At 57.9% G+C, this 55815-nt stretch carries 58 protein-coding genes (1 of these 58 only partly in view); 29 read left to right on the forward strand and 29 right to left on the reverse strand.

Annotation, left to right across the window (positions count from 1 at the left end; genetic code table 11):
- Positions 1–299 precede the first annotated feature (299 nt).
- The gene (locus ACR0L4_RS00005; RefSeq protein ID WP_480509638.1) at positions 300–1046 is read left to right on the forward strand and encodes a LytTR family DNA-binding domain-containing protein; all 747 of its coding nucleotides are present in this window, start codon (positions 300–302) and stop codon (positions 1044–1046) included.
- 2 nt (positions 1047–1048) lie between these two features.
- Here ACR0L4_RS00005 and pdeM read toward each other — a convergent pair whose 3' ends face one another.
- From pdeM to ACR0L4_RS00080, 15 genes are all read right to left on the reverse strand, one after another.
- Positions 1049–1711 (reverse strand): ligase-associated DNA damage response endonuclease PdeM, encoded by a 663-nt coding sequence (gene pdeM, locus ACR0L4_RS00010; RefSeq protein ID WP_480509640.1) that lies wholly within the window; start codon positions 1709–1711, stop codon positions 1049–1051.
- Between the two features lie 41 nt (positions 1712–1752).
- The gene (locus ACR0L4_RS00015) at positions 1753–4164 is read right to left on the reverse strand and encodes a ligase-associated DNA damage response DEXH box helicase (protein ID WP_480509642.1); all 2412 of its coding nucleotides are present in this window, start codon (positions 4162–4164) and stop codon (positions 1753–1755) included.
- A gap of 40 nt (positions 4165–4204) precedes the next feature.
- Entirely contained in the window at positions 4205–5512 is a 1308-nt protein-coding gene (locus ACR0L4_RS00020) for an ATPase (protein ID WP_170753269.1), read from the reverse strand.
- A 117-nt stretch (positions 5513–5629) separates the two neighbouring features.
- Positions 5630–6175, reverse strand: a complete 546-nt coding sequence (locus ACR0L4_RS00025) for a prepilin peptidase (RefSeq protein WP_170753298.1) — start codon at positions 6173–6175, stop codon at positions 5630–5632.
- A 9-nt stretch (positions 6176–6184) separates the two neighbouring features.
- Positions 6185–7036 carry a tetratricopeptide repeat protein gene (locus ACR0L4_RS00030; RefSeq protein ID WP_170753266.1) on the reverse strand — a complete coding sequence of 284 codons (852 nt, stop codon included), beginning with the start codon at positions 7034–7036 and terminating at the stop codon, positions 6185–6187.
- A 29-nt stretch (positions 7037–7065) separates the two neighbouring features.
- Positions 7066–7605 (reverse strand): tetratricopeptide repeat protein, encoded by a 540-nt coding sequence (locus ACR0L4_RS00035; protein WP_480509645.1) that lies wholly within the window; start codon positions 7603–7605, stop codon positions 7066–7068.
- A gap of 52 nt (positions 7606–7657) precedes the next feature.
- The gene (locus tag ACR0L4_RS00040) at positions 7658–8632 is read right to left on the reverse strand and encodes a type II secretion system F family protein (RefSeq protein ID WP_170753264.1); all 975 of its coding nucleotides are present in this window, start codon (positions 8630–8632) and stop codon (positions 7658–7660) included.
- Between the two features lie 10 nt (positions 8633–8642).
- Positions 8643–9611 carry a type II secretion system F family protein gene (locus ACR0L4_RS00045; protein ID WP_170753262.1) on the reverse strand — a complete coding sequence of 323 codons (969 nt, stop codon included), beginning with the start codon at positions 9609–9611 and terminating at the stop codon, positions 8643–8645.
- A gap of 11 nt (positions 9612–9622) precedes the next feature.
- Entirely contained in the window at positions 9623–11065 is a 1443-nt protein-coding gene (locus tag ACR0L4_RS00050; protein WP_480509647.1) for a TadA family conjugal transfer-associated ATPase, read from the reverse strand.
- 24 nt (positions 11066–11089) lie between these two features.
- Positions 11090–12328: an AAA family ATPase gene (locus ACR0L4_RS00055; RefSeq protein WP_170753257.1), complete on the reverse strand. Its 1239-nt coding sequence runs from the start codon at positions 12326–12328 to the stop codon at positions 11090–11092.
- 200 nt (positions 12329–12528) lie between these two features.
- Positions 12529–13152 (reverse strand): OmpA family protein, encoded by a 624-nt coding sequence (locus ACR0L4_RS00060; protein WP_170753255.1) that lies wholly within the window; start codon positions 13150–13152, stop codon positions 12529–12531.
- A gap of 17 nt (positions 13153–13169) precedes the next feature.
- Positions 13170–14576, reverse strand: coding sequence for a type II and III secretion system protein family protein (locus tag ACR0L4_RS00065; RefSeq protein ID WP_480509650.1), 1407 nt, complete (start codon positions 14574–14576; stop codon positions 13170–13172).
- A 195-nt stretch (positions 14577–14771) separates the two neighbouring features.
- Positions 14772–15659: a Flp pilus assembly protein CpaB gene (gene cpaB, locus ACR0L4_RS00070; RefSeq protein WP_480509652.1), complete on the reverse strand. Its 888-nt coding sequence runs from the start codon at positions 15657–15659 to the stop codon at positions 14772–14774.
- A gap of 247 nt (positions 15660–15906) precedes the next feature.
- Positions 15907–16107 carry a hypothetical protein gene (locus ACR0L4_RS00075; protein WP_480509654.1) on the reverse strand — a complete coding sequence of 67 codons (201 nt, stop codon included), beginning with the start codon at positions 16105–16107 and terminating at the stop codon, positions 15907–15909.
- A 308-nt stretch (positions 16108–16415) separates the two neighbouring features.
- A complete protein-coding gene (locus ACR0L4_RS00080; protein WP_480509656.1) occupies positions 16416–16649 on the reverse strand; it encodes a Flp family type IVb pilin in 234 nt (77 codons plus the stop codon).
- A 354-nt stretch (positions 16650–17003) separates the two neighbouring features.
- On the opposite strand from ACR0L4_RS00080, the gene ACR0L4_RS00085 reads away from it, so the two are divergent.
- Entirely contained in the window at positions 17004–17870 is an 867-nt protein-coding gene (locus ACR0L4_RS00085) for a lytic transglycosylase domain-containing protein (RefSeq protein WP_170753248.1), read from the forward strand.
- 40 nt (positions 17871–17910) lie between these two features.
- Here the strand turns inward: ACR0L4_RS00085 and ACR0L4_RS00090 are convergent, their stop codons facing one another.
- The 5 genes from ACR0L4_RS00090 to tldD form a co-directional block, all read right to left on the reverse strand.
- Positions 17911–18537 carry a 3-oxoacid CoA-transferase subunit B gene (locus tag ACR0L4_RS00090; protein WP_170753245.1) on the reverse strand — a complete coding sequence of 209 codons (627 nt, stop codon included), beginning with the start codon at positions 18535–18537 and terminating at the stop codon, positions 17911–17913.
- Positions 18537–19241 (reverse strand): CoA transferase subunit A, encoded by a 705-nt coding sequence (locus tag ACR0L4_RS00095; RefSeq protein WP_170753243.1) that lies wholly within the window; start codon positions 19239–19241, stop codon positions 18537–18539. Before ACR0L4_RS00095 ends, ACR0L4_RS00090 begins: the two co-directional genes overlap by 1 nt.
- Positions 19242–19369: 128 nt before the next feature.
- Positions 19370–21991, reverse strand: coding sequence for a type I DNA topoisomerase (topA, locus tag ACR0L4_RS00100; protein WP_480509659.1), 2622 nt, complete (start codon positions 21989–21991; stop codon positions 19370–19372).
- A gap of 143 nt (positions 21992–22134) precedes the next feature.
- Positions 22135–23265: a DNA-processing protein DprA gene (gene dprA, locus ACR0L4_RS00105; RefSeq protein WP_480509661.1), complete on the reverse strand. Its 1131-nt coding sequence runs from the start codon at positions 23263–23265 to the stop codon at positions 22135–22137.
- A 238-nt stretch (positions 23266–23503) separates the two neighbouring features.
- Positions 23504–24925, reverse strand: a complete 1422-nt coding sequence (tldD, locus tag ACR0L4_RS00110; protein WP_480509663.1) for a metalloprotease TldD — start codon at positions 24923–24925, stop codon at positions 23504–23506.
- A 176-nt stretch (positions 24926–25101) separates the two neighbouring features.
- On the opposite strand from tldD, the gene coxB reads away from it, so the two are divergent.
- From coxB to ACR0L4_RS00175, 13 genes are all read left to right on the forward strand, one after another.
- On the forward strand, positions 25102–26013 hold the full coding sequence (gene coxB / locus ACR0L4_RS00115) for a cytochrome c oxidase subunit II (protein ID WP_480509665.1): 912 nt from the start codon (positions 25102–25104) through the stop codon (positions 26011–26013).
- Positions 26014–26098: 85 nt separating this feature from the next.
- Positions 26099–27055, forward strand: coding sequence for a heme o synthase (gene cyoE, locus ACR0L4_RS00120; RefSeq protein WP_480509667.1), 957 nt, complete (start codon positions 26099–26101; stop codon positions 27053–27055).
- A complete protein-coding gene (locus tag ACR0L4_RS00125; protein WP_170632917.1) occupies positions 27052–27213 on the forward strand; it encodes a hypothetical protein in 162 nt (53 codons plus the stop codon). The genes cyoE and ACR0L4_RS00125 overlap by 4 nt, the downstream gene beginning before the upstream one ends.
- Positions 27213–27788 carry a cytochrome c oxidase assembly protein gene (locus ACR0L4_RS00130; protein ID WP_480509669.1) on the forward strand — a complete coding sequence of 192 codons (576 nt, stop codon included), beginning with the start codon at positions 27213–27215 and terminating at the stop codon, positions 27786–27788. Before ACR0L4_RS00125 ends, ACR0L4_RS00130 begins: the two co-directional genes overlap by 1 nt.
- A gap of 22 nt (positions 27789–27810) precedes the next feature.
- Positions 27811–28626 carry a cytochrome c oxidase subunit 3 gene (locus ACR0L4_RS00135; protein WP_480509671.1) on the forward strand — a complete coding sequence of 272 codons (816 nt, stop codon included), beginning with the start codon at positions 27811–27813 and terminating at the stop codon, positions 28624–28626.
- A 156-nt stretch (positions 28627–28782) separates the two neighbouring features.
- Complete coding sequence (locus ACR0L4_RS00140; protein WP_480509673.1) at positions 28783–29460, forward strand: SURF1 family protein; 678 nt, start codon at positions 28783–28785, stop codon at positions 29458–29460.
- Complete coding sequence (thrC, locus tag ACR0L4_RS00145) at positions 29457–30845, forward strand: threonine synthase (protein ID WP_480509675.1); 1389 nt, start codon at positions 29457–29459, stop codon at positions 30843–30845. Before ACR0L4_RS00140 ends, thrC begins: the two co-directional genes overlap by 4 nt.
- Positions 30842–32104, forward strand: a complete 1263-nt coding sequence (locus ACR0L4_RS00150; RefSeq protein WP_480509677.1) for a M16 family metallopeptidase — start codon at positions 30842–30844, stop codon at positions 32102–32104. Before thrC ends, ACR0L4_RS00150 begins: the two co-directional genes overlap by 4 nt.
- On the forward strand, positions 32104–32688 hold the full coding sequence (locus ACR0L4_RS00155) for a GNAT family N-acetyltransferase (protein WP_170753294.1): 585 nt from the start codon (positions 32104–32106) through the stop codon (positions 32686–32688). Before ACR0L4_RS00150 ends, ACR0L4_RS00155 begins: the two co-directional genes overlap by 1 nt.
- 4 nt (positions 32689–32692) lie before the next feature.
- Positions 32693–33025: a hypothetical protein gene (locus tag ACR0L4_RS00160; RefSeq protein WP_480509679.1), complete on the forward strand. Its 333-nt coding sequence runs from the start codon at positions 32693–32695 to the stop codon at positions 33023–33025.
- Entirely contained in the window at positions 32908–33318 is a 411-nt protein-coding gene (locus ACR0L4_RS00165; RefSeq protein ID WP_480511104.1) for a hypothetical protein, read from the forward strand. Before ACR0L4_RS00160 ends, ACR0L4_RS00165 begins: the two co-directional genes overlap by 118 nt.
- An 85-nt stretch (positions 33319–33403) precedes the next feature.
- On the forward strand, positions 33404–34222 hold the full coding sequence (locus tag ACR0L4_RS00170; protein ID WP_170753218.1) for an MBL fold metallo-hydrolase: 819 nt from the start codon (positions 33404–33406) through the stop codon (positions 34220–34222).
- Positions 34223–34260: 38 nt separating this feature from the next.
- Entirely contained in the window at positions 34261–35676 is a 1416-nt protein-coding gene (locus ACR0L4_RS00175) for an FAD-binding oxidoreductase (protein ID WP_480509681.1), read from the forward strand.
- Between the two features lie 37 nt (positions 35677–35713).
- Here ACR0L4_RS00175 and ACR0L4_RS00180 read toward each other — a convergent pair whose 3' ends face one another.
- From ACR0L4_RS00180 to ACR0L4_RS00190, 3 genes are all read right to left on the reverse strand, one after another.
- On the reverse strand, positions 35714–36196 hold the full coding sequence (locus ACR0L4_RS00180) for a fasciclin domain-containing protein (RefSeq protein ID WP_480509683.1): 483 nt from the start codon (positions 36194–36196) through the stop codon (positions 35714–35716).
- A 169-nt stretch (positions 36197–36365) separates the two neighbouring features.
- Positions 36366–36905 (reverse strand): adenine phosphoribosyltransferase, encoded by a 540-nt coding sequence (locus tag ACR0L4_RS00185; RefSeq protein WP_170753214.1) that lies wholly within the window; start codon positions 36903–36905, stop codon positions 36366–36368.
- Positions 36906–36988: 83 nt separating this feature from the next.
- Positions 36989–37123, reverse strand: coding sequence for a hypothetical protein (locus tag ACR0L4_RS00190; RefSeq protein WP_480509685.1), 135 nt, complete (start codon positions 37121–37123; stop codon positions 36989–36991).
- A gap of 107 nt (positions 37124–37230) precedes the next feature.
- On the opposite strand from ACR0L4_RS00190, the gene ACR0L4_RS00195 reads away from it, so the two are divergent.
- Positions 37231–37404, forward strand: coding sequence for a hypothetical protein (locus ACR0L4_RS00195; RefSeq protein WP_170659968.1), 174 nt, complete (start codon positions 37231–37233; stop codon positions 37402–37404).
- On the opposite strand, the gene ACR0L4_RS00200 is transcribed toward ACR0L4_RS00195, so the two are convergent.
- On the reverse strand, positions 37401–38030 hold the full coding sequence (locus tag ACR0L4_RS00200; protein ID WP_480509688.1) for a LysE family translocator: 630 nt from the start codon (positions 38028–38030) through the stop codon (positions 37401–37403). The two genes, ACR0L4_RS00195 and ACR0L4_RS00200, sit on opposite strands and share 4 nt — an antisense overlap.
- Positions 38031–38202: 172 nt before the next feature.
- Between ACR0L4_RS00200 and ACR0L4_RS00205 the strand changes: the two genes are divergently transcribed.
- On the forward strand, positions 38203–39042 hold the full coding sequence (locus ACR0L4_RS00205; protein WP_480509690.1) for an alpha/beta hydrolase: 840 nt from the start codon (positions 38203–38205) through the stop codon (positions 39040–39042).
- A 2-nt stretch (positions 39043–39044) separates the two neighbouring features.
- Here ACR0L4_RS00205 and ACR0L4_RS00210 read toward each other — a convergent pair whose 3' ends face one another.
- A complete protein-coding gene (locus tag ACR0L4_RS00210; protein ID WP_480509692.1) occupies positions 39045–39917 on the reverse strand; it encodes an S-methyl-5'-thioadenosine phosphorylase in 873 nt (290 codons plus the stop codon).
- 216 nt (positions 39918–40133) lie between these two features.
- On the opposite strand from ACR0L4_RS00210, the gene ACR0L4_RS00215 reads away from it, so the two are divergent.
- The gene (locus ACR0L4_RS00215) at positions 40134–41768 is read left to right on the forward strand and encodes a SulP family inorganic anion transporter (RefSeq protein ID WP_480509694.1); all 1635 of its coding nucleotides are present in this window, start codon (positions 40134–40136) and stop codon (positions 41766–41768) included.
- A gap of 32 nt (positions 41769–41800) precedes the next feature.
- Here the strand turns inward: ACR0L4_RS00215 and ACR0L4_RS00220 are convergent, their stop codons facing one another.
- Together ACR0L4_RS00220 and ACR0L4_RS00225 are read right to left on the reverse strand one after the other, a co-directional pair.
- Positions 41801–42439: a CatB-related O-acetyltransferase gene (locus tag ACR0L4_RS00220; RefSeq protein WP_480509696.1), complete on the reverse strand. Its 639-nt coding sequence runs from the start codon at positions 42437–42439 to the stop codon at positions 41801–41803.
- On the reverse strand, positions 42439–43044 hold the full coding sequence (locus ACR0L4_RS00225; protein ID WP_480509698.1) for a flavin reductase family protein: 606 nt from the start codon (positions 43042–43044) through the stop codon (positions 42439–42441). Before ACR0L4_RS00225 ends, ACR0L4_RS00220 begins: the two co-directional genes overlap by 1 nt.
- A 73-nt stretch (positions 43045–43117) precedes the next feature.
- Here ACR0L4_RS00225 and ACR0L4_RS00230 point away from each other — a divergent pair, with 73 nt between their 5' ends.
- The 5 genes from ACR0L4_RS00230 (at position 43118) to ACR0L4_RS00250 (ending at position 46178) form a co-directional block, all read left to right on the forward strand.
- Positions 43118–43612: a GNAT family N-acetyltransferase gene (locus ACR0L4_RS00230; RefSeq protein WP_480509700.1), complete on the forward strand. Its 495-nt coding sequence runs from the start codon at positions 43118–43120 to the stop codon at positions 43610–43612.
- A gap of 53 nt (positions 43613–43665) precedes the next feature.
- The gene (locus ACR0L4_RS00235) at positions 43666–44409 is read left to right on the forward strand and encodes an EcsC family protein (RefSeq protein WP_480509702.1); all 744 of its coding nucleotides are present in this window, start codon (positions 43666–43668) and stop codon (positions 44407–44409) included.
- 137 nt (positions 44410–44546) lie between these two features.
- Positions 44547–45008, forward strand: coding sequence for an NUDIX hydrolase (locus ACR0L4_RS00240; RefSeq protein ID WP_480509704.1), 462 nt, complete (start codon positions 44547–44549; stop codon positions 45006–45008).
- A gap of 72 nt (positions 45009–45080) precedes the next feature.
- Complete coding sequence (locus tag ACR0L4_RS00245) at positions 45081–45536, forward strand: DUF1178 family protein (RefSeq protein WP_480509706.1); 456 nt, start codon at positions 45081–45083, stop codon at positions 45534–45536.
- A gap of 3 nt (positions 45537–45539) precedes the next feature.
- Positions 45540–46178, forward strand: coding sequence for an SDR family NAD(P)-dependent oxidoreductase (locus ACR0L4_RS00250; protein WP_480509708.1), 639 nt, complete (start codon positions 45540–45542; stop codon positions 46176–46178).
- Here the strand turns inward: ACR0L4_RS00250 and ACR0L4_RS00255 are convergent.
- Positions 46172–46528, reverse strand: a complete 357-nt coding sequence (locus ACR0L4_RS00255) for a hypothetical protein (protein ID WP_480509710.1) — start codon at positions 46526–46528, stop codon at positions 46172–46174. The two genes, ACR0L4_RS00250 and ACR0L4_RS00255, sit on opposite strands and share 7 nt — an antisense overlap.
- Positions 46529–46693: 165 nt before the next feature.
- On the opposite strand from ACR0L4_RS00255, the gene ACR0L4_RS00260 reads away from it, so the two are divergent.
- From ACR0L4_RS00260 to ACR0L4_RS00285, 6 genes are all read left to right on the forward strand, one after another.
- Positions 46694–47932 carry an aspartate kinase gene (locus tag ACR0L4_RS00260; protein ID WP_480509712.1) on the forward strand — a complete coding sequence of 413 codons (1239 nt, stop codon included), beginning with the start codon at positions 46694–46696 and terminating at the stop codon, positions 47930–47932.
- A 46-nt stretch (positions 47933–47978) separates the two neighbouring features.
- Positions 47979–50222, forward strand: coding sequence for a phosphoenolpyruvate--protein phosphotransferase (gene ptsP / locus ACR0L4_RS00265; RefSeq protein WP_170753185.1), 2244 nt, complete (start codon positions 47979–47981; stop codon positions 50220–50222).
- A 177-nt stretch (positions 50223–50399) separates the two neighbouring features.
- Positions 50400–51845, forward strand: a complete 1446-nt coding sequence (gene zwf / locus ACR0L4_RS00270) for a glucose-6-phosphate dehydrogenase (RefSeq protein WP_480509715.1) — start codon at positions 50400–50402, stop codon at positions 51843–51845.
- A gap of 2 nt (positions 51846–51847) precedes the next feature.
- Positions 51848–53653: a phosphogluconate dehydratase gene (gene edd / locus ACR0L4_RS00275; protein ID WP_480509717.1), complete on the forward strand. Its 1806-nt coding sequence runs from the start codon at positions 51848–51850 to the stop codon at positions 53651–53653.
- A 3-nt stretch (positions 53654–53656) separates the two neighbouring features.
- Positions 53657–54289: a bifunctional 4-hydroxy-2-oxoglutarate aldolase/2-dehydro-3-deoxy-phosphogluconate aldolase gene (gene eda, locus ACR0L4_RS00280; RefSeq protein ID WP_480509719.1), complete on the forward strand. Its 633-nt coding sequence runs from the start codon at positions 53657–53659 to the stop codon at positions 54287–54289.
- Positions 54290–54339: 50 nt separating this feature from the next.
- Entirely contained in the window at positions 54340–55539 is a 1200-nt protein-coding gene (locus tag ACR0L4_RS00285) for a pyridoxal-phosphate-dependent aminotransferase family protein (protein WP_480509721.1), read from the forward strand.
- Between the two features lie 95 nt (positions 55540–55634).
- Here the strand turns inward: ACR0L4_RS00285 and ACR0L4_RS00290 are convergent, their stop codons facing one another.
- Positions 55635–55815, reverse strand: the final stretch of a protein-coding gene (locus ACR0L4_RS00290; RefSeq protein ID WP_480509723.1) for a pyridoxal phosphate-dependent aminotransferase. Its footprint extends 929 nt past the window's final position; 181 of the gene's 1110 nt are visible here — the last part of the coding sequence; its start codon lies off the right edge, out of view — the gene reads right to left on this strand; its stop codon occupies positions 55635–55637.

The following is a 55815-nucleotide window of genomic DNA, read 5'->3' on the forward strand; positions in this document are numbered from 1 at the left end:
GCCTGCCTGCTGGCCAACACACTCACCGCCTGCTGCCGCGCAAACCAACTGCCAGAACCAGAAGGCCTAACCGCGTGATACTAAATGCCGGCCCGAATTTTCAGGGTCGGCACATATCCCCCAATGCCTGCCGGTTGCTGCGCAGGGTTGCAGAGTCGAGCGTTGAGCGGCACTGCTCACCGAAAATTGGGTTTGATTGTTCGATTTTTCGTGATACCTGTTATTTTCCAGTCGGTTACGATGTAAAGTAATGACCGTCCGAAAGAGGCCGTTTGGGTTTTGGCGGTTGATTTGTGGGTATGACGTCAAAGTTCGAAATCTTGCGCACTCAATGCACGCCGCAACGCGTGGTTGCGGGTGTTGTGTTCCTGCCTTTGCTCGCCTACGCCTTTCCACCTTTTCTGGCTGCGGACCTGTCTTTTTCTCTTTGCTTGGTATTTTGGGCCGGGGTCATGGTTCTGGCGTTGACTGCGATCTGGTTGGCTCGAAAAGTGACTTACGAAAACCGGGTTTTGATGAAAATGCCTGTGCGTGATCTTGCATATGTGGCTGTGATCCTTGCCCTGTTCACACCGTCTCTTTGGGTTTTGGCGTGGCTTTTGTTTACCTGGGACGGGCATATGGCACCTGCGCTGGCGACGGTTGCCAACTACGGGGTCTTGTTCGCGACAGGTTTGTTGTTGATACGTCGCGTCGACTGGCGCGGGGTCGAGGATGAGCCTGAGGCCGAGGCGACACCGCGCCTGACCCGCCGTCTTCCATCCACTTTCCAAGGTGAAATCTACCGCCTGACGGTACGAGATCATAACGTGGATGTTGTCACGTCCGAAGGCGTCTATACCATTCGTTCACGTTTTACTGATGCAATCGACGAGATGGAACCGGTGCCCGGTCATTGCTCGCATCGGTCGCATTGGGTGACAGATGCGGCGATTGCCGGCGTCAAGAAATCGAATGGCAAACTTTGGCTGCGTCTGGTCAATGGTGATCTTGTTCCTGTCAGCCGGAAATACAGACCCATGCTGGAACAGGACGGCCTGATCTGATCCTAGCGTGGCATCGGGATCATTTGCGGGTTTGGACCTGTTAGAATTGCCATGGCACCCGGTGCCAACAGCTTGGCCAATGCATGGTCCGAGCTGCGCAAACCCCCGGTATACGTGCCGTAGGCTGGCAGAATCAATTTTTGCTCATCCAGTAAAAAGGCCGGTCGGGTGATGGCGCGACCGCGGACGCGCAACGTGGCCTTTGGATGGTAGTGCCCGGACACCTCGCCCTGCCTTCCCGATCCTGAAATGTGGCGGAAGGTCAAAGCCGCGCAGGCCCATTCGGCCAGATGCATGCCACCCAGTTCTATCGGAGCGGGATCGTGATTTCCTTCTATCCAAATCCAACGCCGGCCTGCTTGTAGGGTTGTAATACGCAGTTTCTCGGAGGCTGTCAGCGACAGGGAGGCGTCGAGATCATCGAAACTGTCACCCAGACAGACGACGGTCTCAGCGACTGTTTGGTCAATGTCGGCGGCCAGCTTGTCCAGCGTATCAAGGCTGTCATATGGGGGCAGGATTGCGCCACCGCGCCGTGCCATCCGTTCGGACTTTCCAAGATGCAGATCCGACACGCACAGCAACCGCTGTGCCGGCCACCAGAGCGCACCTGAGGACAATGCCCTCAGAAGCTGCCCGGCAAAGGAAAACTCGATACTGTTCATGGTCCGTTCTTCGCGTGTTTTTGACGTCTGCGCAAGATGGATCAGAGCGCATCCAACCCGGCGCTCTGCAAAAGCCGTGTACTTTCTTCGGCCAGCAACCGTTCTTCGGCCGCGCCCTTTACAGGTATTTTCCCGACTTCCAGAAACAAAGGCGCCGCCAGCGGTGAAACGCGGTCCAGCCTGACCAGATCAATTTGGTCTCCGATGCGTTTGACCATGTCTTCTATCCGCCCAAAATCGACCAATCCACGCATGGCTTCTTCGCGGGTGATCTGCATCAGCAGATGGTCGGGATCGTATTTTAGAAGGGTGTCATAGAGGATATCGGACGAAAACGTTGCTTGCCTCCCGCTTTTGCGTTGTCCACCCATGTTGCGTTCGATCAATCCTGCGATTGTCGCAGAGGCACGAAAGGTGCGTTTCATCACCGCATTGCCTGCCAGCCACGTGTCCAACCCCTCGCGCAGCGCTTGCAGACGGAACAGGGGGGAAGGATCCGTGACAGCATCCAGGCCCCAGATCAATGTAGCGTAGTCCGTCGCAACAAAGCCCAGCGGAGCAAGACCCGTCTCTTCCATCCGCTTGGTCAGCAACAGGCCAAGCGTCTGCTGCGCGTTGCGCCCCGCGAACCCATAGACACACAGATGTTCGCGCCCATCATTTGGAAAACTCTCGATCAGCAGTCGATCTCGCTGAGGCAGCCGGGACATATCCCGTTGCAACGCCAGCCATTCAGCGGTGTGACGCGGCAATTGAGGCCAGTCCGGCTGGGTAAACATGCGCAGGATACGGTCGCTCAGTTGGGTGGAGGTTGCGAATTTTGTGCCTGCGAAAGTGGCGATCTTGGGTTTTTTGTCGGCCCGGCTGCTGACTTCGACCACCATTTCGCGCAGCCCTTCGTAGCGCACGATCTGACCGCCAATCAGAAATGTATCCCCAGGAGAAAGAGAGGCGGCAAAGGCTTCCTCGACCTCACCCAGAGGTTTGCCGCCCCGGTTGCGCTTGAGCCGGACCTTCAGCGTATCGGTGTCCTGAATTGTGCCCAGATTCATACGGACGCGAGCAGCGGCGCGAGGGTCCCGCAGCTGCCAAAAGCCATCGTGGCGTTGTTGCAGTCGCTGCCATCTGTCATAGGCGCGCAGGGCGTATCCGCCGGTTGCGCAGAAATCCAGACAGGCGTCGAATTCCGGACGGGTCAGACCGGCATACGGCCCTGCAGATGTCATTTCCAAGAACATGGTATCGGCGTCGAATGGTCCAGCCGCAGCGCCAATCAGGATATGCTGGCACAACACGTCTCGGGGGCCTGGGCCGCGCGGATCACCGTCCAGCTCATGGGCTTTCGCAGCCTCCAACGCTGCGACGCATTCTACCACTTCGAACCGGTTCGCGGGCACCAGCAGTGCTTTTGAGGGCGCGTTGTAGCGGTGGTTCGCGCGACCGATCCTTTGCACCAGCCGTTTGACGTTTTTGGGCGCACCGATTTGAATCACCAGATCGACATCGCCCCAGTCGATACCCAGATCCAGAGACCCGGTGCAGACAATGGCGCGCAGATCGCCGCGAACCATGGCGGCCTCGACACGTTCGCGCTGTTGCCTGTCGAGACTGCCGTGATGAATGCCGATAGGCAGGCCGTCTTCATTGGCAAGCCACAGATTATGAAAGAAAATTTCGGCCTGCGCGCGGGTGTTGTGGAAAATCAGGGTTGTCTTGTGTCGCCGGACTTGGTCCAACACCGCCGGAATTGCATAGGCCGCACCACCGCCTGACCACGGGGGCATTTCGGCTGTTTCCAGCATTGCAATGTCCGGGTCGGGTCCCGGATCGGCCTGAATGATCTGACACGGGTCCGGGTGCCGTGCCAGAAAGCGCGCGATGGCTGCCGGATCTTCGACCGTGGCTGAAAGACCGACCCGTCGAAGATCGGGACACAGGGTTTGCAATCGCGCCAGTGCCAGCATCAACTGATCCCCGCGTTTGCTTTCCGCGAGCGCGTGAATTTCATCCACAATCACGCGCTGTACCCCGTCAAACATGCGCGGGGCGTCTTCGTACGAGGTCAACAAAGCCAGACTCTCAGGCGTTGTCAGCAAGATGTGGGGCGGGTCGGCCCGCTGGCGTTTCTTTTGTGTGGCCGAGGTATCGCCGGTGCGGTCCTCAATACGAATGGGCAGACCGATCTCTTCAACAGGTGTCCGCAGGTTGCGCTTGATATCTGCCGCCAGCGCTTTCAGTGGCGAGACATAGATCGTATGCAGCCCGTTGTGCTGGCCCTCGGACAGTTCAGCCAGAGATGGCAGAAATCCGGCCATCGTCTTGCCGCCTCCGGTTGGGGCAATCAGAAGGGTTGCCGGGTCTGTTGCCCGGTCGAACATGTCCTGCTGATGGGGGTGGATGGACCAGCCCTTGGCACTGAACCAATTGCTGATCCGGGCGGGAATCTGCGTCATGGGCGCAGATTAGCCGTGTTGGCACTAAATTGGCACAGCGTTATTTGACGATTTTCTCGTCCTTGACGAACATGTTGGCCCAGGCTCGGTCAATCAGCTCAGGACTCATCTGATAGGGGATACCTTCGAATTCGCAGATCGAGATCATCTGATCGATCAGGAAGATCGGTTGATAATTCGCATAGATGTTGTCGATGGTCGGGTATTTGACCTTCAAGAGGTGAACCAGAGCGGCCTCTTCCAGTGGCATACCGCGCTTGCGGGCCACCATGGCAAAGATTTTCAGGAAGTTCTCCTGATTGGGGCCATCGATCTTGATCTTGAAGAAAATCCGGCGCAGGGCCGCCTGGTCGAAGATTTCATTCGGGTGGAAGTTGGTCGAGAAGATGACCAGGGTGTCAAAGGGTACCTCGAACTTTTCACCTGACTGCAGGCCAAGGATATCCTTGTTCTCTTCCAGCGGAACAATCCAGCGGTTGACCAGCGCCTGTGGCGGTTCGGCCTGTCGGCCAAGGTCGTCCACGATAAAGATGCCACCGGTCGATTTCAGCTGCAGCGGGGCCTGATAGGTCCGCGCGGTAGGGTTGTAGACCAGATCCAGCATGCTCAGTGACAATTCACCACCGGTCACCACGGTCGGGCGTTCACACTGAACATAGCGTGTGTCGAACCGTTTGCGGCGGCGCAGGCTGTTGGGATCGTCGGCCTCTTGTTCGATCGCATTATGCACGATCGGGTCATAAACGGTGATCACCTGGCCGGCATATTCAATTGCGTATGGGACATAGACATTGTCACCCAACGCATCGCGGATACCGTTCGAGATCGAAGATTTACCATTGCCCGGAGGGCCATACATCAGGATCGACCGGCCCGCGCTGACCGCGGGACCCAAGTGATCCAGAAGGCTGTCTGGCAAAACCAGGTGCCCCATCGCACTGACCAACTGATCGCGCGTCACCTGAATGTTGCGGATCGACTGGCGTTTTACCTGTTCGCGATACACCTCTAGCGGCACCGGCATGGCGCCAAAATACTCAGACTGGCTTAACGCATCCAAGGCTCGTGCCTTCCCGGCATCGGTGAGCTGATATCCCATCTCATTGCCACTATTGGCGTTCAGTGTTCCGGTCGCCTCGAGCAGTCTCTGCTCGCGTGCCATGTCGATCAGTTCCTGCGTAACAGCGCCGGGCAGACAAATGGCCTCGGCGACTTCGCTCACAGTGCTGGCATTCTTGCGAAAGATGGTCTTCAGCAGAATATCCCGCATCATCACCAGCGGGAGCTTCATTTCACCCAAACCCTTCGGGGCAGGGGGTGCCATAACGGAGGAGGTCTGCATATTCATGAGCGCGGCTCGTCTGTCCAAATGTCACACCAAATGCCCTGTGACGGGCAACTTGTGGGAAATCTGGCGCAGCTTTGTGGCGGGACCAAGGCAGCGGCAAGGCGCGCTGATGATAGTTTACGATCCGAGAACAGTACCTAGAATCAGATACATGGCCAACGTACCGGACAGTGTCAGTCCCATGGGGAACTTCTTTCCCCTGTCCCAGCTTTCCCAATGTGGTGCGATGGTGCGCAATCGGGTGTACTTTGCCAGACGATGGGTTGCGAAGGCGCCCAGAAGACAGGCTGTCAGAATAGCCATCAGAACCATGGTGTCCTGCAACCAGACAAACGGCGCGGCTGCAGCCAGAAACTTTGAATCACCGGCCCCCATAACGCCCGCAGCATTCAGCACGATGCCAATCAGCAAAACGATGACGATCTGCAAAACCTGCCAAACATAGATTGGTAGGGCGACCGACAGCGGTCCGATTTTTCCGCTGATCAACCCGGTCGACCATGGCGGCAGGACAAAAAGCCCAACAACGACGAAGACTGCCACCAGCGCCATCACGGCGTGGTTCTTGATCTTCATCTCACGCAGATCCGTGAAGGCGACGTAAAAGCAGATTGGCAGCACAAAGGGCAGAAACCAGGCCGCCGCAAACGCCGGAATGGCCATGACCATCTGTTAGCTTTCCTCAAGCGCGCGCAATGAGCGGACTGCCTCATCATAGTGTTGTGGATGGGTCGAGATCGCTTCGCGCAGCAGGTTCTTTCCCGTCGTGACATCGCCCTGTTTTACGGCAGATATCGCCATCGTATTCAACAGGCGCGCGCGTTCGACCTGGGTCATGGGAACCACCGGCAAGCTGTAATTTCCCTGTGCGGACCGGGCCAGAACCAGATTGTTCTTTGCCGTAAACAGCGTTTTATCCTGTTGGATCGCTTCTGTGAACAGTCGCTCTGCGTCTGCATATTGGCCACGAGTCAGCTTGGAATACCCCCAGTTGTTCATCACACCGCCTGGGCGTGTGGTCAGACCAACGGCGGTTTCATAGAAGTGATCCGCCCGTTTCCAATCCTTGCGAGAATCCGCGACAACAGCTTCAAGCCGGTAGCGCTTGAACGTTTCAAAAGTCGGAGGAACCGAATCCAGAACCGACTTGGCCTTGTCCCAATCGCCGTTGCGCACCAGTGCGTCGGCGTATTCAACACGGTCGGCTGCATTTGTACCTTCCATGGTTGTGACCCGCTTCCAGGCAGTTGCTGCCTCGGTGGTGCGTTTGGCCCGCCCCAACGAGATTGCCAGCCCGCGTTGCAGATCGATCCGGTCCGGATTCTTCGCGGCTGCATTGTGGAAATAGGTGACGGCCTCATTTGGGTCGGCGGCGGTCAGAAGCACTTCGTTCAGGTTTGTTTCGTCAATAACGTTTACTTCCTGAAAGGTGCGTTCGACCTTTTCCTCTTCGGTTTCTTTCGCGCAGGCAGAGAGGATCAGCCCGGCGGCAACGAATGATGGAATCAAGAATTGGTGGCGCATTTTTGCGTCCTTTACTGCTCTTGCCTCGGTTACTGGATTTTGCGCAGCGAAAATTGCCCGTCGCCAAGCTGTTCCAGCGTATATTCTTGTTCTTGATCGGTATTATTAACAGGATTTTCCATTTTTGCGATAGCTAAGCGCAGATTGTCCCGGATTGCGTCACTTTCGCCATTGTCCAACGCAAAGGCCCGGCGAAAGACCTGTACCGCCTCGGGGTATTGCTGTGTTTCCATCAGCAGGACCCCCAGATTGTTCCAGGCGATCGGCCAGTCTGTGTCATCTTCGACGGCGCGGCGCAACAGGGGTTCAGCCTGGCCCAGGCGCCCCAATCCCAGGTTTGCGGTGCCCAATGAAGTCAGAACCTGCGGTGTCATCCCCTGATCCAGTGCGGCGCGGGTGAAACTGTCCAAAGCCAACTCGTACTCGCCAGCGGCCATCAGGCGATTGCCGACGGTGATGCTGTCTTCGGCCTGCGCATTTGGATCAATGCCCGGCGCGTCAAGATTGTCTGACAGACTGCCTTCAGTGCAGGAAGCCACCATGGCAAAAACCATGATGGCCTGAAACATACGGCGAAGCCCGCAAGGGGCGCTCCGGCCGGTTAGCGTCATCGATCTTACATTACCCTCCGAAAGTCGAAATGACGTTCGCAGACGGTCCCACCAGGATAATCAGAAGCGGTGGCACTGTCAGCGTCATTGTGACCAGAGTCATCTTGGTGGGCAACTTGTTTGCTGCCTCTTCCGCGCGCATCACGCGCTTGTCCCGCATTTCCGCAGCATAGACCCGCAGAGCTTCGGCAATGGATGTACCAAATGTCGCCGACTGGATCATTACAGTCACGAAAGCGCTCACATCCTGAACTCCGCACCGTGTCCCAAAGTCGCGCAAAACGGTGTCTTTGTCTTTGCCGGCTTTCATCTCGTAAGCAACGATCTCGAACTCTTTGGAAATTTCAGGGTACGAGCTTTTCATTTCCGAAGCCACACGCACGATCGCCTGATCCAGAGATTGCCCGGCCTCGACACAGACCAGCATCAAGTCAAGTGTATCCGGGAAGGCCGAGGTTATGGCCTCTTTCCGTTCTTCGACGCGGCGAGTAATCCAGTATTTCGGGATGAAATAACCAACTCCACCGGGGACGAGCACACGGATCAGAAGCTGGGTGCCGGTAAATTCCTGACCACCAGAAAACACAGTCACCCAAAGAACGCCGAGTAAGAGACCGATGATTCCCAACGCAAACTGAGCAAAATGGTAGAAACGCACCGCGTCCTTGGATTGATATCCAGCCTGCCGCATGGTCAGCTGAACCGCTGACAATTCCTCTTCGTTCTTTGGCTCAAGGAATGTTGCGAACTTTTCGAGCTGCTCATTCCGACCGCTCTGGCGCAGTTGGTCTTTTTTTGACTTTTTCTGTTTCTTGGGCGCTGCATTGTTGCGTTGTAGCTTTTTCAGTGGGTCCTCAGGCTGGTTGACCATCATGAGGATCGCAACAGCGACCATGATAACACCCAACACCCCGACCACGATCAGGGGGCCGAACTCTCCTAGGTGCTGTGTTAGCAAATCGTTGATAGGGGCAAGGAATTCCATAAGACCGACCTCAGACCTTGATGTTGGTGATGATCTTCATGACGATCAGGTTCAGCGTCAGCATTATGCCGACAACAAAACAGGCCGGAATGAACCACGGGTGGTCCAGAACCTCGTCATAATAGTCTGGCGATTTTACCAGAATGAAAATCAAACAAGCGACGGGGAAGCCGGACAGGAACTTACCAGACCACTGTGCTTCGGCGGTGATGGCCTTTACACGGCGGAACAGGCGGAAACGGGCGCGGATCACCTGGGCAAGACCCGCCAGAATCTCGGCCAGATTGCCGCCGGATTGCTGCTGGATGCCCACGGCAACCGCAAGGAAGCGCATATCCTGCATATCCAGTCTTTCGGCCATTTCCTTGAGCGCCTCACCAACGTCACGCCCGTAGGCGCATTCGTCGGCGATAATGCCAAACTCGGTGCCCAGTGGATCCTGAACCTCGTTGGCTGCGATCTGAACAGATGACACAAATGGGTTGCCGACGCGAAGCGACCGCACCATCAGTTCAACGGCATCAGGCAATTGTTCTTCGATCATGTTCATGCGTTTGCTGGCTTTGCGGCTGACCCACAAGAAAACGCCACCAATCCCCAACGCAACCGAGATCGCTGCGCGCAAAAGCGGGTCCGTGGCGGTGCCTATGCTGAGCCCCAGAAAGGCCATAGCCGAAACAAGACCCATGATCATGATCAGTTGTCTGGGAGAAAACGCAATGGCCGCCTTCTGGGCCTTGTCGGCCAAAAGCGAGTACAGAGGAATGCTCTGCGACTTCATATGCTGCTGCATTTCCTTGCGCAGCTGTTCCAGAACCTGCTCACGACCTACGCCTTTGTCGAGCATATCCAACCGGCGGTTGACCCGGCTGTTCAGGCTGATGGATTTGCCAAACGCCACAAGATAGATGCCTTCCACAAGGGCCAGGACACCTACGAAGATGGCGACATAAATCAGTGCCTCTGTCGGCAATTGCATGTCTGACTCTCCTACATTGTGGTTGTGTCGTAGATGGACGAGGGCAAGTCAAAGCCCCACAGACGGAACCGCTCGGAAAAGTGGCTGCGCACGCCGGTGGCGGTAAAGTGACCAATGATCTTGTTGTCGGGCGTCAATCCAACGCGCTGAAATCTAAAGATTTCCTGCATCGAAATGACATCGCCTTCCATACCCGTGATCTCGGTGATCGATGTCATGCGGCGCGAACCGTCCTGCAGGCGGCTGGCCTGCACGATCAGGTTCACAGCGCTTGAAATCTGACTGCGAACCGCCTTGATCGGCATCTCGATCCCGGCCATCGCGATCATGTTTTCCAGACGTGAAATTCCGTCGCGGGCCGAGTTGGCGTGGATAGTGGTCATCGAGCCGTCGTGGCCTGTGTTCATGGCCTGCAGCATGTCGATCACCTCGGCGCCGCGCGTCTCGCCCACGATAATGCGGTCGGGACGCATACGCAGAGCGTTTTTCAGACAGTCACGGGGACTGACCTCGCCTTTGCCTTCCACGTTGGGCGGGCGGCTTTCCATTCGTCCCACATGGGTCTGCTGCAATTGAAGTTCCGCCGTATCCTCGATCGTCAGGATACGCTCGGCGTCGTCGATAAAGCTGGACAAGGCGTTCAGAGTGGTCGTTTTACCGGACCCGGTACCACCCGACACGATAATGTTCAGTCGGGTTGAAACAGCAGCTTGCAGATAAGCGGCCATTTCTTCGGTAAATGCCCCGAAGTTCACCAGATCGTCTATACCAAGCTTGTCTTTCTTGAATTTACGAATCGAAACCAACGACCCATCAACGGCAATCGGCGGAACCATCGCGTTGAAACGTGAGCCATCGGCAAGGCGGGCGTCCACATATGGGTTGGATTCATCAACACGACGACCTACGGCGGATACGATCTTGTCGATGATCCGCATCAGGTGCTTTTCATCTTTGAACGTGACGTCGCTGATTTCCAGCTTGCCGGCGCGTTCCACAAAGATCTGCTGTGGTCCATTCACCAGAATATCGTTGACGCTGTCGTCCTGAAGCAAAGTCTCAAGGGGACCGAGTCCTGTGACTTCGTCATACAGTTCCTTGTTCAGCTGAGTCCGGTCTTCACGGTTCAGGACAATGCTTTTAGCTTCAAGGACTTCGCTGGCAATCGCGCTGATCTCGGCTCTCAGCTCTGCTTCGCCGGCATTTTCAAGCGCCGCCAGATTCAGGTTTTCCAGCAATTCGCGGTGCAGCTCAATCTTGATCTCACCCAAACGTTCTTTGCGCTTGCGGTCCCGGTCCGATCCGGCGGCCTCGGCTGACTTTTTCTGGCTGGGTTTTCTGGCTACAGCTGTTGCAGTGGGCGCGGCCGGAGCAGCAGTTTGTTCGGCCTCGGGGGCTTTGACCGGTGCCTGAACCGGCTGTGCATCAGGCTGTTTTTTGTATCTTGAAAACATGACGGCTCCCCCCTCGGGATGATGTTACGCGGCCTCGGCGTCGTTGCTGCCAAGGCTATGCAGCGATTTCGCAAGCTTGGCGATTTCACGACGCAGCGGGTTTTTAGCCGCTGAACTGGCCAGTGGCAGACCATGATCGCCGCTTTGCATCACCGGCTTTCCACCATCGGGCAGGAGCAGGTCGATTGAGATACCAAGGCTTTCGCCCATACGTTTGACGCGGCCCTTGCCATTCAGATCAGTGAATTTCGGAGCCCGGTTCAGGGCAAAACGCAGTTTGTTGAACGGAAGCTCTTCGGCTTGCAGCGCGCGCTTGAGGCGCAACGCGTTCTGAGCCGAGCGCATATCCAGTTCAATCAACGCAAAGTAAACGTGCGCGGCTTGCAGCACGGTTTCCGACCACAGCACCAGCGTTTTGGGCATATCCACAATCACATAGTCAAAATGCGTCCGCGCAGTGTCGATCACGCGCTGAATGTCCTCTGGTGTGATCAAATCCAGTGGAACCATGTCGGATGGTGCGGTCAGGACCTGGAGCTTTTCCTCAAAGGTTTGAAGGGCTTGCGAGAAAACCTCGTCATCCATTGACGCTGTATCAGACAGCATCTCAAAAACGGTTTCACGACGGGGCAGATCCAAATACGTTGAAACCGTTCCGTATTGAAGGTCCAGATCGATCAGACAAACGGATGGCGTCTCCTTCTCTGATACGTTGGCAAGTTCCCAGGCGAGGTTTACCGCCAATGTGGTTGCGCCTACGCCTCCGGCCAGGCCCTGAACAACAAACAGCGCGCCTTCCTTTGATTCGCCCCCGGCCAGTGTTGCTGCGGCTGCAGCTTGCGCCGCGATAACAGGATCAGGTTTGTTCATCCGGTCAATTGCTTCCTGCAATTCACCTTCCGGCAGGGGGTAGGGGACAAATTCATCCGCGCCTTTGCGTAGCAACTGGTGCAGCGAGGCCGGTGTCACGTCCTCGGCAATCAGTACGACCTTGATACTCTTGTCCTTGGCCTGAGCGATGATCTCTCCCATCAGAGAAAGATTGTCTTCGTCTTCTCCATCAATGGCCAAAGCAACAAATTGTAGTGAATTTGCTTCGGGTTGGCTGAAGAAAGCCAAAGCTTCGGCGAAACCCAGATCGCCCCAACGCTCACCCAATACCGCTTCCATGTCTTCGATCAACAGATCGAAATTCTGGACATCACGGCTGATCGTGCAGGCCAGAATGGCGGAGTCGTTGTCTTGCGGCGTCGCGCTGCTCATAAACACAATCCTCGTCGAAAGGGCCTGGCATTTCATGCGAACGCAATACGCTCGGGCAGATTTGCTGTCGCCCTATTGCGGTCAATTCAGGCCGCAGGTCACCCTATTGTTCACAATGTCCAATGGAACTTGGGCGAGAATTTGGCGCAAAAGAACCAATTGTAGGGAAACGGGCGACGATGTCGCCCGTTACATGGTGATTATCCACCGGCATCCTGAGCGGTTACTGCCTGAATCTGTGCAGCAGTCGTCGCGCTTTGTACGTATTCGCGGTAGATGATTCTGGCGTACTTGCCGTCAAGTGTTTGTGGCGCACGACCGACGAAGCCGGAAACTTCGGTTACGGTTCGCCGGTTGCGCCGATCGCGGTTCTGTGTCGCAATCAAAGGCTGGCTCTTGCCGAAGGAAACAACGGCCTCCAGACGTGAGCGTGATATGCCTTGCTGTACCAGGAAGGTGACAACAGATTGCGCCCGACGCAGGCCGAGGCTCTTGTTATAGCTGACCGAACCGACCGCATCAGTATGGCCGTAGACACGGAACCGCGCCTCAGGAAATTGTTTGATCCAATCCGCCTGCTGCAACAAGATTCGTTGAGCGGATGCATCCAGCTGAGAACTGTTGAACGCGAAATTTACCTGGCTTGGCACCTCAGCGGCGAATCTTCGGGTGAGAATCTGCGCGTAGGTCAATTCACCGTTCATGACCTGCGCATTGTTAAGGGTCGCGTTGCCAAAGGTCCCGGCATCGATCTCGTACCCGGCCTCACGTGTACAGGCGGCGACAGCGACCGAGAGACCTAATGTGAGTATCCACTTGTTCATTGGTCCTATCCTCCTCATCAATCCAGGATGTAGCCGTAGGAACTGCCAAAGTCCTGTCTGGCCACTTCGGATGCACCACCTGCACCCGCACGTTCCGTCCGCGCAACCCTACCGTTGATGAACAGGTCAAATTCGCTGGGCGGTTTGACGCGATCAGTTGGCAGGGCAAGCGTTTCCCCACGGGTTGGCGATACCAGATGTGCGGTAATGATGATCACAAGCTCGCTTTGCTCTCGCTGATATTCGGCACTGCGGAACAGTGCGCCCAGAACCGGGACGTCGCCCAACCATGGAACCTGATTGCTGAGGTCCGTAAAGTCATCCTGGATCAAGCCAGCGATGGCAAAACTTTCTCCATCGCGAAGTTCGATGGTGGTTGTGGTTTGGCGGGTAATGAAGCTCGGGACAGAATCGCCGTTTATCGTAAAGTCTGACGACGTGTCGATGCTTGAAACCGCAGTTCCCAGTTCAAGGTTGATCAGATCGCCATCGACCACGCGCGGGATAAAGTCAATTTCAACACCGAATGCTCGGTATTCGATTGCGACAACCCCGTCCTCAGCGGGAACCGGAATCGGAACTTCGCCACCTGCCAGAAATGTCGCTTGCTGACCTGAAAGTGCCGACAGGTTGGGTTCGGCCAGACTGCGGGCAAGTCCTTTGGTCTCAAGGGCTTCCAGAAGCAGTCGTACCTGAGTGGACCCGGCGCCAAACCCAAACAGGATTGCGCCTGTATTGGTTTGCGTGACCGGTATATTGTTGGCAAGAGCGTTATTCAGAGAAATCTGATTGTTCAAGCTATTGAAGCCTGCCGTCACGTCTCCGCCACCGAAACCCAGCGAAGCCGACAGGCTTTTTGCCACTGACCGGTTCATTTCGGCAAAGCGTACTTTCAGCATCACTTGCTGAACTCCACCAACCGACATCAGGTTCGAAACCCGTTCAGGCGCGTAACGTTCTGCGAGCTCTAGTGCTCGGGCCAGTTTGGCTGCGCTCGAGATTGTGCCGGACAGCACAATACCATCATTGGCTGTGCGCACCTCGATAGGTTCGTTGGGTAGAATCTGACGCAGACGCTCTTTGAATTCGGTCACATCAGGCGCGACGCGTACGCGGACATTCGCCAGCAGCATGCCGGCCCCGTCAAACAGCGTCAATGTGGTCAGGCCCGGGGCCTTGCCAAGTACATAGATTGTTCGGTCTGAAAGTGAAGAAATGTCGGCGATGCCAGCATTGGCAATGCTCAACTCAGCAAACGGCTGTTCGCTTTCAACCACAATTGCGCGATTGATCGGCACGTCCAGTGTTTCCACAGTGCCTTTCTTAACCACGCGAAGAGTTTCAGCCCAGGCGGCATCGCCGACCGGGCCCACAATAAACGACAACCCCAGCAGGGTTGCGCTGATCCAGGAACGTATTGTCATGTGACCTGCCTCTCCGATCACGCCTCGTTTTTACGGGTCTTATGCCCTATGGTACGGAACACTGCGCGAAAACCGATTTTATTGCAATAATCAAGGGTTTCTGGAATTTTCCTTATGTGGGCAATTGGCAACATTCAAAAACAACTGAGCCGCGCTTGGAGCGCGGCTCAGACCTCGTAACACTCTGAATTGGCGTCAGTTTGTGCAAGCAATCACGCTGTCTGCGATCTCACTGCCGCCGCGGCGAATGCGCGTTTTGCAAACCGGTTGTTCGATTTGTTGCGGGACCGGGACAGCGTCTTCAACCCCCAACAGCGCGCGCTGGTCAATTTCGATAACCTCGGACGCCACCGAGTCATCCTGAATGCCGACAAGGGCAAGGGTCAAGCTACCTGTCTTCTGGCCCTGTGTAAGGACGGCAACCTGTTCTCGCGAGACGGCCACCGTGATGGTTCTGGCAATGGTTGCCCCGGTCAGATCACTGCCGGCGATCTGGTCAACAGCGATGAGTTGCACTCTTGGCTGGATCAAGCGGGTAACTTCACCATCTGCTCCATTTCCGGAACCGCGACGGGATCCAGTCCAGTAGACATCGACAAAATCTCCTGGGCGCAAGAACCCTGAAACTCCCGATGCGACGTCGACGCGAATGGCAAAGGCGCGCATACCTTTCTCCAATTGCGACGTCAGTCCAGCCCCTTTTCCTGGCTCGGTAATCTTGACGGCCATCAACGCCTCATCTTTTTCCATGGCCCGCAGAACAAAGCGATCTTTGTTTTCGTCTTCCGGGAAGAGGACGGATATATCGGTAAAGCTGCCTTCTGGAATGGCGTTTTCCGGCCAGTCCACAACACGGACATCGTCTTGGTTCAGCTTTTCACCATATTTCAGAGACCGATTGGACACGATCACGCTGACGGTGGGGATCACCTCTACTTTTGCATTCTCAAGGGCCGCAGCGGCAGCTTGCCGTTCTCGGGCGAGCTCTTGCTGATATGCTGAAATGTAATTGCGCGCCATGTAAACAGCGCCCCCGGCCAACGCGACCCCGACAATCAGGACAAGTCCGAAAACCGCTCGCATGCATACACCTCGTACTAGTTTGTTGGTTCAGGCCGTGAATGGCATCAGAACTATTGTGAAACAGATTTTTTGGTAAACCAGAATTGTGTCGAAAAATGGGACAAATCCTTGATTTTTTCTACGTGCGACCGGTGGACCTTGCTACAGAAAAAGTGCCGAGCCAGAGGCTGGGCACTTAAAAACACCAAGAGTCGATGCTAAGCGAAAAAGCTCAAGTGGAAGGCTACGAAGTTCAGAGGAAGATTAACTAGTCGCCAGCCGTAGGTACCGCGCTTACATTGTACGAGGAAAGGGCACTGTTGATAGAGCCACCAAGTTCTTCGTTGCCATTTGCCAGAGTGACATAAATTGCACCTGAAAGACCTATGACTGCAGCAGACATCACTACCCAATCAACCGTTACAGCCCCGGCTTCGTCGCTTAAAATATGTCTAATGTAATGTTTCATGCTTTACCTTTGGGGTCTCGATAAACTTTCACGGCCTGGATTTGACGGGCGTGCCGATCAGCTATTGTCTTTCAAAATTGATACTTCCTGTGCGTGGCGCAATTGAGGCGTCAACTTGCCAAGTTCGCCTAAATTTCTAGTTTTTTTGACTAATACAAGGGTAAGCGCCAAGTTTTTTATTCGCCAATTTCGTTTGAGGGGGGTAAGTTGAAATGCCGCCGCTTTTCAAATGAAAAGCCACGCCCAAAAGGGCGCGGCTCGATCCAAATTGATTGGATTTGGAAAGTCTTAGCGTTCATACACTCAACTTAAGGAGTGGTATTACCAGTACCAGCGGTACCACCAGTACCACCAGCGCCTGGCAGAGTGATTGTTGCGCCGCTCAGTGCAGTGTTCACGTCGCCTGCCAGATCGCTGGCACCGCTTTCAATCTGGTTGTATGCAACGGCGGCCAGGCCGATGACTGCTGCGGTCAGAACGACCCAGTCAACTGTTACTGCGCCGTCTTCGTCTTTGCGGAAGTTCTTGATGAACTTGATCATGTTACGTCCCTCCTAAAGGATCTAAAAAAGTCTTCTAAACCTCGGCGTCTTCCAGAGCTTTCTCTCTCAGTCCGCTCCCGATCGTCTCGGTATGGCACTATGTTTGCCTGTTGTGCGTGGCAGGAATTGGGCCAAACGGCGATTTTTTTTCTGTACACTTAACTTTTTGGTCACGAATTCCGTAACACATTGAAAAATAACGTAAATAAATCAAACCAACCGATCCGCTCTACGCCTTGGCGATGCAAATTTACGGCAAATGAGGCAAAATTGCCCCATTTCGCTTTGTTTTTCTGGTCTTGCGGGAAGATTCGGGTTTCAAATCTCCTAAAACGAAAACAAGAGGCAGGCAAAATGTATCTCCGGGACGCACTTAAATGCGCCGGCGTATTGGCGTTTCTCACATGCGCACCAGAAACAGTGCAGTCCGAGGCATTGGAGCCACGCGGCGTGTATAAACGGATCAAGGCCCCTCAGCCGGGTCAGCGCCCCCGCATTACCATCCAGATATCTCCGGAAGAGCATGCTGCGCGCCCCTTTGCGCCCAGCACCGGCACAGAATTGGTGGTGCCAGAAATCATTGCCAGAACCAAGGTACCCCCGGCGAATGCGCCCGAACTCGCCGCCAAGGCACCGCCGAAAGGCGCGCACACGGCGTTTTGGGACAAAGTATCGCCGGAGCTTACGCAAGCTGGTCCAGGGCGCCTGGAGGCTGCAATCAATGCTTTGGCCGCGACCAGTGTCTCGACCCCGCGTTTACAAACCCTGCAGGGTATCGTTGAGGATCAGGGGCGGGAAATCCTGCGCTCGACAATTGGCACCAATGTCTCACCCGCCCTGGTTCTGGCTGTTATCTCGGTTGAATCCGCCGGGCGTTCGAATGCGGTCAGTTCAGCGGGTGCGCAAGGATTGATGCAGCTTATGCCTGCAACGGCCGAGCGATTTGGGGTGCAGGATAGTTTCCAGCCGTCCCAGAATATTTCGGGCGGGGTAAAATACCTCGACTGGCTAATGGGAGAGTTTGGCAATGACCCCATTCTGGTTCTGGCTGGCTACAATGCCGGAGAAGGCGCAGTGCGCAAGCACAGCGGCGTACCACCTTACGCCGAGACGAGGGACTACGTGCCCAAGGTCCTGGCTGCTTTTCAGGTCGCGCGCGCGCTTTGTGCGACGCCACCCGTATTCGTTTCAGACGGGTGCGTCTTCCAGACTCTGAACTGAACAGGGCCCGCCACGTAAGGCCGACCCTGCCAATCTCGGATCAGTTGACGATCGTCGCCTCGGTCGCTGCGCGAATCTCATCTTCCGTGACGCCTTGCGCGATCTCGACGATTTTCAACCCGCCCTCAACCACGTCCAGTACGCCCAGATTGGTAATAATGCGGTTGACGACCTTCTTGCCAGTCAACGGGAGGGTGCATTTCTTCAGCAACTTGGACTTTCCGTGCTTGTTGGTGTGGTCCATGACAACGATCACGCGGCCCACACCGGCCACCAGGTCCATCGCGCCGCCCATGCCTTTGACCAGAACGCCGGGAATCATCCAGTTGGCAAGGTCGCCTTCTTCATCCACTTCCATCGCGCCCAGAACGGCGGCAGCAATCTTGCCGCCCCGGATCATGGCGAATGAGGTGGCACTGTCGAAATAGGCAGTGCGGGACAGTTCGGTGATCGTCTGCTTTCCGGCGTTGATCAGATCGGGGTCTTCTTCGCCTTCGAACGGGAAGGGGCCCATACCCAGCATCCCGTTTTCGGACTGCAATGTAATGTCCTTGTCACCCACGTAATTCGCCACCAAGGTCGGAATGCCGATCCCGAGGTTTACATACATGCCGTCTTCCAGTTCATCTGCCGCGCGTGCGGCCATCTGATTGCGGTCCCAAGGCATTATGCGTCTTCCTTCTTGCGGGTGGTGCGCTGTTCAATGCGCTTTTCGTGATCGCCCTGAATGATGCGATGCACATAAATACCGGGTAAGTGGATCGCATCCGGGTCAAGTGAGCCGCGCGGGACGATTTCTTCAACCTCGGCCACACAGATCTTGCCGCAGGTCGCAGCAGGCACGTTGAAGTTGCGCGCGGTCTTGCGGAAAATCAGGTTGCCGGTGTCATCTGCTTTCCAGGCCTTCACAATGGCCAGATCGGCAAAGATGCCTTCTTCCATGATATAGGTTTCGCCGTTGAAGTCCTTGTGCTCTTTGCCGTCGGCAATCACCGTGCCAACACCCGTCTTGGTATAGAAGCCAGGAATACCGGCGCCACCGGCGCGCATGCGCTCGGCCAGAGTGCCTTGCGGGTTGAACTCTAGCTCAAGCTCTCCGGCCAGGTACTGACGCATGAATTCCGCATTCTCGCCGACATATGAGCTGATCATCTTCTTGACCTGCTTGGTCTGCAGCAGGATGCCGATGCCGAAATCGTCAACGCCCGCGTTGTTCGAGGCAAAGGTCAGGTCTTGAGCGCCGGAGTCTTTGATTGCGTCCAGCAACAGTTCTGGGATGCCGCACAGGCCGAAACCACCTGCGGCGATCATCATGCCATCCGTCAACACCCCGTCGAGCGCTTCGGTGGCATTGGCATAGATTTTCTTCATGGAAAACTCCCCCAATGACATGGTGATGGGCCGGTTTTGCCGACACGCCAAGGGGAAGTCAACGAAAGGGTAGGGGGCTGGTATTTCTACCTAAAGACAAAAGCCCGGCGTAGCGCCGGGCCTTTCCGCTACTTTGTCGCGGCCTTTTTGGTTGTCTTCTTGGCCGCAGGTTTTTTCCTGGCTGCGGCTTTCTTTTTCGTCCCCGTCTTGGTGGCGCGTTCGTTGACCAGTTCGATGGCCATTTCCTGCGTCACATCTTCAGGTTTGATGTCCTTGGGAATGGTGGCGTTGACCTTTTCCCATTTTACATAAGGACCATAACGCCCGTCGAGAACCTGCATTGCGCCGCCATCAGGATGCGCGCCAAGTTCCTTCAAGGGTTTCGCGGCGGCGCGGCGTCCACGCCCAGGGTTGGCACGCTTTTCCGCCAGCAGTTCAACGGCGCGGTTCATGCCGATTTCGAACACATCGTTGGGATCTTTGAGGTTGGCGTAGATCGGTTTCGCCTCATCCGGCAATTGGTGCATCAGGTAGGGGCCAAACCGCCCGAAATTCGAGCTGATCATGCCACCCTCGGGGTGTTCGCCGATCTGGCGGGGCAGGGACAGCAAGGTCAGCGCTTTTTCCAGGTCCATGTCGTCCTTGCTCCACCCGCGAGGCAGGGACGCGCGTGGAGGTTTCTTGTTCTCAGGCGTGGGTTCCCCTCGCTGAACGTAAGGTCCAAAACGACCTGACTTCAGCCAAATCTCATCGCCCGCGTCCTCGCCCAGCAGCCGTTCGTCGCCTTCCGCGCCTTCCCCGGCGATGGGGCGGGTATAGGTACATTCGGGATAGTTGCCGCACCCAACGAAACCGCCGGTGCGAGAGGTTTTCAGATGCAGTTGCCCAACACCGCATTTCGGGCAGATACGCGGATCAGACCCATCCTCGCGGGGCGGATAGAGTTGTGGGGCCAGTGCCTCGTCCAGCTTGTCCAGCACTTCGGAGATACGTAGCTCGGACGTTTCCCCAATTGCAGCCGAGAAATCGCGCCAGAACTTGCCCAGCAAGTCCTTGTAGTCACGACCTCCGGCGCTGACGTCGTCCAGCTCCTCTTCCAGATTGGCCGTGAATTCATAGCCGACATACTGCCGGAAGAAATTCAGCAGGAAGATCGTCACGATCCGCCCCTTTTCTTCGGGAATCAGGCGATTTTTGTCTTTGCGCACATATTCGCGATCCTGAATCGTGGTCACGATCGAAGCATAGGTCGAGGGGCGCCCGATCCCAAGCTCTTCCATCCGTTTAACCAGCGTGGCCTCGGTATAGCGTGGCGGAGGTTGTGTGTGGTGTTGCAACGCCAGAACGGATTCGTTGTCAGACAGGATCGCAGCCTTGTCGTCTGCTTTCGCAAACTGATCCTTCAGCGAGGTCTTGGCAAAGGGCGCTGGATCGCCCTGCATGATCTGCGGCAGGCGCTTTTCGTCATCATCGGCCACGTCATCGCGGCCTTCCTCGTAGACACGCATGAACCCATCAAACAGAACCACCTGACCTGTCGCACGCAGGCCGACCTGACCATCATCGCTGCCGATCTCAACTGTGGTCCGTTCCAACCGGGCCGCGGCCATCTGACAGGCGATGGTGCGCTTCCAGATCAGATCATAAAGCTTGCGCTGATCCTCATCGGTCACTTTCAGCGCCTTGGCATCGCGCGACATGTCAGTGGGGCGAATACACTCATGCGCTTCCTGCGCATTCTTCGCCTTGTTCTTATACATGCGCGGGCTGTCGGGCACGTATTCGCTGCCATAACGTTCGGCGATGGCGTCGCGGGCCGCAGCCACGGCTTCGGATGCCATGTCGATGCCGTCGGTACGCATATATGTGATGTAGCCGGCCTCATAGAGACGCTGCGCCACTTGCATCGCGTGGCGGGCACCCATGCCGAACTTGCGGCTGGCCTCTTGCTGTAGGGTCGACGTCATGAAGGGTGCGCTGGGATTGCGCGCAGCTGGCTTAGCCTCGACCGAGGCCACGCTGAGCGCACGGCTGGTGATCGCTTGAACCGCCAATTCAGCCTGCGTCACGTTGGCCAGATCATGCTTGTCCAGCTTTTTCCCAGCTAAAGTGACCAGCCGTGCCTCGTAGGTTTGACCGCGCGGCGTCTCGAACAGAGCCCTGACCGACCAATATTCCACTGGCTTAAAAGCTTCAATTTCCATTTCGCGTTCGACGATCAGGCGCAGGCAAACCGATTGCACCCGGCCCGCGGATTTCGCGCCGGGCAGTTTGCGCCAGAGAACCGGAGACAGGTTGAACCCAACCAGATAGTCCAGCGCCCGGCGGGCCAAATACGCTTCGACCAGGGGCATATCGACCTGACGCGGGTTCTGCATCGCTTGGGTTACGGCCTCTTTGGTGATCGCGTTAAAAGTCACCCGGCTGACCGGGGTATCCTTCTTGATCGAGCGGCGTTTGGTCAGTGCTTCCTGCAGGTGCCAACTGATCGCCTCGCCCTCACGATCAGGGTCGGTGGCGAGGATCAGGGCGTTGTCTTCCTTGAGTGCGTCGGCAATGGCTTTGACATGCTTGCGGCTGTCGTTGCCAACTTCCCATTTCATGGAAAATTCTTGGTCCGGATCGACCGATCCGTCCTTCGGAGGCAGGTCCCGCACATGGCCGTATGAGGCCAGAACCGTGTAGTCCGGGCCAAGGTATTTATTGATCGTTTTTGCTTTGGCCGGAGATTCTACAACAACTACGGGCATTTATGGGGAATCCTCGCTCGACGGACTTTGCGCTTTGTATGGCCGTGCAAAATGTGTGCGGCAAGATCGAATTGTCAATGCGTTCCTTTGAACAAACGGTTCGAGGGCGAAACATGCCCACATTTGCGCCGGCACTGTCTGGGTCAACTGGCCAAAGAAAGCAGTCCACCGGGTTGGCGTTGTATCCGCCCATCCAATTCCAGATCAACCAACACCGGGCCGATTTCACCTGCCGAGGCCGCGATATCACGGATCAATTGATCTTCTGCAATGGGGGACGGGCCAAGACGCATCAAAATCTCATTCTGTAGCGCTTTGGGTTGCGCAATTTGTGCAAAGTGAGTGGAGGTGGGTTCTGGGGGATCCATCGCATCCTGTTGTTGCAAAGGTAGCGCGTCGATCACATCTTCTGCCGACCGCACCAAGGTTGCACCGTCTCGGATCAGAAGGTTGCAACCTGCCGCGCGCGCATCAAAAGGGTGGCCGGGAACAGCCAACACCTCGCGCCCCTGATCCAAGGCATCCCGGGCGGTGATCAGACTGCCCGATTTTGCGGCCGCTTCGACGACGATGACGGCCTGCGCCAGCCCAGAGATTATCCGGTTGCGACGGGGGAAATGCCGTGCTTGCGGTGTCACACCGATTGGCTGTTCCGAAAGCCGAAGGCCTTTTTCGCTGATGCTGCGCGCCAGATCTGCATTTTCGGCTGGGTAGATCACGTCCACGCCCCCGGCCATCACGGCAATGGTTCCGGTCTCGACCGAAGCCAGATGCGCGGATGTATCAATGCCGCGTGCCAGCCCCGACACGATGACAAACCCCTGTCCACCAAGCTCCTTTGCCAGCCCACGTGCCATACGAGCCCCCAGGGATGAGCAATTCCGGGCACCGACCAATGCAATCGCTGTGCGCTGCAAGACAGACGTGTCGCCTATGGCCCATAACATCGGCGGCGCATCAGTGAGGTCATGCAATGCTGCCGGGAAATCCGCGGACCCAAGGCACAAAAGTCGCGCTTTGGCGGCTTTTGCGGCCTTGAGTTCCGCCTCGATCACACCGGGGGGGCAGATTTCATACCCTTCTATTCCGGCAGCGCGTGCCATTTCAGGCAGCGCGGCCAGCGCGTTCTGCGCCGAGCCATGTTCACGCAGAAGCCGACGAAACGTTGCCGGTCCAACCTTGCGCGAACGCAACAGACGGAGCCAGGAAAACCGGTCCTCTTCCGTGGTGGGTGGGAGTGGGGGGTGATTGGAAGAAAGCTGCTCTTCGGTCATCCGATGCTCCGCCTGATTGCAGAACTGGTTTACGGGTGTCGGGGTTAACAGCCTGTAAATCTTGGAAAATTAGAGGAAATCTTTTTGCGTTTCAGAAACTTGAACCCAACTAACACTTTGATTTTGATATGAAAAATTTTCCTCCAAAATGCGACTTTGCGAACTGACGCCTTCAGGGCAAGCGCAGAAAAAAGGCGCAGCGTTAACCCTGCGCCTTTCGATTTTTGACGATTCCGACTCAGGCGGCCGAGCCTCCTACTGTCAGCCCGTCCATGAGAACGGTCGGCTGGCCGACGCCCACAGGCACCCATTGACCGTCCTTGCCGCAGGTTCCCATCCCCGGGTCCAGTGCCATGTCGTTGCCCAGCCCCCGGATACGCTTTAGCGCGGACGGCCCATCCCCGATCAGCGTTGCACCCTTGACCGGAGCACCTATCCTGCCGTTCTCAACCCGATAGGCCTCGGTGCATGAGAAAACGAACTTGCCGTTGGTGATGTCGACCTGGCCGCCACCAAACCCTACGGCCCAGATGCCGTCCTTGATGTCTGCAACCAAAGATGCAGGATCGGCATCGCCACTCAGCATCACGGTATTGGTCATCCTTGGCATCGGCTTGTGCGCATAGCTCTGCCGCCGTCCGTTGCCGGTGGGGGCGACGCCCATCAGGCGCGCGTTCTGACGGTCCTGCATGTACCCCGTTAGAATGCCGTCCTCGATCAGTACCGTGCGTGAACTGGGTGTGCCCTCGTCATCCACAGTGATCGAGCCCCGGCGGTCTGCAATCGTACCGTCATCCACCACGGTCACGCCTTTCGAGGCAATCTGTGTGCCCAAAAGACCGGCAAAAGCCGAGCTGCCTTTGCGATTGAAATCGCCCTCCAGCCCGTGGCCGATGGCTTCATGCAACAAGATACCGGGCCATCCGGGGCCGAGTGCGACCTCCATAATACCAGCAGGGGCCGGGACGGCCTTGAGGTTGACAAGCGCAATCCGCAGCGCCTCTCGGGCTTTGTCCTGCCAATCGCCGGGATCAATCAATCCACTCAGACCCACGCGGCCGCCGCCACCAGCCGATCCGCTTTCGCGTCGGCCATCCTGTTCGACAATGACCGATATGTTTAGGCGGGTCATGGGGCGTACATCGCGGACCAAAACACCATCGGGACGCAGAATTTCCACTTCCTGAACCGCAGCGGTGATCGATGCGCTGACCTGCACGACCCGAGGGTCCAGATCACGGGCAAAGGCGTCTATCTCTCGCAGGGTTTCGACTTTGACCGGGAAACCAGCAGTCTCGATCGGATCTTCATCCGTATATAGGCGTTTGTTGGTTGGCATGGGTGCCTCGGCCAAGGTGCCACCGCCATCCCCAACGGCCAGTCGCGCCGTCTCGGATGCGCGCTTGAGCGCCGGGATGGAGACCTCGGTGGAATGCGCATATCCGGCGACCTCGCCCTGCACAGCGCGCAGGCCAAACCCTTCGGATGCGTCGTACGAAGCAGTCTTCAGACGCCCGTCGTCAAAGACCAGAGACTCGGATTTTCGCCGTTCTACAAACAGCTCTCCGTCCTCGGCTCCGGCGGTGGCTGCCTGCAGAATGGCCAGTGCTTCATCATGCGGCAGAGCGCTTTCAAACGGGCGAAACGGGGCTTGAGACATGGGTTGCGGCCTTTCCGGTTTGATCCAGATCAAAAATAGCGTCTGTTTGACGCAAGCATTTTGCTTTATCTACCCGCAGGAATATGGTTTTTAACGCGGCCAAAGACAACGGGTGAGGTGTGACCGATTCACACCTTTTCGCCAGGGACGCAAAGATCAAACGATCAGGACAGAACATGAAGAATGCTTTGATGCTTTCGGGGTTTATGACAGCCCTCTCCAGCCTTCCCGCCATGGCTCAGGAGCTTGAAATTATTGGTAAGCCGGTCGATGGCGGCCTGGGCTTTCAGCCCGCAGCCACAAGTCTGGCAGAAGGGATTCACCGACTGGACGCCATGATTCTGGTGATCATCACCGCGATCTGCGTTTTCGTTGCGGGCCTGCTGGTCTACTGCATCGTGCGCTACAACCGGCGCGCCAACCCCGAGCCCGCGCGATTCTCGCACTACACCCCGGTCGAGATTGCCTGGACCCTTGGTCCGATCCTGATTCTGGTTTTCATCGGGGCGTTCTCGCTGCCGGTTCTGTTCAAGCAGCAGGAAATTCCCGAAGGTGACGTCGTCATCAAGGTGGTGGGCAACCAGTGGTACTGGACCTATGAGTATGTCGATCATGATTTCGCGTTTGACAGCTATATGCTGGGCCACCCGGCGACCTTGGACGAAGGGTCTCGTCCCGCGGATGCCGACGTAAGTCCATTTGTTCTGGACGACGCGATGCGCGCAAAACTGGCGGATGCGGGTTACAGTGACGACGAATGGCTGCTGGCAACCGACACCGCTGTTGTCGTGCCGGTCGGCAAAGTCATCGTCATGCAGGTCACTGCGTCGGACGTGATCCACTCGTGGACCATCCCGTCCTTCGGCGTAAAGCAGGACGGTGTGCCTGGACGTCTGGCCGAACTGTGGTTCGAAGCGGATCGTGAAGGCATCTATTTTGGTCAGTGCTCGGAACTTTGCGGCAAGGACCATGCCTATATGCCGATCACCGTGAAAGTGGTCAGCGAAGAAGCCTATGAAGAATGGTTGAAAGGCGCGATCGACGAGTATGCAGGCCTGCCGCAAGGCTATCAGGTCGCATCGAATTGATCACACTCCAGGCGGCGCATGCTGCCTATGATGGAAAGCAAGCTGCGCGGGCAATCGCGCGGCTTTCGCCCCAGAAGGACCGGACATGACAGACGCAAGCATCAATGCCAGCTCAGCGCCCGCTACGTCATACGCGGACGAGGCCAGCTTTGGCGATTATTTCGCTCTGCTGAAGCCACGTGTGATGTCATTGGTCGTGTTCACGGCCCTGGTCGGATTGCTTGCGGCTCCGGTTGCTGTGCACCCTTTTGTGGGGTTCTGCGCCATCCTGTTCATCGCCATCGGCGGCGGAGCATCGGGGGCACTTAACATGTGGTGGGATGCCGATATCGACGCGGTGATGAAGCGCACCAAGCGCCGCCCGATCCCGTCGGGCAAGGTTGAGCGTGGCGAAGCACTGGCGCTGGGTCTTGGGCTGTCGGGCCTGTCGGTCATAATGCTGGGGCTCGCGACCAATTGGTTCGCGGGTGCCTTCCTTGCCTTTACGATCTTTTTCTATGTTGTCGTCTACACGATGTGGCTGAAACGGCTGACACCGCAAAACATCGTGATCGGTGGCGCGGCCGGAGCCTTCCCGCCGGTTATCGGATGGGTCGCTGCGACAGGGTCGATGTCGATCGAGCCCTGGTTGATGTTTGCTCTGACCTTTATGTGGACGCCCCCGCATTTCTGGGCACTGGCCCTGTTCATGCGGTCTGATTACGATGATGCGGGTGTACCGATGCTGACCGTCACCCATGGACGCCGGTCAACCCGCCGGCATATCCTGATCTATACGGTTTTGCTGGCTCTGTTGGCTGTGGGCACCGCATTCTCGGGCATTGGCGGTCCAGTCTACCTGACGGTTGCAGTTGTCATGAACGCGCTGTTCCTGCATGGCGCGTGGCAGATCGCGCGGCGGACAGAGGACGACTCGGAAGCTGACGACTTCAAGGTCGAGCGCAGCTTTTTCAAGCTCTCTCTGCTGTACCTGTTCCTGCATTTCGGCGCCATTCTGGCCGAAGCACTGTTGAAACCCTATGGCTTGGGGGGCTGGTCATGAGCCTGCGCAAAAGCCACGAATTGCACCAGCGCCGTTTTGGCCGCAATCTAGGCGTTGGCCTGACGCTGGCGGCGTTCATCGTGATCATTTTTGGCCTGACGGTCGTGAAAGTGTCGGGCACTGACTTTGGCATGGCGACTGAGGAGGTACAGAACTGATGGCATTGACGGGTCCGCAGAAGACAGTTGCGCAAACGGTGGGTGTGGTCATCCTGATGGGCAGTTTGGCCTGGGCGGCCGTGCCTTTCTATGACTGGTTCTGCCGCGTTACCGGATTTGGTGGCACAACCGGTGTGGCCGAAGAGGCCCCGGACGATATCCTGGACCGCGTCGTCACCGTGCGCTTTGACGCCTCAAAAGCCAAAGGCATGGCGTGGGAGTTCAAGCCCATCGAACGCGAAATGGACGTTCGCATCGGCGAAACCGGTCTGGCCTTCTACGAAGCCTACAACCCGACCGACCGGCCCATAGCCGGGCAGGCCTCCTACAACGTAGCGCCGTATTCGGCCGGAGGATATTTCCAGAAGATCGCCTGTTTCTGCTTTGAAGAGCAGGTGTTGCAACCGGGCGAGCGGGTTGAGATGCCCGTAAGCTTCTTCGTAGACCCGGAAATGGTTGAAGATCTGGAAGCCAAATATGTGCATACGATTACGCTGTCGTATACATTCTACGAAATCGACCTGCCCGAGGGCTTTGCCGCCCTTGAGACGCAGGCAGATACAAACACGAACTAACGCCTGTAGGTGAGGGACGCTGATGGCACACGCAAAAAACCATGATTATCACATTCTGGCCCCGTCGATCTGGCCACTGATCGGCGCGATTGGCGGCTTTGTGATGCTGTTCGGAGCCGTCCTTTGGATGCACGGTGTTACGCCGTGGATGTTCTGGGCCGGGCTTGTCGCAGTCCTTTACACCATGTTCGCGTGGTGGTCCGAAGTTGTGGTGGAAAGCCGTCAGGGCGATCACACGCCAGTTGTGCGCATCGGCCTGCGCTATGGCTTCATCCTGTTCGTGATGTCCGAGGTGATGTTCTTTTTCGCCTGGTTCTGGTCGTTCTTCAAACATCGCATGTACCCGATGTACGAATATGCTGGCACCGAATACATCCAGCCGAATATTCACGCAGTTGACCCGTTCCATCTGCCACTGATCAACACTCTGGTCCTGCTGCTGTCGGGCTGTGCAATCACCTGGGCGCACCATGCTCTGGTGCATGACAATGACCGCAAGGCCCTGATCAACGGTCTGGCCATTGGTATTGTTCTGGGTATTCTGTTCACCGCGCTGCAAGCTTATGAATACTATGAGTTGCTGGCCCATGAAGACTGGGTGTTTGGTGGCGATCAGTTCTATTCGAACTTCTTCATGGCAACGGGCTTTCACGGTGCGCATGTGATCATCGGAACCATCTTTCTGTCGGTCTGTCTGATCAGGGCACTGAAAGGAGATTTCACCCCCGAGAAGCATGTCGGTTTCGAAGCCGCAGCCTGGTACTGGCACTTTGTCGACGTTGTCTGGCTGTTCCTGTTTTTCGCTGTCTACATCTGGGGACAGGCACCGTTCCTGTAAATCCTGAGGGTGAACCCAATTGCAAAAGCCGCCCTTTTGGGCGGCTTTTTCTCTATCCGGGGCGCAAGATTGCGCCCCATACAATTGCGTGGTTGCAATTCGGGCCACACCCCCCTTAACAAGACGCCGGTTCCTGCAACGAGGTTTCTACCACCCATGCGCCGCATTGTGTTTCTACTGATCTTCGGGCTCGCCGGTCTGGCCATATTGCTGTCTCTGGGTCTCTGGCAGGTGCAGCGTCTGGCGTGGAAGCAGGGCGTCCTGGCCGACATAGAAACCCGCATCTCTGCCGAGCCGGTTTCCCTGCCGCAGCAGGTTTCCGAAGCAGGGGACAAATACCTGCCGGTCTCGGTATCGGGTGAGATGCAGCCCGGCGAGATTCACGTTCTGGTTTCGGTCAAACAGGTCGGGGCAGGGTATCGGATCATTCAACCGTTCCAGGTCAACGATCGCACCATATTGGTGGACCGGGGGTTTGTGCCAACGACCGCCAAACGCACCGAACGCCTGACCGGCCCGATGGAGGTCACTGGAAACCTGCACTGGCCTGACGAGATTGACAGCTATACGCCCGCGCCGGATATCGATGAAAACATCTGGTTTGCGCGCGATGTGCCGACACTCTCGGCTGCGCTGGGAACCGAACCTGTCTTGGTGATTGCCCGCTCGCAGACCGACCCGAATGTGACGCCTTTGCCAGTGGATACGGCGGGCATTCCAAATGATCACCTGCAATATGCAATCACCTGGTTTGGTCTTGCTTTGGTCTGGGCCGCGATGACCGTTTATTTCCTGTGGCGCAGTCGCGCCAATTCTGAGAGTGAAGCGCAATGAAATATGTCTCAACCCGTGGGCAGGCGCCCGAACTGAGTTTTGAAGAGGCGATGCTGACCGGGCTGGCCCGTGACGGCGGCCTGTATCTGCCTGCTGAAATCCCTGTGATGAGCCAGGATGAAATCGCCGCGTTGGCCGGTCTGCCGTATGAAGAGATCGCCTTTCGCGTGATGTGGCCCTATGTCAGTGGGTCCTTTGGCGAGGATGAGTTCAAGCAAATCATTGCCCGCGCCTATGCAGGCTTTGGCCATGACGCCCGCGCGCCGCTGAAGCAATTGAACGAGAACCATTTCCTGTTGGAACTGTTCCATGGGCCGACGCTGGCCTTCAAGGACTTTGCCATGCAGCTGATCGGTCAGTTGTTCCAGGTGGCGCTGAAACGGCGCAATGATCGGGTGACCATCGTGGGCGCGACCAGCGGCGATACAGGCTCGGCGGCCATTGAGGCGTTCCGGGGACTGGACGCGGTGGATGTGTTCATCCTGTACCCGCATGGCCGCGTGTCCGAGGTGCAGCGCCGTCAGATGACCACGCCTGCGGACAGCAATGTGCATGCCTTGGCAGTGGATGGCGATTTCGACGATTGCCAGGCCGCGCTGAAGGATATGTTCAACGATTTCGACTTCCGTGATGGGGTGAAACTGGCCGGGGTGAACTCGATCAACTTTGCACGCGTGCTGGCGCAGATCGTCTATTACTTCTCAGCAGCCGTCAGCCTGGGTGCGCCGCATCGCAAGGTGAGCTTTACGGTGCCCACCGGCAATTTCGGCGACATCTTCGCGGGCTATCTGGCCAAGCGTATGGGTCTGCCGATTGACCGGCTGTTGGTAGCGACCAACCAGAATGACATCCTGCACCGCTGCTTGTCGGGCGAGGGGTATTTCAAGGGCGATACGATCCCTTCGATCAGCCCGTCGATGGATATTCAGGTCAGCTCGAACTTTGAGCGCGCGCTCTACTATGCCTATGATGAGGATGGCAGCGCCGTCGCCCAGCTGATGGATGAGCTTAAGACGGGCGGTTTCAATATCAGCCAGGGCGCGATGGAAGCGCTGCGCGAAAGCTTTGACTCGGGCCGCGTGTCCGAAGAGGAAACGCTGGCGACGATCACCTCCACCCTGGCCCATAGCGCCGAACTGGTCTGTCCGCATACGGCCGTGGGCATCAAGGTGGCCGAAGATCACCGCGCCGCAGATGTGCCGATGATCACCTTGGCCACCGCGCATCCGGCGAAATTCCCGGCTGCGGTTGAGAAGGCGAGCGGCGAACATCCGCCTCTTCCCTCTCGCATGTCTGATCTGTATGAACGTCCGGAACGGGTGACCCGCATCGCCAATGATCTGGGCGCCCTCGAGGATCATATCAAAGGGCATATCGCCGAGTGACTGTCAGACAAGACCAACTGAAGAACGGATTCCGTATCGTCAGTGAACATATGCCGGGGCTGCAATCTGCCGCCATCGGCATCTGGGTGACCGCCGGTGGGCGGCATGAACGGATCGAACAGAATGGCATTGCCCATTTCCTGGAGCATATGGCGTTCAAGGGAACCGAGCGCCGTTCCGCGCTGCAAATCGCCGAAGCGATCGAGGATGTCGGCGGCTATATCAACGCCTATACCTCGCGCGAGGTGACGGCCTATTACGCGCGTGTTCTGAAAGACGATGTGGCGCTGGCGATGGATGTTATCGGCGACATCGTTCTGAACCCGGTTTTCGACCCGCGCGAGATCGAGGTCGAGCGCGGCGTGATCCTGCAGGAAATCGGTCAAGCCTATGACACGCCGGACGACGTGATCTTTGACTGGCTACAAGAGCAGAGCTATCATGATCAGCCCTTGGGCCGCACCATTCTGGGCCCATCCGAACGTGTCAGCGCATTCTCGCGCGAGGATCTGTCGGGTTTTGTGGCCGAACATTATGGGCCCGAACAGATGATCCTGTCGGCGGCTGGTGCGGTTGATCACGATGCACTGATGAAAATGGCCGAAGAGATGTTTGGCCATCTGAAGCCGCGCAAGGGGCTGATCCCCGAAGCGGCCCGGTTTACCGGTGGCGAGGCGCGGCAAGAGAAAGAGCTTGAACAGGCGCATTTCGCGCTGGCGCTGGAAAGCCCGGGCTATCGCGACGACGCGATCTATACCGCGCAGATATACTCGACCGCTTTGGGCGGGGGCATGTCCTCGCGCCTGTTCCAGGAAGTTCGGGAAACGCGCGGCCTTTGCTATACAATCTTTGCGCAGACCGGGGCCTATGCGGATACCGGCACGACGACGATTTATGCTGGCACCTCTGCGGATCAGGTTGCGGAACTCGCCACCATCACAATTGATGAGATGAAACGTGCCGCCGACGATATGAATGACGAAGAAGTGGCTCGGGCCCGTGCCCAGATGAAGGCCGGGATGCTGATGGGGTTGGAAAGCCCCTCGAACCGCGCTGAACGGTTGGCACGTCTGGTGCAGATTTGGGGCCGGGTGCCCTCTCTTGAGGATACTGTGGCAAAAATTGATGCGGTTTGCACCGAGGACGTCCGCGCCTTTGCCGAAGAGATGGCCGTAAAAGCCCCGGCGGCGCTGGCATTGTACGGCCCGGTCTCGGGTGCACCTTCGCTGGCAACGTTGCAGGAGAGGCGCGCGGCGTGATGCTTCTGGGTCGACGCAAGCTGAAACTCGAAACCGAGCGCCTCAGTTTGCGGCCCCCCGTGCATTCCGATTTCAACGACTGGGCGGCGCTGCGGCGCGCGTCAAAAGAATATCTGACCCCGTGGGAGCCGATCTGGGCCAAGGACCATCTGAGCCGCAAGTCCTTTACCAATCGGGTCTATTGGGCGCAGCGTTCCGTTGCCAGCGGTACCGCGATTCCGCTGTTTTTGTTCCGCCGATCCGACGACGTCCTGCTGGGCGCGATCACCCTGGACAACGTGCGCCGAGGCCCGGCGCAGGCGGGAACGCTGGGGTACTGGACCGGACAGGCGTTCGCGCGCAATGGCTATATGCGCGAGGCCATTGGCGCAGTCGTTCATTATGCCTTCACCCGATTGGACCTGAGCCGGGTTGAGGCCGCCTGCCTGCCGGAAAACGCCGCCTCGCGCGGGTTGCTGGAAAGTTCGGGTTTCAAATACGAAGGCGTGGCGCAATCCTATTTGCAGATCAACGGGCGGTGGCGGACGCATGTTCTGTACGCCAGCTTGCGGTCAGACCGGCGCGGTAAGACCGACGCGGGGTAGGGCAATGGCGCAGGGTAAGAAACCGATAGTATGGCTCAGCTTCGCAATGGCCAGCGCGTCCAGCATAAGAGGCTTCAAGGCAGATGTTGTGCTTGAAAACATGGATCGTGCAGTCGACGCGATGAAAAGGAGTAACCTTGGCGAACCTTTGCCGGCGGACCGTTTCCCGAAGGAAATGTATGCTAAGTACAAAGACAAAAAGGAAAAAAACAACCCGATATTTTTAATGCCGGTGGAACTTGGACGGTTTCCGCCGCCTGCGCAGAGGTTTTGCTCCAGTTTGATCTTGGAAAAGGCAGTCTTTACCCTGTCAAACTCTTTCAACATGATCGAATGACACCTGTGGAAGGCGAATACTACAGTCTCAATTTTGGTGCACAAAAGACAGCGGTGCTGATGGATCAGTGCAAACGCATCAGAAAACCGTATGAAGATTATGACATTTGGGAACCGCCGATGGCGGCTCAGGATAATGATGTCACCGTGGCCGCGTCCGCCCTTGATGGACCGGACCTTTGGATCGTCACGCAAATGCGTCGCGCGTTTTTCGTGAGTGATGCGCTGGCTCAAGCGCTGCGTGAGGCAAAGGTCTCGCGCCCGTTTAAGTTGCGCAAGTGTGTCGTGATCTAACGCACTAATCAGGGATTTGCCGCTGTTGCCTCAGTCCGCGGTATCCGGAACGTGACATATTCGTTTTCTGCGCTACACTTCCCTCATGCGCTGGGTCTTTGCGGCATTGATGGTGATTTCGGGCGGGGCGGCGGCGCAGGAGCGGCAACCCAGCCATTGCATTGCAATCGCAGACGCAGCACCCGGAATCGAGTACATCCAAAAAGCGTCCTGGCAGGACCCGGTGCCAGAGTTTTCGGTGCGGATCAGCTACATCGCGCATGCGTCTTTCCTGATCCAAACGCAGGGCGGGCTGAACGCGGTCACTGATTTCACCGGCTTTATCGGCAGCGCCGATCTTATCCCGGATGTGGTGACGATGAACCACGCCCATAGCACCCATTGGACGGCGCACCCGGACCCGGCCATTCCGCATGTGCTGCCGGGCTGGGGAGAGTTCGGGCAGGGTATCGAGCATCATTTGGATTTGGGTGAATTGCTTGTTCGCAATGTCTCGACCGATATCAGGTCGGCTTATGGCGGGGTCGAGGAAAAGGGAAACTCGATTTTTGTGTTCGAGGTCGAAGGCCTGTGTATTGGCCACCTGGGTCATCTGCATCACGTACCCTCGGATGAGCAGTTCGCCGCGCTGGGGCGGTTGGATGTAGTCATGGCAGCTGTGGATGGCGGGACGACCATGCCTTTGCCCGAGATGATCTCGGTGCTCAGGCGCCTGAAAAGCTCGGTGATCATCCCGATGCACTGGTTTTCCAGCTTCTCGCTGGATCGCTTTCTGGCGGATATCCGCAATGACTTCCCGGTCGAGCGCGACGGGGTGTCCGAGCTGACAGTCTCACTGAGAACACTGCCGGACCGGCCCACCGTGGTCGTGCTGGAGCCGCAATACCTGATCGATCCGGAATAGGGCTTGCCGGACGGATTTGGGTTGGGCAAGGAAGGGCTATGCAACTGAACCCAGCCGATGATCGATTTGCCGATGCAATTCATACCGCTTTGGGACGTGACATCCTGCGCCCGGTCGCCGAGCGTTATGCGGAAGAGCCGCGCAACCGCTTTGTGGGCCACATTGGGCTCTTGGCCTTGCCGCGCAGTGTCGAGGAGGTGGCAACGCTGATCCGGCTCGCCTTTGACGCACATGTGCCGGTCGTGCCGTACGGGGGCGGCACGGGCCTAGTGGGCGGTCAAGTCATGCCAGATGGTCCCGTCCCCCTGTTGATTTCACTGGAGCGGATGACAGCCATTCGCGCGGTTTACCCCACTGAAAACGTTCTGATTGCCGAAGCGGGGGCCATTCTTGAAGATGTGCACGCAGCCACCGAGGATGCCGACCGTTTATTTCCGCTTTCTCTGGCCGCACAAGGGTCGTGCCGGATCGGTGGAAATCTTGCGACCAATGCCGGGGGCGTCAACGTTTTGCGCTATGGGAATGCGCGGGATCTGTGTTTGGGGCTTGAGGCAGTTCTGCCCAACGGTGAAATATGGCACGGGCTCAGCCGCTTGCGGAAAGACAACACGGGCTATGATCTGCGCAATTTGCTGATTGGGTCCGAAGGAACGCTGGGCATCATCACCGCTGCGTCGCTGAAGCTGTTCCCGCGCCCGGCCAGTGTAGGCACTGCGATGTTTCAGGTGGCTTCGCCCGAGGCGGCGATCGATCTGCTGGCCATGACACGCGATCTGGTGGGCGAGACGGTCAGTTCTTTTGAGTTGATCCACCGGCAGGGGTTCAACTTCCTGACCGAAATGGTGCCGGATGTCCGCCAGCCTTTTGACAGCCCGCCTGAATGGTGTGTGCTGGTCGAACTGGGATTGGCGGCGGGGCAGAATCCTTCCGAGGCTTTGGAATCGATTTTTGCCGCCGCTGAGACATCCGGCTTTGTCAGCGACGGCGTGATCGCTCAAAGCGAGGCGCAACGTAGTGATCTGTGGGCCGTGCGTGAACGCATCCCCGAGGCAAACCGTCTGATCGGTTCGGTCTCAAGCCACGATATCTCGGTGCCGATTTCAGCGATCCCTGAGTTCATCCGCCAGGGGGCCGAGGTTGTCGGCGCGCTTGGTCCGTTTCGGATCAATTGTTTTGGACATTTGGGTGACGGCAATCTGCACTACAATGTGTTCCCCCCGAAGGGGCAGAGCCGCGAAGATTTCGTGGATCGTCGTGCTGCTGTAAAACGGGCGGTGCACGACTTGGTGCATTCTTTTCACGGGTCGGTCAGTGCCGAACATGGCGTCGGGCGGTTGAAGGCCGATGATCTGGAACGCTACGGCGATCCGGCCAAGCTGCGGGCTATGCGGGCTATCAAGGCTGCTCTGGACCCGAAAGGGATCATGAATCCCGGAGCGGTTCTCAAACGGTAAACACGGCCCAGAACATCCGGGCCGTGCCCAGTAGTGCTTACGAGGCGGGCAGAATGACCTTGTCGATCACGTGGATCACGCCATTGGATGTCTCGATATCGGCTTGAACGACGTTGGCGTCGTTCACCATAACACCAGAATCCAGATCGATTGTGATGTCCCCACCTTGGACGGTCGCTGCGGTCATGTCATCGGACAGGTCGCCCGACATCACCTTGCCCGGCACCACGTGGTAGGTCAGCACGGCCACCAGCTGATCCTTGTTCTCGGGCTTCAGCAATTCGGCCACTGTACCTTCGGGCAGGGCCGCAAAAGCCTCGTCTGTTGGGGCAAACACGGTGAACGGGCCATCGCCTTTCAGCGTATCGACCAGTTCGGCGGCCTGAACGGCGGCGACGAGCGTTTCAAAGCTTCCGGCTGCGACGGCAGTGTCAACGATGTCCTTGCCATGGCCATCCGCCATGGCCGAGGTGCCCAAAAGGATGGTTGCGACACTGGCGACTGCGAGTTTGCGGAACATGATGTAATCTCCCAAGTTAGAAATGCTTCAAGCAGCATCAACCGGGATACGGCGGGCGGTGCATACGGATCACGCAGGGCGTGCAAAGAGTTTCATTGAAATGCACCTGACCCGCGCTAAGCTCGCGCAGATTCAGATTTCAACTCAAAAATATGTGAATGTTACGGGATCAGAGGCCTTCGAACTCACACAGGACATGAACATCCATCCCCATGTCCTCCAGCACTTTTCGACCGCCCAGTTCCGGCAGATCAATGATGAAGGCGCAAGAAATAATCTCACCACCCAGTCGTTCGATCAGTTTGATGCCAGCGCCAGCGGTTCCGCCAGTGGCCAGCAGATCGTCGACAACCAGAACCTTCTCACCCGCTTGAATGGCGTCATCGTGGATCTCGACAATCGCTTCGCCATATTCCAGTTTGTAGTCCTGACTGATCGTGGTGCCGGGCAGCTTGCCCTTTTTGCGGATCGGTACAAAGCCCACACTCAGCTGGTGCGCAATGGCCCCGCCCAGAATGAAACCACGTGCTTCGAGGCCGACGACCTTGTCGATACGCTCACCGGCATACGGGTGCAACATTTGGTCGATGGCCATACGAAACCCGCGCGGATCGGCAAAAAGGGTGGTGACATCGCGGAACATGATCCCTTCGTGGGGAAAGTCGACAATGGTTCGGATGTAATCCTTGACCGAGTTGTTTCTGGACATGCGGCACCCCTTTTGGCGTCAGAACACGCCGGGGTGTTTGGCCCATCAGGGTCACGCATGCAAGGATAGAATCCTGTCCAGCTTTACTTGCGCCGCGTCGGCACGGCCTTCGACAACCCGTAATACCGATATAGCGAGGCAGGCAGCCACGACAGGTGAGGTTTGCGCCAATTGCGCTGGTCGCGCAAAAGAAATGCCTGAGCAGCATGAAGGTTCATTGCCATAATCCTTTTTTTGTTGTTAGGTGCCCGATATCTACAACTTCTATGCTATGTATATACAATGCATCGCTAAAGGAATCAAGGGACTGACAGGATCAATTCACGTGGCAAAGAAAGACGGCAAGGGTTCTACCAAGAAAAACAGCCAGTTGGTGTTGCGTCTGGACAAGGATGAACGAGATGCCTTTGTTGAATTGTGCAAAGAGCTGGACACGTCGGCAGCACGCGAAATTCGCCGCTTTATCCGCGGGTTCATGAAAGAGAATGCAGACGATTAGGCAGGTCGCCGCAGAACTGCAGTGGCAACGCCCATTCCAATCAGGGCCAATCCTCCGAACCGTGTCATCGCGTTGATAACGCCCGCGCGTCCGATCATCACGCGAAGCCGGTCCGCAAGCAGGGCATAGGCCAGCGCGTTCAGCCATGCGAGGCCCACGAAGGTTGCAATCAGAATGACGAATTGCGGGCCCAAGGGCTCGGCCGGGCGCAGGAATTGCGGGACGAAGGCGATAAAGAAGGCAATGGATTTCGGGTTCAGAGCAGTCACGGCTGCAGCATGTCCGAATACCCCGCGTGCAGTGACATCGCGCCCGGTTTCAATCGGATTCAGCCCACCAGACGGCGCACTGCGCAACAGTTTGATGCCCAACCAGACAAGATAGGCCGCTCCGACCCACTTCAGCACTGTGAACAGGGTCGCGGATGCAAGAACCAGAGCGCCGAGTCCCAGCAGTGATGCCGTCATCGCAATCAGATCGCCGACGGCGACGCCTGTGGCCGAAGACACTGCCACGCTGCGCCCTTTCGACAGCGCGTAGCTGAGCACCAGCAAAACGGTCGGACCTGGGATCAGCAGCAATGCGGTCGACGCGGCCACAAAGGCCAACCAGAGTTCAAAAGACATCGGGTATCCTGTTCTTATGCGTCTTGCAGCAAGCCCCGACCAGACGCGGGGGTCAAGCGCTTTTGGCCCCCTTCCGAAATTCTTAAAGCAAGATGAAGTCGGGTTCATCTGTCTTGAACCCGACGCACAGACCCCCAAACTAATAGGATCGGAGTATTGATCGGAGGCCCCAATGGTGCAAAGCGAGAGCCTGGGACAAGGCCGCAATGGTCGGTTGACCAAAGCCGTCATCGTTCTGATCGCAGTGATCGGGGCGCTCTATCTGCTGGCCGTTGGCTATATGTACGTCAATCAGCGCGATTTACTGTTTAAGCCGATGGGCGTCCTGCCCGAGCCTGCCGCAGTTGGTCTGGCGGATGTCGAAGTCCTGTCGCTGCCCATGTCCGATGGCACCGAGGTGACTGTGTGGTCTGCGCCGGCGGTTGCCGAGGGGGCTCCGACTGTCCTGTTTTTCCACGGGCAGAGCGGCAATCTGGCTGACCGCGCCGAACGCTTCCGTGAGATTCTGAACAGCGGCTATGGGCTTTTTGCCCCAAGCTATCGCGGATATCCGGGTAGTGCAGGTGCCCCGTCCGAAACGGCCTTTGTGTCAGACGGGATCGAACTGTTCGATCGGCTGGACGCTCAGGGCGCATCCGTTGTCCTGCATGGTCAAAGCCTTGGAACCGGCGTCGCAGCAGCCGTCGCCGTACAGCGCCAAGACGCCGCCATGCTGGTGCTGGAAGCGCCCTTTACGGCAACCGTCGATGTTGCAGGCGAACGCTATCCATGGTTGCCGGTCTCTCTGCTGATGACGGATCAGTTCGCCACTCGCGACATTATTGGCGGCATAGATGTCCCGACGCTGATTTTCCATGGTTCAGCGGACACAGTCGTGCCGCCGCACCACGCCCAAGCCCTTGCTGATCGGGCCAGTGCTGCGCAGCTACATATGATCGATGACGGCACTCATGATGACCTTTGGGCACATGGTTTGTGGCAGGTGGTCCAAGACAGCCTGCCACAATCCTGAGCCTAGAGAATCCGACCCGCCACTGCGTCCAGCTTTGCAAGTACGGTCAGGTCACGCTCTTCCGGGGCCGTCAGGATTGCGTATTCCAGCGCCCGGTCACACCCGTGCGGGCAGGGCGCTCGCACCGGACCCAGCAGCGCAGGCAGGCCTTTCACCAGTGCACGGCCTTTATCGGCATTGCCGGTCAGAGTGGCGATAATTGCGGTCACATCGACCTCTCCATGATCGGGATGCCAACTGTCATAGTCGGTGACCATCGCGACCGAGGCATAACAAAGCTCGGCCTCGCGGGCGAGTTTCGCCTCGGGCATATTGGTCATGCCGATCACATCGCACCCCCATTGCTCGCGATACATCTTGGATTCAGCCAAAGTTGAAAACTGAGGCCCCTCCATCGCCAGGTAGGTGCCGCCGCGATGAACGGTGATACCGGCGCCGATCCCCGCTGTTTCACACGCGTCCGACAGGCGCGGGCAGGTCGGATGGGCAACGCTGACATGAGCCACGCAGCCGGTTCCGAAAAAGCTTTTCTCGCGCGCGAAAGTGCGGTCGATGAATTGATCCACGATCACGAAATCTCCGGGTGCCATGTGCTCGCGAAAAGATCCGCAGGCAGAGACCGAAATCACGTCTGTCACGCCCAGCCGCTTCAACGCGTCGATATTGGCGCGATATGGCACCTCGGTCGGCGAATGAATGTGGCCGCGCCCATGACGGGGCAGAAACGCCATTTCGACCCCGTTCAGCGAGCCCGTCAGGATTTTGTCGGATGGTACGCCCCACGGCGTTTCAACCCCAACCCATTCCGCATTTTCCAGCCCGTCGATGTCATAGATGCCGGATCCGCCGATAACGGCAATTTTCGTTTGGGTCACGCTGGGCCTCCGCAGGTTTTTTGTGCATCAGATTTCTGGGCGTCGCAGAGGAAATTGGCAAGTGCGGTCAACCGTTTGTTTTGCCATTGGGCCTATTTCGTGATGAGGCATGCGCACAGCGCATATCAGGGTCCCGCCAGGTGCGGTATCTCGCGGCCGGTTTGACAGGTAGAAGGCCCCCTTTCGCGCGACCATAAAGACCCATAGGACCGTTTCATGCCCCGAGCCATGCTGGCAAGCTTTGCCAACCGTATCGCCAAGCCCGATCTGCGTTGGATGCCCGACGAGGGTTTGACCGTCTCGCGCCTGCGGATCGAGCTGCTGTCAGGGCTGACCGTTGCGCTGGCACTGGTCCCAGAAGCAGTGGCTTTCGCGTTTGTGGCCGGTGTTCACCCGTTGGTTGGGCTCTATGCGGCGTTTATGGTGGGTCTGATCACGGCACTGATCGGTGGTCGCCCCGGCATGATCTCGGGTGCAACCGGTGCGCTGGCGGTGGTCATGGTGGCCCTGGTGGCGCAACACGGGGTCGAGTACCTGTTCGCGACCGTGGTCCTTATGGGGGTTTTGCAGGTGATTGCGGGTGCAATGCACTGGGGTCGCTTCATTCGTCTTGTGCCGCATCCTGTGATGTTGGGCTTTGTAAACGGGTTGGCGATCGTGATCTTTCTGGCCCAAATGGGCCAGTTCAAGGTGCCCGGGACCATGGAAAACACCGGCCACGGGATGAGCGGTGGCGAGTGGCTTTCGGGTCTGCAACTGTATACGATGCTTGGCCTTGTGGGGCTGACCATGGCCGTGATCTGGGTAATGCCGCGTATCACGCGGGTTATTCCCGCACCATTGGCCGGTATTCTGGTCATTGCTGCGTTGGTGATTGGCTTTGGTTTGGATGTGCCGCGTGTCGGCGACCTCGCTTCGATTGAGGGCGGCCTGCCCGCGTTCCATATCCCGATGGTTCCGCTGAACTGGGAAACCTTCGAAATCATTCTGCCCTACGCCGTCATTCTGGCCGCCATCGGCCTGATCGAATCCCTGCTGACCTTGAACCTTGTGGGTGAGATCACGGGCAAACGAGGCGGCGCGTCGCAGGAATGCATCGCGCAGGGCGTCTCGAACGTGGCCACCGGCTTTTTCGGCGGTATGGGCGGTTGCGCGATGATCGGCCAATCAATGATCAACGTGAAATCCGGCGGTCGCACCCGAATTGCGGGTATCGCAGCGGCGTTGTTCCTGCTGATCTTCATCCTGTTTGCCTCTCCTCTGATTGAGCAAATCCCGCTGGCCGCACTGGTCGGCGTGATGTTCATGGTGGTGATCGGCACCTTCGCCTGGAATTCGTTCAAGATTATGCGCAAGGTGCCGCTGATGGACGCTTTCGTGATCGTTCTGGTGACCGTCGTGACAGTGATGGAGGACCTCGCGGTTGCGGTGGTCGTGGGCGTGATCGTCTCGGCCCTCGCGTATGCCTGGAACAACGCAAAACGCATCCATGCGGTTACGCGCGAGTCGGAGACCGAGAAAGGTGCCAAGGTCTATGAAATTCAAGGGCCATTGTTCTTTGGCTCGTCCGATGGGTTCGTCGAAATCTTTGACGTCGCCAACGATCCTGAGACGGTGATTGTGGACTTTGCTGAAAGCCGGGTTGTGGACCAGTCAGCCCTTCAAGCCATCGAAAACGTAGCCGCCAAATACGAGGCTGCGGGCAAGCGCGCGATGCTGCGCCATCTCAGCCGCGACTGTCACAAGCTGCTGAACAAAGCCGGTCACCTGATGGTCGATAGCGACGACGACCCGGACTATGGTCTGGCCGTGGATTACTCGGTTCGTACCGGCATTCTGGGCGGTCACTAAGCGAACAAAGGCGACCTTGGGGTTGCCTTTTGCTAGAGTGCAATGCGCTCTAGTGCGTCAATATCACCGGCTAGCAGGGCCTCTTCGGCTTGGGCAATCCGCTCGACTGGCCAATCCCACCATTTCAGTGCAAGCAGCCGGTCCACCACGTCCGGCGCAAACCGGAACCGTTGAACTTGGGCGGGGTTCCCCATGACGATGGCATAGGGCGGGACCTTGCCGCGCACGACGGACCCCGCACCGACAATGACCCCGTCACCGATCTGCGCGCCCGGCAGGATCAACGCACCGTAGCCGATCCAGACATCGTTGCCGATCACCGTGTCTCGGGTGTCCGGCTGATAGCCCAACAGGTTTGCCGGATCGAAGATCGGGAAGGGATAGCACGTTATCCCGTCCATCGCATGGTTGGCCGATGCCGTGATGAAACGGACACCATGAGCGATCTGACAGAACCTGCCCAGGACCAGCTTTTCCCGAGAGAACGGGAACAGAAACGGTGCCAGCCGACTGGCCCAGTCCTGCGGCGGTTCAAAGTCCGAGGCATAGCTGTAGTCACCGGCCTGAACCCGCGGATGGTCAATGGCCTGAGACAGGAACACCGTGCCGTCGTGCTCAGAGCCGTCGGGCAACGTTATCGGATATCTGCGTGCGGCGTCGGGCAGGGGCATCAGTCGTCCGGTCTGGTCAGGCTAAAGACTTCGGACACAACGGCGTAGTCGCGATACCCAAGGCGCGACAGCGGATTGAAACTGGTCACGTCGAACTTGCCGTCGCGGATATGATCGTCATGCAGATGAATACCTGTGACTTCACCAAACACGACCCGGTTGGCCACGCCCGGCAGGGTAACGATCTTGGTCAGCTTGCACTCCAGCGCGGCGGGGGCCCCTTCGACTCGCGGACAAGGAATGGTGTCGCATTCAACGGGCGTCAGACCAGCATGAGCGAACTCATCGATATCCTTGGACAAGCCTTCAGAACTGGCGTTCATGGCATCCCGATGTGCGTTGGCGACGACATTCACGCAGAACACACCGGTTGCTTCGATGTTGGCGACGCTGTCCTTGCCGCCATCCTGATCGTGTTTTGCGCCTGTTGAGGCGAACATGACTTGCGGCGGAAAATACGCAACTCCGTTGAAGAAGGAATACGGCGCCAGATTGTTCACCCCATCCGTGCTGCGGGTCGAGATCCATCCAATCGGGCGTGGGGTGATGATGGCATTGAACGGGTTGTGCGGCAGGCCGTGGCCGTCTTCGGGGCGATAGAACATTCACATCTCCAAGCGTTTGCCCAAGGCGTATCGAAGTGCTAGGGCGAATGCCAGCAAGGAAATGAGGGCCGGGGTGCAGCAGTTCGAGATCAGGCCGGAAGAGCCGGAGGATTGGTGGGAGGTCGAGGCCCTGTATGACCTGTGCTTTGCACCGGGGCGCGAGGCGCTGTCCTCGTACCGGATGCGCGACGATGTGCCCCCGGTCGCTGGTTTGTCGATGGTGGCGCGCGACGGGCAGGGCATTCTGGCAGGCGCCATTCGCTTCTGGCCGGTCCATGTGGGTCATCATGATGCTCTGTTGCTTGGGCCGGTCGCGGTTCACCCGACGCATCAGGGTGAGGGTTTGGGCGGATATCTGATTCACTCAGGCGTCGAGGCAGGGCTGGAACAGGGGTGGGAGCGGGTCATGCTGGTCGGTGACGCGCCATATTATGCCCGGTTCGGGTTCCTGTCCTTGCAGGGGGTCGAGATGCCTCCACCGACCAACCCGGATCGCATCCTGGGTATGGCTTTAGCCCCCGGAGGATGGGACGAGGTCAAGGGTCTTGTGAAACGCTGGACGCGCTGAACTATTGAAACGCAGCCCAGAAATGCCGATCTCTATGGGAACGGAGGGTTCGGATGCAGGATGTCGTGCTTGTAGACAATGTGGACGCCGAGGCGGAATTGGATCGGCTGGCCGAACATTACCGCTCGGCCGGTGGAGCTGGTGTCAAACTGCTGAACGCGCTGGGCGGATCAGCGGAATCTCTGCTTGAGCAACTGCCCGAACTGATACGCAACGGCCTGACCGGCGCGACTGAACAGGCCCTTTGGGTCGCTATGGGGGCTGCTCAAGGATCCCGGCGCGCGGTGCCGGATCAGGCCCCCTGGGTCAATACCGCCGTCACAACAGCGATGGGTGCCGCAGGCGGTTTGGGCGGGTTGTCCACGGCATTGGTCGAACTGCCTGCCACCACGACCCTTTTGCTGCGCTCGATTCAAGGAGCTGCGGCGCGCGAAGGCTTTGATCCCGCTGAGGAAAATGTGAAATTCGATTGCGTGCGCGTCTTGTCCGCCGCCGGGCCATTGTCGCATGACGATGGGGCCGATCTGGGGTTCTTTTCGGTGCGCCTGACGCTGACGGGGCCCGCGATGCAGAAACTGATTGCAGCAGTGGCGCCTCGGCTGTCGGTTGTTCTTGGTCAGAAACTGGCGGCGCAATCCGTGCCGGTTCTGGGTGCGCTGGCCGGTGGGGGCACGAACTATGTCTACACCAGATATTACCAGCAGATCGCGCATGTGCATTTCGGCTTGCGCAGGTTGGCGATGGACGCGAATGTTTCGCACGAGGCGTTGGTGCGCAGGCTAAGCGCACGGATGTAGATCGGCCCGGAACAGACCCTCTGCTTGGCTGAATTCGCATCATGTGGTATGGTAAATTTGGCCAACCGCAATATAGAACCCAAAAACAAGCGGTACGGCGAACAGGCAATGACCCGATACGGAAGGTGTGCGAGGCAATGAAGGCACGGCAGCAATCCCTTTTGATTGCCGGAACCGACCAACTTCCGGTTGTGCCCCAATCTGCGGCCCTGTGTTATCGGTTCCAGCACGGTCGACCGGAAGTTCTTTTGATTACGACCCGCCGTGCAAAGCGCTGGAGTGTCCCAAAGGGCTGGCTGATCGATGGGTTGAGCGCTTCGGAAACCGCCATGCAGGAAGCATGGGAAGAGGCTGGCGTGGTCGGGAACTGTGCACCGACGCGCGTGGGTCGGTTTTCCTTGGTCAAAACATGCTCTGTACGGGGGCGTGTGCTGTGCTCAGTGGATGTTTTTCCGCTGCATGTAACTGCGGTGCATGGTCAGTTTCCAGAGAAAGGTGAACGCAAGCGCAAATGGTGCGCGATTGAAAAAGCTGCCCGGAAAGTCGCCTCGCCCGAACTTGCTGAAGTATTGCGCAGATTTGCGCCTCGTGTACATTAAACTTAATCTGGAAAGACTTGATATTGAAGTTGTCGTCGGTATCTATTCGCCAACCGACATTTTGGACGGACCATGATTCAGTACGCATTGAAGTGCAGCAAGGACCACAGATTTGACAGTTGGTTCCAATCTGCCGAAGCATATGACAAGCTTTCTGCCGCGGGTATGGTGACCTGCGCGGTCTGTGGCTGTGCGCATGTGGAAAAAGCAATCATGACCCCGCGCGTGCGGCCTGCCCGGTCAGCACAAAAAACCACGGAAAAACCTGCGCCAACTTCGGAAGAGATCAACGTGACCAGTGCGCCCGCAGATGTCGAGCGGGTTCTGGCCGAGCTGCGCCGCAAAATCGAAAAGACCTCGGACTATGTGGGTCCCCAATTCGCCACTGAGGCGCGCAAGATGCATTTGGGCGAAGCGCCCGAACGGTCGATTTATGGCGAGGTCAATCCTGACGAAGCCAAAGCCCTGATGGAAGACGGTGTTCCGGTTGCTCCGCTGCCCTTTGTTCCCAGTAGAAAGACGAACTGACCCATGCATATTGTGATCACCGGAGCCAACCGTGGTATCGGACGGGCTCTGGCAGATCGGTACCGCGCGCACGGTCACAGCGTCACCGGAACCGCGCGAGACGGCAGTGCCGAAGTACAACTGGATGTGGCAGACCCGGTGCAGCAAGCCGCCATGGCGCAACAGTTGCAGGGCCGACCTGTCGATCTGCTGATCTGCAACGCCGGGGTTTATCTGGACAAAGGTCACAGCATTGATGGTTATCCGGCCGAAATGTGGGCGCAAAGTTTTGCGGCCAATGTGACCGGCGTGTTTCTGACGATCCAATCCCTTCTGCCCAACCTGCGGACAGCACAGGGACGGATTGCGATCATGTCATCGCAGATGGCGTCGCACACCCGCGCGCCCGGCGGCAGCTATATCTACCGCGCGTCCAAGGCTGCGGCGTTGAATCTGGGGCGCAATCTTGCAAGCGACCTGAAAGCTGATGGCATCGCCGTCGGCATCTATCATCCCGGTTGGGTGCAAACCGATATGGGCGGAACTGCGGCTGATATTCATGTCGATGAGGCTGTTGCAGGCCTGATTGAGCGATTTGATACGCTTTCACTCGACACCACGGGCTGTTTCGAAACCTATGACGGTCAACCGCACGTCTATTGAGTGTTCAGCGCGGCTTTGGGCAGTTCATAGACTTCGCCGGGGTCGATGAAAATTATCATCAGATCACCGCGTTCTTCATAGTTGATCGGCGAGGTTGAGCTACTGGAATCAGGGATGCCGTCCGTGAAATAAATATTTCGCACATCGCCGGTCGGCAGCAACACGGCCAGAGTGGTGGTGCCATCGTCGCGGCGGCGCAGTTCGGCGTTGCAGCTTTGCAATGGGGCCCCGGAAATTGCAGCACACGGAACCGTTCCAAGCGCGTTCTGGCCGTCTGTTCCAGCCAGGCTTGCGACCTGCGCCAACGCAGGGGACGAGAAAAGGGCAAAAGCGATGGCGAGACGGAGCATAATAACCTCTTGGAATAGCTGTGCGCTCTAGGCTGACACTGTGCCCGGGCAATGTAAAGCGGCCCAGGGTCGCAGCATGGTTCCGCTTGCACCTCTTGCCCTTGCGGCCCCCCTCGCATATGAGGCTCGCAACCTCAAATCCAAGGCGCGGAGACGACTGCCCCCATGCCCGTACTCGTGATGAAATTCGGCGGCACATCTGTTGCCAATCTTGACCGCATCCGCCGCGCCGCAAAACGCGTGGGTGTCGAGGTGGCCAAAGGGTATGACGTGATCGTCATCGTCTCGGCGATGTCGGGCAAAACCAATGAGTTGGTTGGTTGGGTTGATGAAACTTCGCCGCTATATGATGCGCGCGAATACGATGCCGTGGTCTCATCGGGCGAAAACGTCACCGCAGGGCTTATGGCGCTGACGCTCCAGGAAATGGATGTTCCCGCGCGCAGCTGGCAGGGCTGGCAGGTTCCCCTGCTGACCAATGGCGCCCATTCCGCGGCCCGGATCGAGGAAATCCCGACGGACAACCTGAACCAGAAATTTGGTGAGGGCATGAGAGTGGCGGTTGTTGCAGGCTTTCAGGGCCTCAGCCCCGAAGGTCGGATCACCACGCTGGGCCGGGGTGGATCGGACACGACAGCGGTCGCCTTTGCGGCCGCGTTCGAGGCCGAGCGCTGCGACATCTACACCGATGTGGATGGTGTCTACACAACAGACCCGCGCATCTGTGAAAAGGCGCGCAAGCTTGAAAAGATATCGTTCGAGGAAATGCTCGAACTGGCCTCGCTTGGGGCCAAGGTGCTGCAAACCCGCTCGGTCGAGCTGGCGATGCGCTACAAGGTGCGCCTGAGGGTGCTGTCCAGTTTCGAAGAACAATCCGACAATGCAGGCACACTGGTCTGCCACGAGGAGGATATCATGGAATCCAATGTAGTGGCCGGTGTGGCCTATTCCCGCGATGAGGCCAAGATGACCGCTGTTTCGGTGGCAGACCGTCCCGGCATCGCCTCGACCATTTTCACAGCGCTCAGCGATGAGGGTGTGAATGTGGACATGATCGTGCAGAACATCTCGGATGAGGGGCGCACGGACATGACCTTTTCTTGCCCCACCGATCAGGTTGCGCGGGCAGAAAAGGCGCTGCTGGGTATCAAGGAAGCTGGCGAACTGAACTTTGCCGAACTGGTTGCGGATACCGATGTCTGCAAGGTCTCGGTGGTTGGGATCGGCATGCGTTCGCAATCGGGTGTTGCGGCCAAGATGTTCAAGGTACTCTCGGATGAGGGGATCAACATCAAGGTCATTACAACCTCTGAGATTAAAATTTCCGTTCTTGTTGACAGGAAATACATGGAACTTGCGGTTCAGGCACTGCATGATGCCTTTGAACTGGATAAGGCGGCCTGAGCTGATCGGCCAAGGGTTTCGTCTGACGCACTGATTGGGTTGGGCCATGGCGGACGGTACGGAAACAGAATCCCGCAAGCTGCTGGTGCGGCTGCGCGAGGAGATGGCGAGCGAGGCCGCCGGTCAGGAGCGTCTTGACCGGATTACGCGGCTGATTGCGGATAGCATTCGCTGCGAGGTGTGCTCGATCTATCTGTTCCGGGACGAGGAAACCCTTGAACTTTGCGCGACCGAAGGTCTGTCTCAGGAAGCGGTGCACCAAACGCGGATGCGGTTGGGCGAAGGTTTGGTGGGGCGGGTCGCCCAGTCCGGTAAAGTGGTGAACACGGCGGATGCCCCGTCCGCCAAAGGGTTCCGTTTCATGCCGGAAACCGGCGAGGAACGCTATTCCTCGTTCCTTGGGGTTCCGGTGCAGCGGTTGGGGCAAAAACTGGGCGTTCTGGTTGTCCAGTCGCGCGACGCACGCGAGTTTTCGGCCGATGAGATATACGCGCTGGAAGTCGTCGCCATGGTTCTGGCCGAAATGGCCGAGCTTGGTGCATTCGTTGGCGAAGGGGCGGCCTTGTCGCCCTTGCACCAGCAGTCGGTACAACTGTCTGGGGGACCTGCGCAAGAGGGCTCTGCCGAGGGTCATGTCTGGTTGCATGAACCGCGTGTTGTCGTCACCAATCCGATTGCCGAGGATCCCCACCGCGAACGTGAGAGGTTGGTCGAAGCGGTTGAGGAACTGCGCGTCGGCGTCAACAAGATGCTCGAAATCTCGCAGGGTGGCGACAAAGAGCAGCTGCAGGTTCTGGAAGCTTACCGCATGTTTGCCAATTCCAAAGGTTGGATGCGGCGGATGGAAGAAGACATCGGCCTGGGCCTAAGCGCCGAAGCTGCGGTCGAGAAGGAACAAACCCAGGCCCGTGTCCGTATGGGTCAGGTGAACGACCCCTATTTGCGCGAACGTTTGGCGGATTTGGACGACCTCAGCAACCGTCTGCTGCGCATCCTGACTGGGCAGGGCAAAACCGACAGCGCCGATTTGCCGCCCGATCCCATTCTGGTGGCGCGCAACATCGGGCCCGGCGATCTGCTGGAATATGGCCGGTCGCTGAAGGCCATCGTGCTCGAGGAAGGTTCTGTCGGCAGCCACGCCACCATCGTGGCGCGCGCGTTGGCGATCCCTTTGGTCGTGCATGTGGGACGGATCACGACAGAAGCGCTGAACGGTGATCATATATTGGTTGATGGGGATCAGGGCGTGGTGCATCTGCGGCCCGAAGATACCGTGGTCAGTGCCTTCCGTGACAAGATCGCCATGCAGGCCAAAGCGCAGGAGCGCTATGCCTCGATCCGGGAAACCCCGGCCGTGACGCAGGACGGCGCGCGGATCAATCTGGTGATGAACGCAGGGTTGATGGCCGATTTGCCGTCGTTGAACAATTCCGGGGCTGAAGGCGTGGGGCTGTTCCGGACCGAGCTTCAATTTCTGGTCCGCAACCAGATGCCCAAACGTTCGGAATTGGTGACGCAGTATCAACGCGTTCTGGATGCGGCAGGCGACAAGCGCGTTGTCTTCCGCACCCTGGATATCGGGTCGGACAAGGTTCTGCCCTATATGAAACACGTGGCAGAGCCGAACCCTGCCTTGGGGTGGCGCGCGATCCGGGTGGGTTTGGACAAGCGCGGCGTGATGCGAATGCAGCTTCAGGCCCTGTTGCGTGCCGCGAATGGCCGCCCGCTGACGATCATGTTCCCTTTCGTGGCGCAGGCCGACGAATTCCGCGAGGCCCGATGGGAGGTCAACAAGACCATCGAGCGGGAAAAGCGTCTGGGCCATCTTCTGCCCGAGACACTGGAAGTCGGAGCGATGCTGGAAACCCCGTCGCTGGGTTTTGCACCGCAAAAGTTCTTTGACGAGGTCGATTTCATTTCGATTGGCGGCAACGACCTGAAACAGTTCTTCTTTGCAGCCGACCGCGAAAACGAACTGGTTCGCCGTCGCTATGACACGTTGAATGTCAGTTTCCTCAGCTTTATCGAACGGATTGTCGAGCGCTGCAGCATCTCGGACACCCCGCTTAGTTTCTGCGGCGAAGATGCGGGTCGCCCGGTCGAGGCGCTGTGCCTTGCCGCGATGGGTATCCGCACCCTGTCGATGCGCCCTGCCTCAATCGGGCCGGTCAAAAGCGTGCTGCTGCGCGCGAACCTGCAAGAGCTGCGCAAGATCATCGCAGACGCCCGCCATCGCGGTGAACAATCGGTGCGTCCAGCCGTGATGGAGTGGCTGCGCGGTCAGGGGTAGCCCCTGAATCGGACGAATCCGGCGATTCTATGCTTGATTTATTCGCCTCGGCTTTCTATTTACGCCATGAATGTTAGCGATAACAATTCTTAAAAAGCGTCTCATGCCGCTGGGTGTGGGACCCGCAAGCTGCCATGCTAAGTTAAGCTTGGCGCATTCGACAAAAGGAAACAGACCATGGTGTCACGCGTTATTCCGGTAGATCCGTTCGACCTCGTGTTGTTCGGCGCGACCGGTGATCTGGCGCAGCGCAAGATTCTGCCGGGGCTGTATCATCGGTTCCAGGTTGGCCAGATGCCGGAAAACGCGCGCATCATTGGCACGGCGCGATCAGACATGGACAGCGACGGATTTCGCGATCAGGTGCGCGCCTCGATGCGGGAATTCGCGCCTGGCTTCAAGAAAGATACGCTGGACCAATTTCTTACCCATGTCGAATATGTGCCCGTCGACGCGCTGGGTGAGGCCGGTTGGGACGGGCTGAAAGCTGTTTTGCGCGGCGATGTGGTCCGGGCCTTTTACTTGTCCGTTGGACCAAACCTATTCGCCGGTATTGCTCAGCGTCTGCAAGATAGCGGGTTGGCGACACCCGACAGCAGGATCGTGGTTGAAAAACCCTTTGGCCATGATCTGGCCTCGGCCAATGCTTTGAATGCCGGTCTGCGCGCCTGTTTCGAAGAACATCAAATCTATCGAATCGATCACTATCTGGGCAAGGAAACCGTGCAGAACCTGATGGCGCTGCGCTTTGCCAATTCCTTGTTCGAACCGCTCTGGAATTCCACCCATATCGACCACGTTCAGATCACCGTCGCCGAGACAGTGGGCGTAGAAGGGCGCGGTGCCTATTACGATCAATCCGGCGCAATGCGCGACATGATCCAGAACCACCTTGTGCAGCTTCTGTGTCTGACCGCGATGGAGCCGCCGTCGAAATTTTCGCCCAACTCCGTCCGGGATGAAAAGGTCAAGGTGATCGAGGCGCTGGAACCGGTCGAAGCCCAGGACATCGCGCGTGGTCAGTATCGCGCGGAAAAGGGCGATGATGGGTATGTTGATCATGTTGGCAACCCGGCCAGCCGCACCGAAAGCTTCATTGCGTTAAAGGTCCATCTGGGCAACTGGCGCTGGGCTGGGGTGCCGTTCTATCTGCGTACAGGCAAGCGACTGCGTGCCCGCGAATCCGAAATCGCAGTCTTCTTTCGGGACCCGCCGCATACGATCTTCCCAAATGTCGGACCGTTGCGCGGCAACGTGCTGGTGATCCGCCTGCAACCGGATGAAGGTATCACGCTGCGCACCACCATCAAGGATCCGGGGCCGGGCGGTTTCCGTCTGTCCGACGTATCACTGGACATGAGTTTTGCAGACGCTTTGGGCGACGATGCCAGCGCTCCGGACGCGTATGAGCGGCTGGTGATGGATGTCATCCGTGGCGACCAGACCCTGTTCATGCGCGGGGACGAAGCCGAAGCCGCCTGGGCCTGGGTCGACCCCATCATTCAAGGCTGGGAACAGCGCGGCGATCGCCCCTCGCGTTATGATCAGGGCAGTTCAGGCCCGGAAGAAGCATTGATGCTGATGCATCGCGATGGGCGCCGTTGGCGTCAGATCGGAGGTTAGTCATGGTTCATTCAGTCATCACCAACGTAACCCAGCGGATCATTGACCGCAGCGCCGACCTGCGCGGCCCACATCTGGAGCGGATGGATCAGGCCAAATCCAAAGGTCCCGCGCGCGGGCATTTGTCCTGTAGCGGTCAGGCTCATGCCTATGCGGGCGCAGGTGAAGACCAGCAGTCGATGGCGACCGGCAGTGCGGGGAATCTGGGCATTGTCACTGCCTACAATGACATGCTGTCCGCCCACCAGCCGTTTGAGCGCTATCCCGAACTGATCCGTCAGGCGATCCGCATCGCGGGTGGCACGGCGCAGGTTTCAGGCGGGGTGCCCGCCATGTGCGATGGCGTGACCCAAGGCGAGGCCGGGATGGAGTTATCGCTGTTTTCGCGAGATGTGATTGCCCTTGCTGCTGGCGTATCGCTCAGCCACAACACCTATGATGCGGCGGTCTTCCTGGGGGTCTGTGACAAGATCGTTCCCGGGTTGGTTATCGCCGCGCAAAGCTTCGGTCATCTGCCCGCAGTCTTCCTACCTGCTGGTCCGATGACCAGCGGCTTGCCAAATGACGAAAAGGCCAAGGTACGGCAGCAATTCGCGGCTGGTGAAGTGGGGCGTGATGCGCTGATGGCTGCCGAAATGGCCGCCTATCATGGTCCGGGCACCTGCACGTTCTACGGAACCGCGAACACCAACCAGATGCTGATGGAATTCATGGGCCTGCACCTGCCGGGTTCAAGTTTCATCAACCCCAACACACCGCTGCGGGACGCGCTGACCGAAGAAGGCGCACGCCGCGCCCTGTCTCTCAGCGCTTTGGGAAACCATTACACGCCCGTTTGCAAGGTTCTGGATGAACGCGCTTTTGTGAATGGGATCGTTGGTCTGATGGCCACGGGTGGATCGACGAACCTGCTGATCCACCTGATCGCAATGGCGCGTGCCGGTGGTATCGTTCTGGATTGGCAGGATTTTTCGGACATCTCCGCTGTCGTCCCTCTGGTGGCACGCGTCTATCCCAACGGTCTGGCCGATGTGAACCACTTCCACGCGGCGGGTGGTCTTGGGTATACGATCAGGACTTTGCTGGACGACGGCCTGTTGCACCCCGATACCCTGACCGTCGCAGGGCAGGGCCTGCACCACTATACGCAGGACCCCAAACTGATCGACGGCGAGTTGGTCTGGCAGGACGGTACAGACTACAGCCTGAACGAAAAGATCGTCCGTTCGGCCAAAGACCCGTTTCAACCCACTGGCGGCTTGTCTCGCCTGACAGGCAATTTGGGAACGGGCGTTATGAAGGTCTCGGCCGTAGCGCCCGAACACCAGGTGGTCGAAGCCCCTGTTCGGGTTTTCCAAGATCAGGCCGCCGTCAAAGCGGCGTTCAAGGCTGGTGAGTTCACGGATGACGTTATCGTCGTCGTCCGTTTCCAGGGCCCCAAGGCCAACGGTATGCCTGAACTGCATTCCCTGACCCCGATTCTGTCGATCCTGCAAGGGCGTGGACAGAAGATTGCACTGGTCACCGATGGGCGCATGTCGGGGGCCTCTGGCAAGGTGCCGGCCGCGATCCATGTCTGCCCCGAGGCACTGGATGGTGGTGCCATCGCCTATCTGCAAGACGGTGATCTGCTGCGCGTAGATGCGGTAAAGGGCGAGTTGGAGATCCTTACGCCGGGCGTACTGGATCGTGCCCCGGCAACTGCCGATCTCTCGGCCAACCAATATGGTGTCGGGCGGGACCTATTTGGCACCTTCCGCGCCAATGTCGGCTCTGCCGATAGCGGTGCCAGTATTTTCGGAGTGTAAGAGATGTCCAAAACCCAACGTACCCGTGAGATCTGCGCGCTGGCTCCGATCGTTCCGGTTCTGGTTGTCGATGATGCAGGGCACGCGCGCCCGTTGGCCGAGGCGCTGGTTGCCGGGGGGTTGCCCGCGCTTGAGGTCACTTTGCGCACTCCGGCAGCCTTGGATGTCATTCGCGCCATGTCCGAGGTCCCCGGAGGTGTCGTTGGGGCAGGTACGCTTGTGGCCCCCGAAGATGTGCGCGCCGCCAAGGCGGCAGGCGCGCAGTTCGGTGTCTCTCCGGGCGCAACTGACAAGCTGATCGCCGCCAGCGAGGCCGAAGACCTGCCTCTGCTGCCCGGTGCGGCCACAGCCAGCGAGGCGATGGCGCTGCTGGAAAAGGGCTACGACATGCTGAAATTCTTCCCGGCCGAGGCCTCGGGCGGCGCGCCAGCCCTGAAAGCGATCGGAGCACCGCTGCCTCAGATCACGTTCTGTCCGACGGGTGGAGTCTCACCGACGAACGCCGGCGATTATCTCTCGTTATCCAATGTCATTTGCGCGGGCGGCAGCTGGGTCGCGCCCAAGCAAATGGTGCAGGATGGCGACTGGAGCGGGATCGAAGCACTGGCGCGGGATGCGGCCAGGCTGATGGATTGACGCCGTCTGCCGTCACGCTAGGGTAGGGGCAATTCAAACAGGTTGCCCCCATGACAAATCAAAGCTCGCTCGCGCACGGGCGCGAGTATCTGGCCATCCCCGGCCCTTCGGTCATGCCGGACGCGGTGCTTCAGGCGATGCACCGCCCATCACCCAACATCTATGACGGTGCGTTGATCGAGATGATGCCCGCGCTGATCGGCGACCTGAAAAGGGTGGCCCGAACCCAGCATGATGTCGCGATTTACATTGCCAACGGTCACGGGACATGGGAAGCCGCCTTGTCCAACGTGATCGCCCCGGGCGAAACCGTTCTGGCCCCGGCCTCGGGCGCGTTTGCGCATGGCTGGGCCGACATGGCAAAGGGGATCGGAGCCAAGGTTGATCTGATCGATTTCGGCCCGTCTGCCCCCTGGAATTTTGAGCAGATCGCCGATGCCCTGCACGCGGACACGGCGCATCAGATCAAAGCCGTTCTGGCCGTGCATGTGGACACCTCAAGCTCGATCCGCAACGACATTGCAACCTTGCGTGCCCTTCTGGACGAGTTGAACCACCCGGCACTGTTGATGGCAGACTGCATCGCTTCATTGGGCTGCGACCGGTTCGAGATGGATGGCTGGGGTGTCGATGTCGTGGTCACGGCCTGCCAGAAAGGTCTGATGACGCCGGCAGGTGTTGGCTTTGTTTTCTTCAACGACAAGGCGCAAGCCAAACGTGCGGCCATGCCCCGTGTGTCGCAATACTGGGATTGGCACCCGCGCGCGAATCCGGATCTGTTCTACCAGTATTTCAACGGCACCGCGCCGACCCACCACCTTTATGGGTTGCGCGCTGCGCTCGACATGATCCATGGCGAGGGGATGGAAAAGGTGTGGTCCCGCCATGAACACCTTGCCAAAGCCATCTGGATCGCTTGCGAAACCTGGTCCCAGGATGGGGCCTTGAGCCTGAATGTGGCCGATCGTGCCCATCGCAGCCGCGCCGTAACCGCCCTGCGTCTGACGGATGGGCGTGGAACGCCACTGCGCAACTACACCGAGTCGCAACTGGGTCTGACCCTTGGGATCGGCCTTGGGATGGATGATAGTGACGGCTGTTTCCGTCTTGGCCATATGGGACATGTGAATGCCCAGATGGTCATGGCAATGTTGGGCAGTGTCGAAACCGCAATGGCCGCCCTCGACATCCCGCGTGGCGCCGGTGCCTTGGACGCAGCCGCTGCGGTGCTGGCCGACCCGGACCCTTGATCCGTACCAATCGTGGTCACACGTCCTTTTTCAGGGCATAATGCTACCGGCGCGGTGTGAACAGATATTTTTGCAGGCTCATCTTTAGATCGGAGTCAAGCTGGACCCTGACCCGCCAGCGCCTTTGGCAACGCTGCCGCAAATGCCTCGAGATCTGCGTCATTTCCGCAGCTTATCCGAATGCACCGATCCTGCGGCGCAACAAACGGCATCCGCACGAATATGCCTTGTGCCACCAACGACGCCAGCACAGCTCTGGCGAAATCCCCATCCTGA

The organism is Ruegeria sp. AB5, assembly GCF_056542645.1.

What these genes read in the sequence shown, in the direction of transcription:
- ACR0L4_RS00005 (WP_480509638.1), top strand. Translation starts at nt 300, where the DNA reads ATGACGTCAAAGTTCGAAATCTTGCGCACTCAATGCACGCCGCAACGC.
- pdeM (WP_480509640.1), bottom strand. Translation starts at nt 1,711, where the DNA reads ATGAACAGTATCGAGTTTTCCTTTGCCGGGCAGCTTCTGAGGGCATTG.
- ACR0L4_RS00015 (WP_480509642.1), bottom strand. Translation starts at nt 4,164, where the DNA reads ATGACGCAGATTCCCGCCCGGATCAGCAATTGGTTCAGTGCCAAGGGC.
- ACR0L4_RS00020 (WP_170753269.1), bottom strand. Translation starts at nt 5,512, where the DNA reads ATGAATATGCAGACCTCCTCCGTTATGGCACCCCCTGCCCCGAAGGGT.
- ACR0L4_RS00025 (WP_170753298.1), bottom strand. Translation starts at nt 6,175, where the DNA reads ATGGCCATTCCGGCGTTTGCGGCGGCCTGGTTTCTGCCCTTTGTGCTG.
- ACR0L4_RS00030 (WP_170753266.1), bottom strand. Translation starts at nt 7,036, where the DNA reads ATGCGCCACCAATTCTTGATTCCATCATTCGTTGCCGCCGGGCTGATC.
- ACR0L4_RS00035 (WP_480509645.1), bottom strand. Translation starts at nt 7,605, where the DNA reads ATGTTTCAGGCCATCATGGTTTTTGCCATGGTGGCTTCCTGCACTGAA.
- ACR0L4_RS00040 (WP_170753264.1), bottom strand. Translation starts at nt 8,632, where the DNA reads ATGGAATTCCTTGCCCCTATCAACGATTTGCTAACACAGCACCTAGGA.
- ACR0L4_RS00045 (WP_170753262.1), bottom strand. Translation starts at nt 9,611, where the DNA reads ATGCAATTGCCGACAGAGGCACTGATTTATGTCGCCATCTTCGTAGGT.
- ACR0L4_RS00050 (WP_480509647.1), bottom strand. Translation starts at nt 11,065, where the DNA reads ATGTTTTCAAGATACAAAAAACAGCCTGATGCACAGCCGGTTCAGGCA.
- ACR0L4_RS00055 (WP_170753257.1), bottom strand. Translation starts at nt 12,328, where the DNA reads ATGAGCAGCGCGACGCCGCAAGACAACGACTCCGCCATTCTGGCCTGC.
- ACR0L4_RS00060 (WP_170753255.1), bottom strand. Translation starts at nt 13,152, where the DNA reads ATGAACAAGTGGATACTCACATTAGGTCTCTCGGTCGCTGTCGCCGCC.
- ACR0L4_RS00065 (WP_480509650.1), bottom strand. Translation starts at nt 14,576, where the DNA reads ATGACAATACGTTCCTGGATCAGCGCAACCCTGCTGGGGTTGTCGTTT.
- cpaB (WP_480509652.1), bottom strand. Translation starts at nt 15,659, where the DNA reads ATGCGAGCGGTTTTCGGACTTGTCCTGATTGTCGGGGTCGCGTTGGCC.
- ACR0L4_RS00075 (WP_480509654.1), bottom strand. Translation starts at nt 16,107, where the DNA reads ATGAAACATTACATTAGACATATTTTAAGCGACGAAGCCGGGGCTGTA.
- ACR0L4_RS00080 (WP_480509656.1), bottom strand. Translation starts at nt 16,649, where the DNA reads ATGATCAAGTTCATCAAGAACTTCCGCAAAGACGAAGACGGCGCAGTA.
- ACR0L4_RS00085 (WP_170753248.1), top strand. Translation starts at nt 17,004, where the DNA reads ATGTATCTCCGGGACGCACTTAAATGCGCCGGCGTATTGGCGTTTCTC.
- ACR0L4_RS00090 (WP_170753245.1), bottom strand. Translation starts at nt 18,537, where the DNA reads ATGCCTTGGGACCGCAATCAGATGGCCGCACGCGCGGCAGATGAACTG.
- ACR0L4_RS00095 (WP_170753243.1), bottom strand. Translation starts at nt 19,241, where the DNA reads ATGAAGAAAATCTATGCCAATGCCACCGAAGCGCTCGACGGGGTGTTG.
- topA (WP_480509659.1), bottom strand. Translation starts at nt 21,991, where the DNA reads ATGCCCGTAGTTGTTGTAGAATCTCCGGCCAAAGCAAAAACGATCAAT.
- dprA (WP_480509661.1), bottom strand. Translation starts at nt 23,265, where the DNA reads ATGACCGAAGAGCAGCTTTCTTCCAATCACCCCCCACTCCCACCCACC.
- tldD (WP_480509663.1), bottom strand. Translation starts at nt 24,925, where the DNA reads ATGTCTCAAGCCCCGTTTCGCCCGTTTGAAAGCGCTCTGCCGCATGAT.
- coxB (WP_480509665.1), top strand. Translation starts at nt 25,102, where the DNA reads ATGAAGAATGCTTTGATGCTTTCGGGGTTTATGACAGCCCTCTCCAGC.
- cyoE (WP_480509667.1), top strand. Translation starts at nt 26,099, where the DNA reads ATGACAGACGCAAGCATCAATGCCAGCTCAGCGCCCGCTACGTCATAC.
- ACR0L4_RS00125 (WP_170632917.1), top strand. Translation starts at nt 27,052, where the DNA reads ATGAGCCTGCGCAAAAGCCACGAATTGCACCAGCGCCGTTTTGGCCGC.
- ACR0L4_RS00130 (WP_480509669.1), top strand. Translation starts at nt 27,213, where the DNA reads ATGGCATTGACGGGTCCGCAGAAGACAGTTGCGCAAACGGTGGGTGTG.
- ACR0L4_RS00135 (WP_480509671.1), top strand. Translation starts at nt 27,811, where the DNA reads ATGGCACACGCAAAAAACCATGATTATCACATTCTGGCCCCGTCGATC.
- ACR0L4_RS00140 (WP_480509673.1), top strand. Translation starts at nt 28,783, where the DNA reads ATGCGCCGCATTGTGTTTCTACTGATCTTCGGGCTCGCCGGTCTGGCC.
- thrC (WP_480509675.1), top strand. Translation starts at nt 29,457, where the DNA reads ATGAAATATGTCTCAACCCGTGGGCAGGCGCCCGAACTGAGTTTTGAA.
- ACR0L4_RS00155 (WP_170753294.1), top strand. Translation starts at nt 32,104, where the DNA reads ATGCTTCTGGGTCGACGCAAGCTGAAACTCGAAACCGAGCGCCTCAGT.
- ACR0L4_RS00160 (WP_480509679.1), top strand. Translation starts at nt 32,693, where the DNA reads ATGGCGCAGGGTAAGAAACCGATAGTATGGCTCAGCTTCGCAATGGCC.
- ACR0L4_RS00170 (WP_170753218.1), top strand. Translation starts at nt 33,404, where the DNA reads ATGCGCTGGGTCTTTGCGGCATTGATGGTGATTTCGGGCGGGGCGGCG.
- ACR0L4_RS00175 (WP_480509681.1), top strand. Translation starts at nt 34,261, where the DNA reads ATGCAACTGAACCCAGCCGATGATCGATTTGCCGATGCAATTCATACC.
- ACR0L4_RS00180 (WP_480509683.1), bottom strand. Translation starts at nt 36,196, where the DNA reads ATGTTCCGCAAACTCGCAGTCGCCAGTGTCGCAACCATCCTTTTGGGC.
- ACR0L4_RS00185 (WP_170753214.1), bottom strand. Translation starts at nt 36,905, where the DNA reads ATGTCCAGAAACAACTCGGTCAAGGATTACATCCGAACCATTGTCGAC.
- ACR0L4_RS00190 (WP_480509685.1), bottom strand. Translation starts at nt 37,123, where the DNA reads ATGAACCTTCATGCTGCTCAGGCATTTCTTTTGCGCGACCAGCGCAAT.
- ACR0L4_RS00200 (WP_480509688.1), bottom strand. Translation starts at nt 38,030, where the DNA reads ATGTCTTTTGAACTCTGGTTGGCCTTTGTGGCCGCGTCGACCGCATTG.
- ACR0L4_RS00205 (WP_480509690.1), top strand. Translation starts at nt 38,203, where the DNA reads ATGGTGCAAAGCGAGAGCCTGGGACAAGGCCGCAATGGTCGGTTGACC.
- ACR0L4_RS00215 (WP_480509694.1), top strand. Translation starts at nt 40,134, where the DNA reads ATGCCCCGAGCCATGCTGGCAAGCTTTGCCAACCGTATCGCCAAGCCC.
- ACR0L4_RS00220 (WP_480509696.1), bottom strand. Translation starts at nt 42,439, where the DNA reads ATGCCCCTGCCCGACGCCGCACGCAGATATCCGATAACGTTGCCCGAC.
- ACR0L4_RS00225 (WP_480509698.1), bottom strand. Translation starts at nt 43,044, where the DNA reads ATGTTCTATCGCCCCGAAGACGGCCACGGCCTGCCGCACAACCCGTTC.
- ACR0L4_RS00235 (WP_480509702.1), top strand. Translation starts at nt 43,666, where the DNA reads ATGCAGGATGTCGTGCTTGTAGACAATGTGGACGCCGAGGCGGAATTG.
- ACR0L4_RS00240 (WP_480509704.1), top strand. Translation starts at nt 44,547, where the DNA reads ATGAAGGCACGGCAGCAATCCCTTTTGATTGCCGGAACCGACCAACTT.
- ACR0L4_RS00245 (WP_480509706.1), top strand. Translation starts at nt 45,081, where the DNA reads ATGATTCAGTACGCATTGAAGTGCAGCAAGGACCACAGATTTGACAGT.
- ACR0L4_RS00250 (WP_480509708.1), top strand. Translation starts at nt 45,540, where the DNA reads ATGCATATTGTGATCACCGGAGCCAACCGTGGTATCGGACGGGCTCTG.
- ACR0L4_RS00255 (WP_480509710.1), bottom strand. Translation starts at nt 46,528, where the DNA reads ATGCTCCGTCTCGCCATCGCTTTTGCCCTTTTCTCGTCCCCTGCGTTG.
- ACR0L4_RS00260 (WP_480509712.1), top strand. Translation starts at nt 46,694, where the DNA reads ATGCCCGTACTCGTGATGAAATTCGGCGGCACATCTGTTGCCAATCTT.
- ptsP (WP_170753185.1), top strand. Translation starts at nt 47,979, where the DNA reads ATGGCGGACGGTACGGAAACAGAATCCCGCAAGCTGCTGGTGCGGCTG.
- zwf (WP_480509715.1), top strand. Translation starts at nt 50,400, where the DNA reads ATGGTGTCACGCGTTATTCCGGTAGATCCGTTCGACCTCGTGTTGTTC.
- edd (WP_480509717.1), top strand. Translation starts at nt 51,848, where the DNA reads ATGGTTCATTCAGTCATCACCAACGTAACCCAGCGGATCATTGACCGC.
- eda (WP_480509719.1), top strand. Translation starts at nt 53,657, where the DNA reads ATGTCCAAAACCCAACGTACCCGTGAGATCTGCGCGCTGGCTCCGATC.
- ACR0L4_RS00285 (WP_480509721.1), top strand. Translation starts at nt 54,340, where the DNA reads ATGACAAATCAAAGCTCGCTCGCGCACGGGCGCGAGTATCTGGCCATC.